Genomic DNA, 54,552 nt, shown 5'->3' with positions numbered 1-54,552 from the left:
GCTGCGTCAGGAGAGCAGGGCAAAGGGCAGAGCAGAAGTCATTCAGCAGGGCAGGCAAGAAGGCAGGCAAGAAGGTAGGCAAGAAGGATTTGAGCTAGTTGCCAGACGGATGAAAGCGGCTGGTACATCGTTGCAGGAGATTGCTCAGTTTACAGGATTGAGCCCGGATGATATTGAGGCACTTTAAGGAAATCTAAGGGATTGCGCTTCATCCCCCTCGCCGTTGCCGATAGGATTCTATCCAGGCCCGAGTTCCCCAATACTGACAGGAAAATGCGGCAATCTTGCTAGCCTCAGCCAGGGCTGCTGGGAACGGCAGATGAGGGTGAAAATGGCAAAAGGCACCGTGGAAAATGTCGCCTGCGCCTAGCGTATCGACTGGATAGATTGCAGGTACCTCAAGCTGACCCGCTTCGGTCGTCGTCTGGTATTGAATTGGCTCAGAACCAAAGGTCATCGCGATCAGGGAAATATCCATTTGCCGCAGGTAGCTGAAGGTGTCGTCAGCGCTGTGACAGCCCGGCGGCTGAAAGTTTGCGGAAGCAATCACCACTTCGGCAAAAGGCAGCACCGCTTCAAACCCAGGCTTCCAGCTGCCCGCGTCAATAATTACAGGGATATTTTGAGCTTTTGCCTGAGCCGCAATCGCTCGACTCACCGACATCTGATGACCGTCAATCAGGACGATATCGGCTGCGTCTAAACTAGGGCTGGGAATTGCCTCGGACTGGGCCTGCCGATCTGTCGCATTGCTGGAAATTACCGCTCGTTCGCCGGTTGCCGCAGTCACAACAATCGATGAAACCGGCGGTGCATCACGGCGGTGAGCTTGCAGGTCGATAATGCCGACGCCTTGCGCTTGCAAGTCTTGCCAAACCAGCTTGGCTAGCGGATGCTGCCCCAGGACGCCCATTACCTCTACCGTATTTCCCAGCTGGGAAAAGGCCACTGCCGCGTTGGTCACCGGCCCACCCGCAGCTATCAGCGATTGGACCGCCACGACTTTTTCATTCGCCGCTGGCGGATGATCGGCCTGGTAGAGATAGTCCAGCGTGATCAGCCCAACAAATAGTCCCCGCTGATTTTCCATGGCTGTGCCTGCAAGATTCGGATCATCCAAAATATTAGAATAAGGTTTCCTACTCTTGTGCCCTATTCAGCCGCGATCGCGCCCATGCCCGACTCCTCGCTTCAACCTGAGCTTCAGGCCGGTGCGCTCTACCTGGTGGGAACCCCCATTGGCAATCTTGAAGACATCACCTTCCGAGCGGTGAGAGTGCTTAACACGGTAGACCTAATTGCAGCTGAAGACACGCGCCATACGGGCAAGCTGCTCCAGCATTTTCAGATCCAGACGTCCCAGGTTAGCTATCACGATCACAATACCCAGCAGCGCATCCCTGAACTGATAGCCCATCTAACCGAAGGAAAAACCTTGGCTCTAGTCACCGATGCCGGGATGCCGGGCATTTCCGATCCGGGCTATGAGCTGGTCTGTGCCTGTGTTCAGCAGGGGCTGACGGTGATCCCCATTCCCGGCCCTTCAGCCGTCGTCACCGCTCTCGCGGTGGCAGCCCTGCCGACCGATCGCTTTGTATTTGAGGGTTTTCTTCCAGCCAAGGGCAAAGCCCGGCGCGATCGCATTACTGCCCTCCAAACTGAATCCCGAACTATCCTGCTCTATGAAAGCCCCCACCGGCTGCTCCAGACGCTGACCGACCTTGCTACCACCCTTTCGCCAGAGCGTCCGGTGACGCTGGCCCGCGAGCTAACCAAGCGCTATGAGGAATTTTGGCGGGGTACGCTGGCGGACGCGATCGCGCACTGTACGACAGTGCCACCGAGGGGAGAATTCACAATCGCGATCGCGGGTGCCCCAGTTTCCAACCCGGTACTCTCCGAAGCTGCCATCCTGGACGAGCTAAAGGCTTTAATGCAGCAGGGACTTTCCCGCTCTGAAGCGAGTCGCCAGCTGGCTCAGGGAACGCGGTTTTCTCGGCGGGAGGTTTATCAGCTGTCGTTGAGGCTGTCGGATGGATAGGGAATGGTGGGGTGATGGAGTAATGGGGTGTTCGCGCAGCGTCGCCGTAGGCGTTAGGAGTAATGGGGTGATGGGTTAGGCGGGGCCGCTGGTGAGGGCGGTGGCGATCGCGTCTACGACTCGGCCCACTTCGGTTACCTCCAGCCCGACGTTGGGGAGCTTTTGCCCTTTGGGAATGAGGGCTCGCTTGAAGCCTAGCTTGGCGGCTTCTTTTAGCCTCAGCTCTAGCTGAGAGACCGGGCGCACCTGACCGCCCAGGCCAACTTCGCCAATCAGAACCAGCTCGGGATCGACAATGCGATCGCGGAAGCTGGCCGCGACGGCAATGGCGATGCCTAAGTCTGCCGCCGGTTCGGCGACGTTCAGGCCGCCTGACGAGGCGACGTAGGCGTCGAGCTTGGATAGGGGAATGCCGACCCGCTTTTCTAAAACGGCCAGAATTTGCAGCAGTCGGTTGTACTCAATCCCCGTCGTCGAGCGACGGGGTGAGCTGTAGCTGGTGGGGCTGACTAGGGACTGGAGTTCAACGACCAGCGGTCGGGTGCCCTCACAGGCAACAATCGTGGCAACGCCGGGAACTTTTTCTTCTCGATTGCCCAAAAACAGCTCGGACGGGTTGCGCACCTCCTCCAGCCCTCGGTCTACCATTTCAAATACGCCTAGCTCGTGGGTCGCCCCAAACCGATTTTTCACCGAGCGCAGCAGTCGGTGGCTGGCAAAGCGATCGCCTTCGAAATAGAGCACGGTATCGACCAGGTGCTCCAATACTTTGGGACCCGCGATCGCGCCTTCCTTGGTCACATGGCCAACGATAAATAGGGAAATATTTTCTCGCTTTGCCACCTGCATCAGCGCTGAGGTGCATTCGCGCACCTGGGCCACCGATCCCGGGGCTGAGGTTAGCGCGCCGTAAAACAGGGCCTGGATGCTGTCGATTACCGCCACCTGAGGCCGCAGCGACTCAATCTCCATCAGGATGGTTTCCAAATCAGTTTCAGGCAGCAGGTAGAGATTTTTGGCAATGCTGCCGGGTTTTGTTTCCTGACCCATTTCTAAGCGCTGCGATCGCAGCTTCACCTGCTGACCCGACTCCTCGGCGCAAACGTAGAGTACCGGTGCGGCCTGGGCTAGCTGGTTAGCCGCCTGCAAAAGCAGCGTCGATTTACCGATCCCGGGGTCTCCGCCCACCAGCACCAGCGACCCCGGCACGATGCCGCCGCCCAGCACCCGGTCGAGCTCGTCAAAGCCTGAAGGAATGCGAGCTTGGGGATGTTCCTGAATCTGCTCGAAGGTCAGGGCTAGGCGGGGCTGGGTCGCTGTGGCTGATTTATGTTGGCGGGAGGAGCGCGATCTCGCACTGGGCCGGGTCGTGGGTTCTATAGGCGCGATCGTCTGCTCGACCAGCGAATTCCAGCTGCCGCAGACGGGACACTTGCCAAAGTGCTGGGGCGACTCTGCCCCGCACTGATTGCAAACGTAGATAGAACGAGTTTTGGGCATACTTGATTAGATAAACCAGAAAGCGGAGGCGTGACGTAGCACCAACACAAAGCTAAGATATTAGTATAAATGTTCTTTTTGTTAGGATAGCGGTTATCAGTTTGTAGTATTCTGCTACAAACCTTAAGAAACGTTGAAAACCCCTTGTCTAAAGGCTTGCTGAGGACTCAAGCGCATACAATGGGAGCTATCGGCTGGTCATCTGTTAAAAATTGGCGTTACAGACTTTGAAGGGTTAATTGTTTAGCATTGCGTTTATAGGAGTCCAAAAGATTTGGAAAGCATCAAAGAAAAAATTCTGGTTGTCGATGATGAAGCCAGCATCCGCCGAATTTTGGAAACCCGTCTGTCCATGATCGGCTACGACGTGGTCACCGCGGCTGATGGTGAAGAGGCCCTGGATACTTTCCGCCATGCCACTCCCGATCTCGTGGTGCTGGACGTGATGATGCCCAAACTTGACGGCTATGGCGTCTGTCAGGAGCTACGCAAGGAGTCCGATATTCCCATCATTATGCTAACGGCCCTGGGCGACGTTGCCGACCGGATTACCGGCCTGGAGCTAGGCGCTGACGATTACGTGGTCAAGCCCTTTTCTCCGAAGGAGCTAGAGGCGCGAATCCGCTCGGTTCTGCGCCGGGTAGAAAAAACCGGTAGTTCCGGTATCCCCAGTTCCGGCGTGATCACGATTAACAGTATTCGAATCGACACCAATAAGCGCCAGGTTTATAAAGGAGATGAGCGGATTCGGCTCACCGGCATGGAGTTTAGCCTGCTCGAGCTGCTGGTCAGCCGCTCGGGGGAGCCCTTCTCTCGGTCTGAAATCCTTCAGGAGGTCTGGGGCTATACGCCGGAGCGCCATGTCGATACGCGGGTAGTGGATGTTCACATTTCGCGGCTGCGAGCCAAGCTAGAGGACGATCCCAGCAACCCCGAGCTGATCCTAACGGCGCGCGGGACGGGCTACTTGTTCCAGCGAATCGTAGAGCCTGGCGAAGAGTAAGCCTGCGCTCTCAAGGCCAGGATAGCTGAGCGATGAACGGGCCATGGTTGGAGTCGGGGTCGGTCTTTGATAGAATTTCGTTAAAGTTTCTAAAGATTCAATTCGATGGAATCGACGCAAGCACGGATCGCAGTGGATGCGATGGGCGGCGATTATGCGCCTGCTGAAATTGTGGCTGGAGCCATCAGGGCCAAGGAGGAGCTGGGGGTCGAAATTTTGCTAGTCGGCGATCCGCAGCAGATTCGCGACTCGGCTCAGTCAGATAGCCTGCGGCAGTTAGAAATTGTGCCCGCTGAGGGCACGATTGAAATGCACGAAGAGCCGCTGAGTGCGCTGCGCCGTAAGCCTCAGGCCTCAATCAACGTATCGATGAATTTGGTCAAGCAGGGCCGAGCCGATGCGGTGGTTTCAGCGGGGCATTCAGGGGCGGCGATGGCCGCCGCGCTGCTGCGGTTGGGGCGACTCAAAGGCATTGACCGGCCTGCGATTGGCGCGGTTTTCCCCAGCGTCATTGCCGGTAAGCCGGTGCTGATTCTTGACGTGGGGGCCAACGTAGACTGTCGGCCTCGCTTTCTGGAGCAGTTTGCCCTGATGGGCAGCATCTATTCCCGCTATGTCCTTGGTCAAGACGATCCCAAAGTCGGTCTGCTGAATATTGGCGAAGAGCCTAGCAAGGGCAATGACGCCGCCGTACGGACCCACGAGGCGCTAGCCAACCAGTCCGCCTTTACCTTTGTCGGCAATGCGGAGGGGCGAGACATTCTGTCTGGCCAGTTTGACGTGATTGTCTGCGATGGCTTTGTCGGCAATGTGCTGCTCAAGTTTGCTGAGGCGGTAGGCGAGTCGGTGCTGCAAATTCTGCGGGAGGAGCTGCCTCAGGGGATTATGGGTAAGCTGGGCGTATCGCTGCTGCGCGGCAACCTGCGCCGGATTAAGCAGCGGGTGGACCACGCTGAACACGGCGGCGGACTGCTGCTCGGCGTCGCCGGGATTGCGGTGATCAGCCACGGCAGCTCTCAAGCGCCTTCTTTCTTTAGCGCTATCCGTTTGGCCAAGGAGGCGGTCGATCATCGCGTGTTAGACCAAATTCAGGCCCAGTATCAAAAAATTGCTGCCGCTGCCTTAGAGGGAGAATAGATGTTGCACCCTACAGGAAACGGCGTTGCCTTTATCGGCAGCGGTTCAGCTCGGCTGACGACGGCGCTGAGTAATGACGACCTCAGCCAAATTGTAGAGACTTCAGACGAGTGGATTGCGACCCGCACAGGGATTCGCCAGCGGCATATCGCTGGCCCGGCTGAGTCGCTCCAGTCTTTAGCGACGGCGGCAGCGCGGGGCGCGATCGCGATGGCTCAGCTCCAGCCTGCTGACATCGACCTAATTGTCTTAGCCACCTCCACACCTGACGACCTCTTCGGCTCGGCCTGCCAGATTCAAGCGGCGCTGGGGGCTCAGCGAGCGGTGGCCTTTGACCTAACGGCGGCCTGCTCGGGCTTTGTGTTTGCCACGGTGACAGCAGCCCAATTTTTGCGCAATGGCGTCTATCGCAACGCGGTCGTGATTGGGGCCGACCTGCTGACCCGCTGGGTAGACTGGGCCGATCGCCGCACCTGCGTGCTGTTTGGCGACGGGGCCGGGGCAGTTGTGCTCCAGGCGGCTGAACGCGATCGCCTGCTGGGCTTTGAGCTGTGCAGCGATGGCAGCATGAACGACTGCCTAACCCTGAGCTATCAGGGCGAATCGCAGCCATTAGCGGGAGAGCTAACGGTGCAAAAGGGTGGCTTTCAGCCGATTACGATGAACGGTCGTGAGGTCTATCGCTTTGCCGTCAACCGCGTCCCTGAGGTATTAGAAAAGTCGCTCTTTCATGCCGGTTTAGCGACTGAAGAGATTGACTGGCTGATCCTGCATCAGGCCAATCAGCGCATTCTCGACGCCGTGGCCAAGCGCCTGAAGCTGCCGCCCGAGCGAGTCGTCAGCAATATGGCCAAGCATGGTAACACTTCAGCAGCCTCGATTCCCCTGGCCCTGGATGAATGGGTGCGGGCTGGCAAAATTAAATCAGGCGACAAAATCGCTACCTCAGGGTTTGGAGCTGGACTGACCTGGGGCGCGGCCATTTTTGAATGGGGTTGACAGGGAGGGGAGTATGCTAGACGCTCTGACGGAGCAAAAGATTCCCAGGCTAGAGAGCGGCGATCGGCTTAGCCGACCTGAGTTTGAGCGACGATATCAGGCGATGCCTCAACTTAAAAAAGCCGAGCTGATTGAAGGAGTCGTCTACGTGCCCGCCGCCTTGAGGTTTCAAAGCCATGCGCAGCCCCACGGCAATCTGATGGGATGGCTGTGGACTTACAAAATTGTGACGCCGCAGGTTGAGCTTGGCGACAACCCCACCGTTCGGTTAGACCTGGATAATGCCCCTCAGCCAGACGCTGTTTTACTCATTGATCCGAAAGCTGGAGGGCAGGCTCAGATTAGCCCGGATGATTACATTGAGGGAGCTCCCGAGCTCGTCGTTGAGGTGGCTGCTAGCAGCAGCGCTATTGACCTACATGACAAAAAACGCGCCTATCTTCGCAACGGCGTCCAGGAATACCTAGTCTGGCAAATTTTTGAACGGCAGATTTCCTGGTTCGCACTGAAGGAAGGACGTTACGAGTCCCTGCCTGTGGAAGGGAGAATTATCAAAAGCCAGAAATTTCCAGGGCTTTGGCTGGCCGTAGACGCTCTGATTGCAGGGGAGATGGCCGATGTTCTGGCCGTATTACAGCAGGGCCTAGCCTCCGCAGAATATGCTGATTTTGCTGAGCAACTCCGCGCTTGAGCTTGGATTGCTGCATTTTTAAGCTGGCCAAAACATTGCTGCTCCATCCAACTTTCCGCTTCCCCTCGGGCTCATTTGCTGAGACAGTATAATGTGATCTCTAATACAACCGCGCAACGATGGCTAAAACGGCTTGGGTATTTCCTGGACAAGGCTCTCAGTCTATTGGTATGGGTACTGACTTAGCCGATATTGGCACAGCTCGGTTTAGCCAGGCCGAAGACATTTTAGGCTGGTCGGTTTTAGAAATCTGCGGCAGTGAGGACGATAAAGTTTCTAATACGCTCTATACCCAACCTTGCCTTTACGTAATCGAAAGCATTTTGGCCGACGCACTGAAAGCCAAGGGTGAGCGCCCGGCGGTTGTCGCTGGTCACAGCCTGGGAGAATATTCGGCCCTCTACACGGCGGAAGTATTTAGCTTTGCGGCGGGGCTGCGGCTGGTAAAGCGACGGGCTGAACTGATGGCACAGGCTGCTGAAGGATCGATGGCAGCGCTGATGGGATTCAAGCGGGAGGCGCTGGAGGCGGCTCTGGCTAATACTGCCGATGTCGTTTTGGCGAATGACAATAACGCTGGGCAGGTGGTTATTTCTGGCACAGCAGAAGCAGTCGAGGCAGCGATTCAGCAGGTAAAGGCCAGGCGAGCCACCCGGCTGAACGTCAGCGGAGCCTTTCACTCTCCGCTGATGGCCGGTGCGGCTCAGGAATTTGCCGATATTTTAAATGCGGTTGAGTTTAAAGATGCGATCGCGCCGGTCCTTTCCAACGTAGACCCAACCCCCAGCACCGATGCAGCTGAGCTGAAGCAGCGACTGACTCAGCAAATGACCGGCTCAGTACGCTGGCGCGAAATTTCCCTCAGCCTGCCTAAGCAAGGGATTGACACCGTGATTGAAGTGGGGCCAGGCGCAGTCTTAACCGGACTGATCAAGCGCACGGTAAAAGATTTAGAGCTGAAGCAAATCGAGTCGCTAGCACAGCTAGAGGCAGCTTATTCGTAATTCGTAGGGTGGGTTGAACCCAACCGCACCTGATTAGCTCAGGAATAGGGTTGTCAACCCACTGAAACCCAAGCACAATCAGGATTCCGATAAAATCTCATAGCTTTTAACTTCCAAGATAGGGCCGATCATCGACATCGACATCACATCTTTTCGTACCGCGCCTTCAATCTGCACCTTGAGCCCCTTTTTTTCTAGGCTAGCGGTATCGCCGTGGAGCTCATAGGTTTGGCCTTCATCGGTGACGACGGCCCAGGTGCCTGAGCCCATCTCCATCCATTGAATGGTGCCTTTGACAGTTGTAGTATCCATGCGGGTCTCCGTGAGAGGCTTGCTTTGACAAGCCTACAGCTATAGACCGTCGCTGGTCGCCACCCTTAGGGTGATAGCTGCGATCGCTAAGCACAGCACAACATTGACGCCGATGAAAGCCTGCGCGATCGCGTTTGCCCCAATCCACAGCACATAGGTTGACTCCAGCAGGCTAACTGATAAAAACGCGGCGACGCCGACTGCCAGACCCATGGAAAACCACCTGAGGGTGCGATGGCTAAGCAGCAGCAGCATTCCCGCCAGCGGAATCAGGCAGCTGGCAAAAACCGGATTGAGTCGCGGATCGCGCCACAGGGCGCTGCCCAGCTCGGGAATCGCGCTGCCGACCAGCCGCAGGGGCCAGTCGGGCAGATACATCACATGCAAGCCCTTGAAAATAAACAGGCCAATCGCTCCGAGGAAAATGCCGATTAGGTAGGCGTTGCCCTGCCAGGGGAAGCGCGCCATCCGGGTGAACAGCCAGGTAAAGGCCGCCGCGATCGCGCCCCGCAGGAGCAGATCTTTCCAGGGAATTGACTTCGCATCAAACCAGAACAGACTGCGCAAAAACTGCCACAGCTGGCCCCACCAGGGCAGCCGGACCGTCGCCATCTGGGCCGCTGCCGCCGCATCGAGCTTACCGGCGCCAAAGGCATTACTGCTGTCGCGGCCGACTTTCTGAGCAGAGTATTCCAGCACCGTTTCCACGGTCTCAGGTGCTTCAATCCCGATAGACTTGAGCACCGCTGCCACACCGGCCACGTGGGGGGCCGCCATGCTGGTACCCTGGAAGTATTTGAACTGGGCCTTACCGCTCAGCCGGTCAATGGTCTCTTGCAAAATGCCGCCCGATTCGCCTGCTAGGGTAGAGCCGCCGGGGGCAGCGATATCCACCCCGAGGCCGTAGTTGGAATAGGGCGCTTTTTTGCCGTCAGCGTCAAAGGCAGAAACGCCAATCACATGGCGATATTTGGCCGGATAGGATGCTGACTGACTGGACTCATTGCCCGCTGCGGCCACAATCACGACGCCTTTGCTGTGGGCATACTCGACCGCTTCCTGCATAAGCTCAGAAGCGCCGCCGCCACCTAAGCTCATATTGATTACATCGGCCCCATTATCGGCGGCAAAGCGGATCGCCTCGGTGATGTCGGCGACATTGCCGAAGCCTTGGGCGCTAAGCACCTTCAGCGGCATCAGATTGGCCTCGTAGGCAATCCCGGCGACGCCGTAGCCGTTATTGGTCGATTGGGCAATGGTGCCAGCGACGTGGGTGCCGTGACCGTTGTCATCGTCGGCCTGGTCGCGGTCGTTGACAAAGTCGTAGCCGGGGACAAAGTTGGTTTTCTGTAAGTCGGGGGTGCGGCTGATGCCGGTGTCGATCACGGCCACGGTGGCACCGCTACCCCGATTCTGCGCCCAGGCCCCTTCTACGTTAATGCTTTGCAGATTCCACTGCTTGGCATAGTCGGGGTCATCGGGCACGAACAGGCTCTGATAGATGTAGTTAGGCTCGATAAATTCAGTGAAGCGGGCTAGGTCAGAGTTCCGCAGGGCCTGGAGGATATCGCGATCGCCCTGAACTACATAGACGTGATCTGCTTCTGAGAATTCGCTATTCAGCGCCGGGCTGAGGTTAAACTGCTGAGCTAAATTCGCTAGCCGATCGTCAATCTGCCTGGTCAGGCCAGGGGCCTCGCGAAAATCTAAAATAATGGATTCAAATTCGGCCTGGTCGCTGTTCGCAAGATTGCTGCTGTAACCCGTCTGAAACCCTTCGTGAGCAGCGGCTACAGCGAAAAGGCCAATTAGAAAGAAGATCAGAAAGAGCCGCTTCATAGGTTTCTCAATGAGTATGATCTCTCGAATGGGTGATGCTATTTCCTTATAGGATACTGATTTGAATCGGTCTGTGTCAGGTGGAAGATTCACGGACAAATCGGTCGGTCTAACTTCGGGCCAGCCCAGGCTATGATGCAGGTACAGGATTCTTTGGTAGACCTGATGAATAAGCGATGGGTTTATGGCTTTTTGTGTGTCTTTTTATTACTCGCTTTGGGACTGAGTAGCTGTGCTGCCTCCGTCGAGCAGTCCCCGGGTTCAACAGCTGAAGTTCAGTCCGAGCCGGCTCAGACAGAGCTGCCAGAGGAGGTGCGAGAAACTGTACTGGGCGCGATCGCGGCTGACCAATCTCTCTCCCCAGCGTCATTAACCATACAGGATGCCCGTCCCAAATCCTGGCCCGATGCCTGTTTAGGGCTCGACAACGCCGATCAGGTCTGCGCTCAGATGATCACGCCTGGTTGGGAAGTCACCGTCACCGACGGCCAAGACGTTTGGACCTATCGAACCGATGAAACCGGCGAACAGGTTCGCCTCGCTTCTTAACCCCGAGCAAGATTTTTTCCTATGGCGCAACTGCGTGAACCACCGCTCAGTCTTGCCCTCTACCACCTGTTCAAATGGTCGGTGGTGAGCCCGATGCTACATACCTACTTTCGCGGACGGATTTACGGCGCAGGAAATGTCCCCCGCGAGGGGCCACTGCTAGTGGTTTCTAACCACGCCAGTGACTTTGACCCGCCGATTTTAGCGAGCTGCGTGCGGCGACCGGTGTCCTATATGGCGAAAGAAGAGCTGTTTCAGGTGCCCGTTCTGGGTCCAGCTATTCGCGCCTATGGCGCTTACCCGGTGAAACGGGGCTCGGCTGACCGCAGCGCCATTCGGGCTGCCCTACAGCAAATGGAAGCAGGCTGGGCCGTGGGCGTATTTCTTCAGGGCACCCGCACGATCGACGGTCGGATTCCTTCGCCCAAGCTCGGGGCGGCGCTGCTGGCGGCGAAGGCTCAGGTACCGCTGCTGCCGGTCAGCCTGTGGGGCACCGAGCGGATCTTGCCCAAGGGCGCGACGCTGCCCCGACCGCTGCCGGTGACGGTGCGCATCGGTGAGCCGCTGCCGCCGCCCCGGTCTTCTGGGAAGGACGAACTGAAATCATGCACTCAGCAATGCACCGACGCAATTCATGCCCTGCATGACCAGGGCCGCTGACCCGTTCGCGAAACTTTAGCCTGACCCGTCAGACGGCACGATAAGATGCCCTTACAGCGGGTGAATTCGTCATCCGTTTGTGTAGCCCCCTGATAGAACGGACGAATGACAGAGGATTTACGCTCAGAGCTGGCCGATATGGTCGGTCCCGCCAAATGGGAATGGCTCAAGCCCCACGTCCAGCGAGATGCAGTGGTGGTCGTGGATCAGCGGCTGGATTTAGTCGAGGTGGGAGTTGCGATCGCGACCGACGATGTTCAGTCCGTACAGCGCTGGATTGGCGAGCAGCTGATTATTAAACCAACGGCAGAGCAGCTGGCCTACTGGGGCGGCCATAGCGATAAGCGCTTTAGCTCGCTGATTGTGCAGCCTTACGTGCTGGTGCAAGATAGTTCAATGGCCGCTTAATCGTTCGTAAGGCTCCAGCGCTATGCCCCAGCCTCCAGCACAGGCATTTTGGGAACGACTCAACAATTTTGCTCTGCTGAGGTTTCTCCTCCTGTTTGCCTGCGGCTGGGCGGGTCTACAGCTGTTGGACTATTTCGAGATCGTCGTCGTGGTGTTTGCCTCTGCGACGGTTCTGGCCTTTTTGCTGAGCTATCCGGTGCGCTGGCTGCGGCGGTTTATGCCTCAAGGACCCGCGGTGCTAATCGTGTTTTTTATCGCGCTAGCGCTAATTGGGGGACTCTGTATTACCGTTGGAATTGCTGTCCTCTCCCAGGCCCAGCCGCTGACCGACAGTATCGCCGACTTTCTGAGCTCCCTGTCGCCCCGGATTGAACGGCTCGAATCGGTCCTCCAGCAGTGGGGTATCCAAGCCGACCTACAATCTCTCGGCGAAGAGCTGCGAACACAGGCCATGGGGCTGCTGGGCGCAGGATTTGGGCTGCTCCAGGCGCTGCTAGCCAACTTTCTCAACGCAATTTTAATTGCAGTCGTCGCTTTTTTTATGCTGTTGGACGGAGCCCGGATCTGGCAGTGGGTGCTCAAAGCGGTACCCGTCCACCGGCGGCGGCGGGTAACAGTCACCATTCAGAAAAACCTGCTGGGCTTTTTTTGGGGACGGCTGCTGCTGTCGATTTTCTTTGCCATTTCAACCTTTATTGTTTTCAGCCTGCTCCAGGTGCCCTATGCCCTGACCCTATCAGTCATTGCTGGACTGTTTGATCTGATTCCAGGCATTGGTGCAACCATCGGCATCAGTCTGATTGCGCTGCTGCTGCTGTCCCAAAGCGTGGTCGTTGCGATTCAGTCGCTGGTCATTTGTATTGCGCTCCAGCAGGTTGAGGAAAATTTGCTGATGCCGCGAATTATGCAAGATTCGCTCAACATTAACCCGGTAGTGATGTTCTTTGCGCTGATCGTCGGCGCAAGGGTCGCAGGCGTGCTGGGCGTTTTTCTGTCTATCCCCATTGCGGGAATCATAGTGAGTTTGCTAGAAATAGACGAAATGCGAGGCCACTGGCAGCCGCCTAAGAAAGGTGGCGCTGATGACACTGCAAATAACGAATTAAGAAATAACTAGGCTTTATCATCCAGCCAAAATAGAACAGAAGCACAAAGTCATGCAGAGCATACTTCAGAAATCATTTCAGCACTCTCCCAGAATCATAATGATTGTGAAACACGAAAAAGGACTTACACAAGAAAATAACCGTTCAGGAAACAAATTGGCTATGTAGTTAGAATAAATGCAGCAATATTTTTATAAGTTTCGAACCGCTGAAAAATTAGTCATTCTGAATCAAAATTGTAAATAATTTCTCCGTTTTTTATGATTAGCTTAGCGTTATACTCCTTTCTAAATTTCTTCTTCAGAATTTGTATATCGGTCGAGTTAATTGGACATCTCGTGCTTGCGATAAAGCAAAGTTTGACAACAGATTGGCAGTTACAAGAAAGTAAATCAATAGACCTAGCAATTTGCTTAACTGCATGCTTAACATCAGATCCTTTCAATTCCACATAGAGCTCTTTCTTATTTGGCAAAATAAGTAAATAGTCGCATCTTATTCCATTCTTTATAGCGCAACTATCAACCTGAATAACTTTAATTGAATTCCGCTTTGAATTACGTAGACGAAATTTGCTACGCTTATTTTTACTACCCGGATCGGAGACAACAATATCTGGGTCACTAGTAACTGTCTCACATCCCTGAAATTCCTTCATATATCGAGGTCAAGAAGTTGATCAAACTGAATGGCTAATTCATTAGATACCTGATCAATAATATTGGCATCTATCAACCCTGTATTGATATCAAGAATAGAATGAGAATAGCCATCAGAAAGCGAATATACAGTAAGTTCATTCGAAAGGATAAATCTTGATGAAGGAACAAGTTGAGATATTTTTTTTAATTCCTCCTCGTTTGAATCATTAGCTAAAAATCCTGCTTGCAATAGGTTATTAAATGCAGTGAGAATATAAGGACTGTGCGTTGTAATTAAGAATTGAAGGCTATCCTTTCGAGAATTATAAACTGTAGAGATTAGTTCTACCATATCTCTCTGAGCTGCTGGAAATATATGCGCCTCTGGCTCTTCGATATATATTGAATTTCCACCTACCTTTGGCTTCATAAATGCAATTGTTCCCAAGATGATAGCTAGTGGCAATGTCTCCTGCTGTCCAGACGAAGAGTTAGCAATATTTATCTTCCTACCTTCATCCATTTCAAGGTAATCTTCCCCATCTTCCTTCAAATATTTCCCGCACAGGATTTTTTTGTTTAAAAGAGCTATTTCATCATTCAACTGCTTATCATTTATACTTCTTCGTAGCCTGCTCAACCTGACGGGATTCTTCATTCTTTCGTAATAAGTTCCAAATTCAACTAAAAACGGATCAACGGCATTTTTCTCAGACAAAAAAGTAAATATGCTGCTTTTAAGATTTGCAAAAAAAGACCTGCCAGCAGGAATATACAGTTGCGAAAAAGTTGCAACTTTATTCAAACTTTCAGCTGCCTTATATAAAAAAGAGCGTTGTATATCATAAACAACGTCAAATCGAGATAGCATACTGGCTTGCAGATCTTGCTCAGCAAATTTTTCGCTTTGCTTTTGAATGAGACTTTTTAACTCGGCAAATTCGTTCTTGTAGAAATCAGAATAACTTAAAACTATTTCTGACGAACTTTTTTTCGCCCTTTGCTTTCTATGAATTTCGATGAAATCTTGGTTGACAGAGTAACGAATTCTAAAATTCTTATTTCCCCACGAAGATGAAGGAAAGTATTCTTCGAATTTTCCTTTAAAACTTTTATCTAAATCCCTCTTGCTTTTTGATTTATCTGCTGAATTTATGAGTTCTGATATAAAGCTTTTAAAGTAAAATAGAAGCTTCGCTACGATGCTTTTTCCACTTGCTTGAGGCCCAATCAGGATATTAATTTGTTTTACTTCTAAAGTAATATATTTGATTCCAACAAAGTCTCTTATTTCAATTTTTTCCATAATTAGTAAGCTCTTTTATGTATTAGTTTGTAGGCAAATCTCATGTCAGCTTTTATTAAGACTTCGGGCTCACAATTGCTCTATGTTTTTTATAATTTTAATCACAGTTTCAGTCGAAAACCTAGAAGAGTTGGTTAATTTTGGTTGCTCTTCAAAAGATAAATAATGAGTAGAAATGCTAAATATAAGTCAATTTATAATTTCCATTATTAAGAACCGTTGGTAACTCAAAAAATAATGTAAACCTTGATAATTCAAAAGTTTCGCGAATTCCGATCTTTAGTTTCGTGAATTCCGATCTTGTCAAGTAGGCAGAAATGCTTAATCGTTTCTGGGAAGAGCTTTCGGATGTGCATATCTCATTTTTGGCTGGCAAAGCTAAAACGCCTTATACAGTTTAGACTCTGCTTACTATGCTACTACAAAGCTATATGCAGTTGAGGGGTCCGCTGTTAAGTTTCACGGCTATAAGGTTTATGTTGTCCTAATAGTACTTCAAGTCGAAATGTTTGACGTGCTGTCTTTTGACAGGGACGAAAAAACCCTGCAAGCTGAAAGTCGAATCCTTTAACAAGACTGGAGAACGACGGTGAAGCTAATTTTATCTGTTCTGGCGCTGATTGGGGCCTTGTTTCTGCTTCCTGCTGCGGCGCTGGCTGACGGGGCTGACGGGGCGCAGGTTTTCAGCAGTAACTGTGCTTCCTGCCATATGGGAGGTGGCAACGTGGTCAATCGATCTAAAACTCTCAAGCAAGAAACGCTAGAGCAGTACGATATGGCCTCGTTAGAAGCGATTACCTACCAGGTGATTCACGGCAAAAATGCGATGCCTTCTTTTCTAGGTCGCCTCAGCCAGGACCAGATTGAGGCGGTAGCTGCCTACGTTCTAGACCAGGCTGGTAGCGGCTGGTAGCGGTAACTGATGCCAGGACTGCTGTAAACACTTGAGCTAATCTCATGCAATTTATTCTCAAATTTTGCTTTAGCTTCGCGATGATGCTGGCTATGCTTTCTATCGCTCTACCCGCGCAGGCGGCAAATCAGGCTGCGTCAGTGCAGACGGCGCAGCCTATGCCTCAGGCTGCTGAGCTGAAACATGAAACGGTCGCAGCGAACAGTAACCGCTGCCTGGCCCTATTGCATGTCGAAGATTATCAGGCCGCGATCGCAGCTTGCACCCAGGCCCTTCAGCTAGACCCACAGGCCGCTGAAGCTCGCCTCAATCGGGGCCTTGCCTATTACCGGCAGGCGCATTTTCGGGCCGCGATCGCGGATTACAATCGCCTGCTTGCGATTCAGCCCGATGACTTCCGGGCCTACTACAATCGCGGCCTAGCAGAGCTGGCTCTGGAGCGCTATCAGGTTTCACTGGCAGATTTCAATCAGGCCCTCCAGTCCGATTTGCCTACCCCAGCGGAGGCTGAGGTGCTGATGGAGCGGGGGCTGGCCTACCTGATGCTGGAGCGGGTGGAAAGCGCGATCGCCGATTTTACCCAGGCCATTCAAACGGATCAAACGCTGGAGCGGGCCTATTACAATCGAGCCTGTGCCTATCACCAGCGGGGAGATAGCTGGGCCGCCCTGGCCGACTTTGACCGGGTGCTGGCTCTAGTGCCTAGCGATCCGCAAGCTCACTTCAGCCGGGGCCGTCTGCGCCAGCAGCTGGGAGACCCCAGGGGCGCAATGCAAGACCTGCGGCAGGCCGCCCAGACCTTCCAGCGCCAGGGTCAGATGATGGCCTATGAAGCGGTCAGGCAGTGGATTAGCCACATTCAGTCTCACCAAACCGCAATCGGCTAGCGGCCCCGGGTATCAATCCCGGATATCAGTTCTCTACCACCAGCGCAGCGCCCAACGCGATCGCGTCGGCTCGATCGGGTCATCGGCGGCGGGCCATTCCATCGGCTTGTAGGTGCCAAACACGTGGTCCCACCAGTCTACGGCTAGGCCAAAGTTGTAGTGCCACTGGCCGTATTTGTGGTGAATGTAGTGGACGGGCATCTTCATCCAAAAGCAGCGGCGGGGGTTTTCGTGCTGGAGCTGGTGAGCGTAGGCCGAAAAGGCGGCATAGACTACCGCGCCCAGCGCCCAGCCTAGCCCGGCTTCGAGCGAAAAGAAGAACGGAATTGCCATAATCACCAGGCTACCCTGAATGTAGTCTCTAAACTCCCACAGGACGCCCTGGCCCTCATTACGGCGATGATGATCGCGGTGCTTCTGGCCAATCCGCGCAGAGGCATGCATCAGCCGATGCAGCCAGTATTCCACCAGGCTAGCCAAGACAAATGCAGCGATAAAGCAGACTCCCGCGAGCATGTTTCCTCCTCAAACCAATTCCTAGATTGCTCTAGTAAACTCTAGCATCGTAAATAATTTTGTCTAAAATAGCTCACCATATAGTGTTTCCCGTTTGGCTAGAGTTGAGCTCATGTCCCACCCTCTGCTTTCCCTAGTCGCGATCGGGGCTCGCTGGCAGCAGCGGGCGTTTCTGCGTAAGCTGCCCCAGTCGATCCAGCGACAGGAGCAGTTTTTGCGTTCGCTGCTCAGCCATCATCAGTCCACTGAGCTGGGCCAGGCGCTACAGCTGGCGCATATTTCCAGCATTGATCAGTTCCGTCAGGACGTACCAATTGGGTCCTATAGCAGCTATCAGCCCTACTTCGAGCGAGCTGCCACCGGCGCGCAAAATGTCGTATCGCCCGAGCCGCTGATCCATCTCAACCTCAGCAGCGGCTCCACCGGACAGCAAAAGCTCATCCCGATTACCCAGCGAGCCCAGCGCCAGCGGGCCTATGCGAACCAAGTCGCCATGGGGTTTGCCTTTGAGCAGGTGCGCCAGCGACGGCTGCCCCTCGGTCCGGTGTTGGCGACTACCGCCGCCCAGCCGCTGGGCCAGACCAGCGGCGGCATTCCCTATGGCCACGTCAGCGGCAATCAGCTGCGGGCCAGCCGTTCTCTCCTATTCAACCGGATCTTTGCTCAGCCCTTCGAAGCGCTGCTGATTGCCAACAGCCTGGCTCGCAACTATCTCTGTCTGCTCTTTGCCTTGCAAAATCCTGATCTGGCCGTGATTGCGGCAAATTTTCCGCTGATTGCCCTCCAGCTCTGTCAGATTTTAGAAAAACATGCGGAGTCGCTGATTGAGGATTTGGAAATCGGTGAGATTGCCGACTGGATTAAGCTCGAACCCGAAATGCGGCGTTCGCTGGGGCGCAGATTTAAGCCTACGCCCCACCGGGCCAAGCAGCTGCGGCAGATTCTGCGATCTCAGGGCAGGCTGCTGCCGCGATTTGCCTGGCCCCACCTAGCCTTTTTGGTGACGGCTAAAGGCGGCCCATCCAATTTTTACTTTGAGCAATTTGCCGAATACTTTGGAGAGGTGCCTATCTTCGGGGGGACCTATGCCGCTTCTGAAGCCGTATTCGGATCGCATTGGAACTTTAATACCGACGGCACTCTGCTCGCAATTGAGAGTAACTTCTATGAATTTGTCCCAGCAGACCAGTGGGACATCTCCCAGCCTAAAACGCTACTGCCTCACGAGGTGACGGTCGGAGAACTCTATCGAATTTTGATTACCAACTATTCGGGATTTTATCGATACGATGTGGGCGACGTGGTAGAGGTCACTGGCTTTCGGGGCAACGTGCCGCTGATTGCCTTCCGCTATCGTCGAGGCGGCACCCTTTCGGCCATCAGTGAAAAAACTACCGAGTATCACGCGGTGCAGGTGATGACAGCGCTACAGGCAAAATTCTCACTCCCGGTCGAAGATTTTTGCATCACCCTCTCTCAGGAGATGCTTTTGCCTTACTACATTTTGAATATTGAGCTAGCCGGTGACCTTGAAGCAGCCGAGGCAGCAGCAGTGCTGCAAGCATTCGACCAGCAACTTGGTGTAGTCAACTCGTCCTACCGGCTGAAGCGAGAGAACCACGATATTGCAGCGCCCCAGCTGAATGTCTTAAAGCCGGGCAGCTTTTACCAGCTCCGCCAAAATCAGCTCGCCGCCGGGCAAGGCGATGATACCCAGGTTAAGCTGCCCCACATCAGCCGCGATCGCGCTCTGCTCTCAGAAACCCAGATAATCTGGCAGCTGAGATTATAACCCCATCACTCTTGACCCCATCACTCCATCACTCTTGACCCCATCACTCTTCCACCCTCCACCCTCTACCCATCCCCTCCCATGGTCTCCCTCGCCCGCAAAAACCTCCTCAAGGATCTCCCCCGCTTCCTGGTCGCCCAGGCCGGAATCATGTTTGCGGTCAGTCTGGTAACCATTCAAACCGGCATTCTAAGAGGCTTTACCGAATCGACCACCCTGCTGATCGAAGACTCCGCCACCGATATCTGGGTGACCTCAGAAAACTTTGTCAACTTTGAGCTGACGGAGCCCATTCCCTATCTGGAGCTAGCCCAGGCGCGGCAGGTCGAGGGCGTGCGGCGAGCAGAAGCGCTGCTGATTGGCTCGGGGCGGTGGTATTCGGACGAGGGAAAACTGACGACCCTGCGGATTTTTGGCTTCGACCCGGAAGGGCAACTCTTTCGACCGGGAGAGGTTTCAGCAGCCAGCTTGGAAGCTCTCAACCAGCCTTATACTGCCATTATCGACCAGTCCAACCAGCGGGCCTTCGGCATTGACCAGGTTGGCGATACAGCGAGAATACGCTCGCTGCCGGTAGAAGTAGTCAGCATTACGGAAGAAACCCAGTCACTGGTATCGAGTAAGTTCGTCTTTGCTTCTTTAAAGAATGCCAATGCCTATGTGAATGCGGGATTCTCAGCCGAGCTCACCTGCCAGTTGGGGGACAATGGCCTGAACTGCCAGAACGCCTACGAGCGAGCACCAGAGACCGGGGCCGAAGCCCTTCCTGCGCCGGGGCCGCTAGAGGCCGATGTCCCGATTACCTATATCCTAATTCGAGCCGAGCCTGGGACTGATATTCCAGCTCTGAAGCAGCGCTTGGAAGATACTATTACCGGAACCCGGGCCCTAACTCAGGCAGAGCTGGTTGAGGAGACCCGAGCCTACTGGCAGGAGCGAACAGGAATTGGGTTTATTCTAGGACTGGGGGCGGTCGTCGGCATATTAGTGGGAATTGTAATCGTCGCCCAAATTCTCTACACCTCAGTCTCTGAGCACCTCAAAGAGTTCGGTACGCTCAAAGCGATGGGCGCACCCGATCGGATGATCTACGGCGTGATTGTCGAACAGGCGCTGTGGATGGCTGTAATAGGTTATATTCCTGGAATTTCGCTCTGCTGGGGGCTGTCCACCTGGACGCTGGCGAGCCAGGGCATCATTATTCTGATTACGCCTGTCTCAGCCGCCGGTGTCTTCGGCATCACCGTGGCGATGTGCCTGGGTTCGGCCTTTTTTGCCATTCAAAAGGTGACCCGGGTCGATCCGGGGATTGTATTCAAAGCATGACCGCACCGCGCAGCCAGTTCAGAAATCAGCATTCTCAGTAGGGGTGAACCCAGACTGAGGCGGTATAGTCTAGAAAGTTATCCGGCAGGTAGTCAGCTAGATTGGGGCTATAGTGACAAAACCGAGTGCTTACAAGGCAGAAGTGCCATTGTTGAGTCCAGATTTAGCAGGGAAGCCAGTGGCAGAGGCCGCGATCGCGGCCAAAGCGGTGGAGATGGTTTTCCGCACCGGTTCGGTCGAAACCCGCGTGCTTAAGGGCATCGATCTGACCGTATCAGCGGGTGAAATTCGGCTACTGATGGGGCCGTCGGGCTCGGGAAAAACTACGCTGCTGTCAATTCTAGCGGGCATCCTGACGCCGACGGGGGGGCGGGTAAACCTGCTAGGACAAGAAATTACGGGCCTCTCGCGCCGTCAGCTGGCTCGCTTTCGGCGACGCCACATTGGCTTTATCTTCCAAGACTTCAACCTATTCCCAGCCCTAACCGCCGCCGAAAATATCGAGCTAGCGTTGAAAATTAAGCAGCGCTCGACTGCCGAAGCGAAACGCCTAGCGGCTGAGTACCTGGAACAGGTCGGCCTCGCCGATCGCGCCCGGCATTTGCCTAAGGATCTGTCCGGTGGCCAAAAGCAGCGAGTCGCAATCGCCCGCGCCCTGGCCGGCAGCCCTAAAATTCTGATGGCTGATGAACCGACTGCGGCACTGGATTCAAAAACCGGACAGACCGTCGTGGCGCTAATCCAGAATTTAGCTAAAGAAAAGGGCTGTACCGTTCTGATGGTGACCCACGATCCGCGCATTACCGACGCCGCCGATCGGATTACTCACTTAGAAGATGGGCTGATCAGTCATTCATCGAGCTGGCAGACGCGAGAGGTAGGAGGTAATGGGGTGATCGGGTGATGGCATTTTACCGATTGACGACCTGCTGCGATGCTTTTTGATAGACTTCTACCCGGTCGTTTGTCCGAGACATTTCCTGCTTGATTTTGACGAATTCAGTGGACAGACGCTCGACATCAGTAGATAGACGCTCTAAGAGCGATTCAATCCGATCCGACTGGCTGGATTCCAATTGAGCCATAGATTTGGCTACGAGAAGAATGCTTCCAGCATACCAAAGCCTCGACTCAAGCCTGCTGCTCCATGGCTTCTACAATATCTCGCAGCATCTCCTCGACCGGCTGCGGCTGCCAACCTAGCTGCTTCAGCTTATCGGCCTTGACCCGCACGCAGCGGTCGTAGATGTAGTGCACCCGTTCGCGGCTCAGGGGTGGATTCCAGCCCAAGACGCGGCCAATCGGGTCGAGCAGGTTGCCCAGCAGCCGCACCAGCAGCCGGGGCGGTTCGCCAGGCACGGGAATCCCCGTCTCCCGACTGAGAATCTCAAACATGCGGCGGGTCGAAAGTTCCCCAGCTGAAACAATGTAGTGTTCCCCGGCGGTTCCCTGCGACGCCGCCAGCAGCATGGCCTCAACCAGGTCATCGACATGGACGACGCCTGTGATCCGGTCGCCTCCGGGCCACAGCTTCAGCCGCCGCTGTAAAAACAGCCGCAGTACAGGGCCAAAGTGCGGGTCGTCGGCCCCCAAAATTCCGGCGGGCAGCAGGCTGACCGTCTCTAAGCCGTCGCCATTCGCCTGGTCTACCTGCTGCTGGGCCTGGAGCTTGGTGCGGTCGTAGGCAGAGGAAAAGGTAGTCTGCGATCGCCGATAGCTCTCATCGACAACTTGCCCTGCCGTATCGCCAAAAACGCCGATGGTGCTGCAATAGACCAGCCGCAGCGGGGTATCGCGCTGGGCAGCTTCGGCCTGGGCGGCGGCCAGCACCGCCTGCGTCCCCCCAACATTTACCCGCTCCATCTCGGCTTCATTCACGAGCCCAAGATCGACATAGGCCGCCACGTGGAAAATGACATCGACCCCCGCCATCGCTTCGGCGAGCACCTGCCGGTTAGTAATATCGCCGTAGACTAGGCGAGCTGAAGTCTGCTCCAAGCGAGCAAGCTGGCTCGACTTGCGGACCAGCGCGACGACCTGGTCTCCTCGACTTTCCAAGGCTTTGACCAGGTGAGAGCCGGTAAAGCCGCTGGCTCCCGTCACAAAAACTTTCATGGGGCTTAATCGAGCTTTTAAAAAGCTTTTTCGTAGATTCGGTAGGTCTTATCGATTGTAGCCGCCGCCGCCTCGATGATTCGGCGGGAGGGCATATTGTCTTCCCAAACCCAGGACAGCTCTGCCCGCCGGTAGGGCTTATGCTTTTGCCGACCGCCTTCCATGCCCAGATAGATCAAGGCTAGGGGCACCATCTTACGCCGATACTCTGGCAGCGAAGCAATTGCAATTACCCGACCCTGGTCAATCTGCCGACGGAACCAAAGGAACTTCAGCAGCCCCAGCCCGTTCAGCCGCCCGTTCACCCGCTTCAGCGGAATGTTGTAGTCCGGCAGGCCCATAAAAAAGCCCACCATCTGCTGCTGGTCTTCGGCAATGATAAACACATCCGGATCGATCAGCGACTGTAGCTCCTTTGCCTCGGCCATAAACTCGGCTTCAGTTCGCTCCGAAGAACTCCAGTTGTGGGCAAAGGTCTGGGTGAAGAGCTGGTAAAACGTACGGCAGTCCTGCTCGAAGCCTTCCCCCTGGGTGTGAATGGGTCGAAAGGTAATTCCGGCCTTGCGAGCCACCTGATAGGCCCGTTCAAACTTGGACGGCAGCGGTCGGTCTAGCGGAAAGCTATAGGCATAGGCATCTTTGGCCTTGTGCCAGCCCGCCTTTTCGATAAATTCTGGATAGTAGGGCGGATTGTAGGGCATCATCACCATCGGCGGTGAGTCGAAGCCGTCAATCAGGAAAAAGCAGCTATTGTGGGTCGAGAGGTCAATCGGGCCGCGGGCCAGCGTCATGCCGCGATCGCGCAGCCATCCCAGAGCGGTCTCAAACAGCGCCTCTGCGACCTCGAACTGCGGCATACATTCAAAAAAACCCACCAGCCCTACCGCCTGCTGCTCTCGATCGATCAGCCGCCGATTCACGGCGGCGACAATTCGGCCAACCGGCTCGCCCGCGGATACAGCAATAAACTGCTGGAGCTCGCCGTATTCGAAAAACGGATTGGTGGGTAAAAACTGCTTGGCAACGCTCTCAGTCAGCGGCGGCACCCAGTAGGGGTCGTCCTGATACACGCGCTTGGGCAGTGCTAGAAAAGCCTGCTGGTCAGCGGCAGTCGCCACCGGCCTGACGACAAACGGATGCACCATCGCCTAAGCCGTGTACTGCACGGCCGAGCCGCAGAGCTTCAGCCGAACGGCTGACATCGCGTCTACCAGCTGGTCAATCTCAGCCTGGGTATGGAGGGCGTTGGCGGTGATCCGCAGGCGCGGCTTGGCGATGAACCAGATCGGCGAAATCCAGATGCCAAATTCTTCCATCAGGCAGCGGGCGAAGGCCTTAGGGTCAATCTCAGGGGGCAAAATTACCGGCACCACATTGGTTTCCCCGATGGGGTCAAAGCCGTCGGCGACCAGGCGCGATCGCAGATAGCGCGTATTCGCCTGCAGCGTCTCCACCAGCTCGGGCTGCTGTCGCACCTGACGAATGCTCTCCAAGGCCGCGGCGGTCACTGACGGCGGCAGAGAAATTGTGCCAATAGAAGTCGGTGAAATATCTAAAAGGTCAATCAGCTCACGATTAGGCGCGCTGATGGCCGCACCAGCCGACCCGGCAAATTTAGAGAAGGTGGTCATAATCAGCGGCACCATGCCCCGATCGATCACCGACTGGGGCGTAATCCCAAAGTGATCGTAGATGCCCTCACCTTTAGCGCCGATGGCTCCGCTAGCGTGGGCTTCATCCATCAGTACGACGCTGCCCGGATAGGGTTCCATCGCGTCGAGCATCTGCGGCAGCGGCACGATATCGCCATCCATCGAAAATACTGCGTCAGAAACTACAATAATCCGATCGTCTGGGCGAGCATAGCGACGCAGCTTCCGGGACAGATCGTCCATATCGCAGTGGCGGTAAGCCTTCACTCGAACCTTAGGGCTATGGCTGAACATCTTGCCCGAGCGATTATTGGCATTGGCGATCGCCGACACGATGCAGCCATGGTTGAGAATATCAGTAAAAATTAGCGTCTCACGGGTATTCTCAAAATTGGGTAGGTTGATAGCCAAGTGGCAAAACCCATCGACGAATGCCTGCAGGGCCATCCAGGCATTGAGAAATAAATGGGTGTGAGGCAGATGCTTAAACGCTGAGATTTCCTGCTCGAGCTGGCGATGCAGGTCAATCCGACCGCTCAGGACCGAGCAGGAGCTATTCGAGGTGCCGTACTGAAGGATGGCCTCAATCGCAGATTGCTTCACCGCCTCAGACTGAGCTAGCCCCAAGACATCATTCGTACAGAAGGTCAAAACCTTGTGACGCTTGCCGGTAGAGGCTTCTTCTAGTTCGACTAGATTGCCCTGCTTATAGTGACAGACAAACTTGTCAGGATACAGCCCGCTGGCGTGAAGCTGCTGCACATAGTCATTAACGACGTCCACAATCGACTCCTTATCACCTAATACTGAAAATCACCTGATACTGAAAACCTAATCTGGGCAACTGGCCTGAGCAACTGGCCTGGGCAATTGGCTTTGGCCAAATAAAAATACGGCTATCCCCAATCACGATTGGTTCAAAGAACGTTCTGATTGTTGCACAAACTTTTCATACTGCCCTACCATTACCCGCTGAAGCGCAATAATTGCTGGGTTGACCTCAACATAACTGCGCTGGGGGTTAGCCTGATAGTTTTGCTGTTCGCTCTCCATCATTTCTACATCTTGGTGTAAAAATTTTAGGAAAATTCGATGCAGGATCAGCCGTTCTAAAGTGCTTTTGAAACGACCGCGCAGTAGGCGGCGCAGCGGCCGGGGCAGCGGTAGCCGCAAGAAAAGGAGTGAAAACGAGCGGGTACAGGCGGGTCCCACCGGGAGCCGCATCAGGTAGAGCGAGGAAACGTCCCCTAGCGCCGAGTGATAGTGGGGATATTGGTAGTGAATAGAGACGGTTCGCGTCGTCGTCTGCTCCTGCTGGCTGAGCCCTAGCAGCTTGGTCAGCTTACCCCGATAGGACACCTGATAGTCAGCATAGACATCGGCCTCGGTTTGTTTGAGATTGAGCAGCACTGGGTTAAACCAGCCCTGCAAATCTCTGTGTAAATAGCCATGGAAGACATCCATTGCATTTTCGTTGCAGATTGAAAAATGCGCCTGAAACTCTCCCGGAATCTTGACCAAAAACCATTCGTCTGCATCATATTCTGGCACCGCTGGAAGCGGTATCTCATGGGCCAGATCGACTTCCCCCGGAAAAATCCAAAGAATACCATAGCGTTCCTGAATTGGATAGCTGCGGGCCTTAACGCAGGGCAGCTTTTGCCCAGCTGGGAAATAGGGGATGTGGACGCAGGTTCCGCCCGGCTCAAACTCCCAGCCGTGATAAGGACAGGTGAGATGCTGTCCCTTCACCTCGCCCTTGTGGAGCTCAATTCCCTTATGCGGACAGCCATTTTCTAAAGCGTGAGCTTGTCCCTCCTGATCTCGGTAAAGCGCAATGCGCTGCTCCCAGACTTCTGCGGGGACGACCTGGCCCGGCTTGAGCTGGGCTGCCCAGTAGATGGGATACCAGCAGTTTGGGTTAATGCCAACGGCTCGAACCTGCCTATAGATAGGCTGACCCTTAAGGGCTATGGCTGATTGCATGAAATAGCTCAAATACGCCTAACAAAAAACTTGCAGTAAGCCTAGAAGACAATCCTGAGTTTTAACTGAATCCCTTCTATGAAAAGAGCGTCCAGACATTGCCTAGTCTGAAAAATCCTACCCTGGTCGAGATCTTACAGAGGAATATTAACATTTATTTACCGCTTGGGATTATAGTGCAAAAACGCTAGCTCTATTGTTTTGTCTGCCCAAGGTCGTTTCCCTAAAATTGTGCCAGTTTCTCAGACGTCCCCCGAACATGACCCCGAATATGACCCCAGACCAGGCCCACTAGTCGCTTCCTGGCCGCAGTTGCGCGTTCTGCTAGTGCTGCTCTTGGCAGGCGGCTTGTCGAGTGCAGTCGGTTCGGTCGTCGCCCCAGTTTTTCCCGATGTGATCGAACAGTTCAACGTCGATCCGCGCTGGGCTGGCCTATTAGTCAGCACGCATACCCTGACCATGGCGCTGGCTAGCCCTCTGCTGGGAATCTGGGCAAATCGAGTCGGCAGCCTGCGAATTTTAGTGCCCTCGCTGGTGGCCTATGCCTTGGTGGGAGCGGCTGGGGCGCTGTCCCAAGGATTTATCTCAATGCTGCTGACACGGGCATTGGTGGGAGTAGCCAGCGGCGGTATTGCGGCGGGGAGTATCGGTCTGCTGAGCCAGCTCTATACCGGAGAAGCGCGATCGCGAATCATGGGCTACGCCACCAGCGCCCTGGCCACAGCGACGATCATTTTTTCCCTGCTGGGCGGCTGGATCGGGCTCTACGACTGGCGCTACACCTTTGGCCTCTATGGGCTGAGCCTGCCGGTGGCGCTAGCGGCGCTGTGGACCCTGCCGCGCCGGGGCCAAAAGTCAGCCGATCTGCCCCAGACTCAGGGCCTGGCAAAGCGGGTCCGCCAGCCCGATATCTATCCGCTGTTTCTGGCGCTGGCTGCCGTCTCCGCGATTTTCTACGTGGTCGTGGTCTATGCACCACTCTATCTAAAGGCGGCAATCGGGGCGAGCTCTCTGTTTAATGGCATCGTGCTAGCGGCGCGATCGCTGGGAGCGGCTTTGATTTCTGCCCTTGGGGCTAGCCGTCTAGCCAAGACAGTAGGGGTGAATGGCGCGATCGCGATTGGCTTTTTATGCATGGCTCTATCGCTCGTAGCCATTCCCAACCTGGTGCATGAGCCGCTGATTTTGCTGTCGGCGCTGCTCTTCGGTATCGGTTTTGGACTGGTCATGCCCAACTTCTACAGCGCCCTAGCTGACCGCTCACCCGAAGCCCAGCGCGCCGGTATCGTCGCCATCGGCACCGGGGCAGCTTCCCTGGGCCAGTTCCTCTCACCCCTTTTATTCGGGCCAGTTTGGAAAGCGGCGGGCGGGGGAGTCTTTTACGGTGCGGCTGGGTTAGCTATCCTGGTGGGGATTCTAAACTGGCTGAAGCAGCGCCGGTAGGGTGAGTCTTGTGGGTCTACTATGTCCATTCGCAACGCGACGATTCAGCTTGTGCAAAAGGGGGCTATCCCACTGCTGCTAGCGATCGTCGCCGGACGCCAGCTGGTGCTAACTCAAACGGTGGGCCTGAGTCCCTGGCACGGCGGCGGCTTTGGGATGTTTGCGTCGATCGACCGAGACGAGTGGCGGCAGGTCGAGGCTGTGGCCACCGACTGCGAGGGTAAAACCATCACGATTACGCTCGAATCTCCTAGCGATTTGTTCAGTTCGCGATCGCTGATCTATTTGAGAACGGTGCCCGAGCTGCCCTTGCTCGCGACTGTCGCCCAGGCGTTGCTTCAGGCGGAGCTGCGACCCACCGAGCAGCCGGCAGTCTACTCTGCTCATATGGCTTCGACCTCTAACTCGACCTGTCTTCAGCAGGTGAGACTACAGGTTTGGCGACTGCGCCACCAGCGGCAGCCCAGCCTGATCTGGTACGAACCCATTTCTCCTCTGGTTGAGGCTCGACCGTAATGCCAGCGCTGCGTGAGCCTAGAGATTTTTTTAGACGCTGGTCTGGATTCGTTTCAGCCCTAATCAAACAGCCGCGACATCAGCTCATACTGAAGCTCACTGCTGTGATCCTTCTGCTGCACGGAATTGAAGATCTGCGCTGGGCCATGCTGCCAGAAAAAGCGCTAGCTGCGGCGATGCTATTTTGGCCTGGGCTGCTGACCCGACGCCTAACATGGGTGAGCCTGAGTATCCTAGCTGTATGGAATAACATGGGCAACTGGCCATTCTTAGTCAACCATGAGTATCTAATCACCTACTGGGTATTAGCCTGTACGCTAGCCCTCTACGCTTTCGTCCCCACTGCTGTAATGGCCTGGAATGCTAGGCTACTCATCGGTCTGTGCTTTTCCTTTGCAACCCTCTGGAAGCTGCTGTCAGGAGAATATTTGGACGGGTCGTTCTTACATCTGACCGTTCTGCTCGACCCGCGGCTGAGTTCTATCGCCCTCCTCAGCGGCGTCTCCGCCGAGACCCTCCAAGCCAACGCCGATCTCTTCAGCAGGCTGCAAACTAGCGGGTTTAGCGAACTCCGCACAAACCCGCTGATCTCTTCCATTAGTCTGCTCCTCTCCTACTGGACGCTTCTGATTGAGGGCCTAGTAGCGCTGTCCTTTTTATGTCCCCGACCTCGCTGGCTGTATCAGCGTCGAGATTGGGGACTGCTCCTCTTCACCTTCACCACCTATACAATCATTCCAGTTTTCAGCTTTGCGGCTGTTCTACTCGTGCTGGGCCTGGCTCAGTGCGAGTACCCTCAGCGAGAGCGCCTCTATCTACAAGCCTGGCTACTCATTCCCATTTGGATGGTGCTTCCCCAGGCTCTGTTTTACCTGCTGAGATTGCTGGTCGGCTAAGATAGCCCGCTCTCGGCGCTAGGCTGACGGGTGAACTGCTCTTCCCAATGCCGATGGTTGGCCTTGGTCTGGTTGGCCAGCGGGGAGAGAATGAGCAGGCGAGAGACCAAAGCGTTGATCAGCGATAGGGGAAAGTTAAATGGTCGAGCAATGTCTAGGAATAAAACGACCCGATAGCCATCCGTGTCATTCCAGGCTTCGTGATAATAGGTGTCATCAAAAATAATGCTCTTCCCTTCCTGCCAATGGACGGTTTCTTCGCCCACCCGCAAGCGACAGGCCGTATTCGGTTCGGGCACCTTGAGTCCTAAGTGATACCGAATTAGACCTTTGTGCTTGCCGCGATGCTCGGGGATATGCTTCCCCGGCGCCAGAATGGAGAAGAAAGCGACCTTTAAGCCAGGGATATGCCGGATCAGCTCCCAGGTTTTGGGGCAGGCTTCACAGTTGCGCTCGGCAATAAAGCCAAAGGCGCAAAAGTAATAGGTCTTCCAACCACTGTCGGGGCTGATGCGCTGCTGGCGCGGCATAATGTCTTGAAAGCTGGGTAAGGCGTTGACCTGCTGCAATACCTGTTCTAGCTCCTGACGGATGACGGTCCAGTTAGCTTCTAGATCTTTTGCCCAGGGAAACTGCTCCAGCTCAAAGAAGGGGCGGTTACCGACCGCCGAAGACTTTCCTAGCCAGGCTTCCAGCTTTCTGTAGGCGTTACTGTCAAAGACGGGATGTAGGGGCGTTGCTGCGCTTTGAGGTTGGATAAATGTCTGCATTAGTAAGGCTCCAGTAGCCGATTTTAGTTATGGAATTGGCAATGGCAACTGCCATCCTAGCAAGTCATGCAGCAAAAGTATGGCCTCGGGTTTTCCCCCAATATTCTCAATCGAATCGCTCTGCATCCATAAATTAGCCTCAAAAAAGTCTTCTAAAGTCACAAAATAGTGATATTTTTCCTACAATATACAAATCTTGCGTTAAAACGCTGTACACTCAGCAGTTAGAGAAAACATTCAACAGATTTTTGCTAACGTTTTCATAAATCTCTGGCAAATCTCTGAAAAATCTCTGGCAAATTTTCCAAAACCCAATTCACATTTACGAGGATTTTCAATGAACGATCTAGTACTTGACCAGCTTCTAGAGGCCGATTCTGGACTGGCCAGCCAGGCCGCTACGCTCGAAGCTCAGCTCGCCGCCATTCAGGAGAAGCGAGAGGGGTTGCAAACTGTGATTGTGATGTTTCAATCCCCCTCGGAAGAGCCGTCTACCGGCGGCGTTGAAACCAACGGTGCCGCTGTCGAGACCAATGGCCAAACCAATCTGACTGAACCTGTTGAGGTTAGTTCGGCAGATGAAGCCGAAGCAGCCAAAACCATCAGCGAGCCTGAATCTGCACCATCTCGAGCCACCAAGAAGCCGAGAAAGGCCAAACGCGGTACCCGTTCCGTGACTAAGAAAACCAAGACCAAAAAGCGCGATGGCAGGGCCGCCAGCTGGCAGCGCTATATCAAGGACAGTTTTCAGAAAGAGCCTCTGCCCGAAGTCATCAGCGGCGTTCTGCGCAATCAGCCGAACCACGTCTTCCTGATTGCCGAGGTGATGAATGCCGTATTTGAAGAAGATATGCCCAAGTCTTCTTTCCTCAAAGCACGCAACCGCGTTTCCAATATCCTCTCGGGCGGTGCTCGCGATGGGTCCTGGTATCGGGGCCGCAATGGTCGCTACAGCATGTCGGAGAACGTCGTCAAGGCCAGCTAGTCTCCCCCCACTGGCGCCTGCCCTACCAGCGCTGTCTGTTCGCAGACAGCGCTATTTTTAGCGGTATACTTTGTTGTTGCCTGGCTGCAAGCGTCAGATATTTTCTCTGAGTCAGCTATGCTATGAGTACAGACGGGTTGAAACTGGCCTATGTTAGAAGCGCTGCCGATGGGGGGGAACCCCTGGCTAAACGCGATTGGATTGAACACCGGTTTAATCGCGATCGCGTTCCTCCTGCCTAAAAAGCTGCTCACCCCGGCGGGCTATCTCCACGCCTGGGGGCTCGGGGTACTGCTGTGGGGGACGCTGGGCTGGCAGGCCTATCTGGTGACTCTGGCCTACTTTGCGATTGGCTCAGCGGTGACCAAGGTGAAGCTGGCAGAGAAGGAGGCGGCGGGCATTGCCGAAGCGCGCGCTGGCGTCCGCGGCCCGGGCAACGTTTGGGGGTCAGCCCTGGCCGGCAGTATCTGCGCGATCGCCGTGGGGCTACTACGGCTATCCGACAGCCCCGCTTCTAGTCTGTGGATCCCCCTACTCACCCTGGGCTTTGTCGCCAGCTTCAGCACCAAGCTGTCGGATACCTGCGCTACTGAGATTGGCAAAGCCTACGGCAAACGTACGTTTCTGATCACTACGCTGACGCCTGTGCCACCGGGAACAGAGGGCGCAGTCAGCCTGGAGGGTACATTAGCGGGCGGCATCGGCTCGGCCATCCTGGCTACCCTAGCCTGGGCGATTGGCCTGAGCTCGCCGAGCGGCATTGCCATCTGCATTGTTTCGGCCGTTGTCGCGACAACGGCCGAAAGCCTGATCGGCGCAACGATTGAAGACCAGTTTGACTGGCTGACTCACGACCTCGTCAATATGGTCAATACGCTAATCGGCGCTGCGATCGCCATCGGATTAGGATTTTTATGGCTCTATTAAGCTTATCCAACAGCCACTGGGTGATGCTGGCGCTGCTGATTGTATTTGCCATTGCCCACAGCGGTTTGGCGGCACTGCGATCGCGGGGTGAAAAGCTGATCGGTCCTCGTGCCTATCGGGTGCTATTTGCCTTAGTTAGTTTACCGCTAGCGGTTGTTTTGGTCGCCTATTTTATTGCCCACCGCTACGACGGGGTGCGGCTTTGGAACTGGCAGGGCGTGTCTGGCCTGCCCGCCGTTGTCTGGCTGCTGTCAGCCATTTCCTTCGTTTTTCTCTATCCGGCGACCTTTAATCTGCTTGAGATTGCCGCCATTCAGAAACCTGAAGTCCACCTGTATGAGACCGGCATTATTCGCATTACCCGACATCCCCAGATGGTGGGGCAGGTGATCTGGTGTGTTGCTCATACGCTGTGGCTGGGTACCTCCTTCATGCTGGTTACCTCTGCCGGGCTGATTGCCCATCACCTGTTTGCCGTCTGGCACGGCGATCGCCGCTGGGGAGAACGCTACGGCGCTGCCTTTGAAGCCGTGCGAGACCGTACTTCGGTGGTTCCCTTTCAGGCTGTCTGGCAAGGGAAGCAGCAGCTGAAGCTGCAAGAATTTTTGCGACCTGCCTACCTAGGGGTGACCGTATTTGTACTGTTGATCTGGTGGGCACATCCAGCGATGATTGTCGGAGCGCAGCAGCTTGGTTGGTAGGCTCGCCCTAAGGCAAGTGAGCCGGATTACTAGCTAGGTTGGGCTGAAGCATTCTGGCCCCTGATTTGGCAGCGGCTGAAAGGATTTCTCACCTGAACTATTGATGGCTATCAAGACCGACGACTCACAGGGCCATTAGCAAAGGCTGTCAATGGCTAGGCTAAGAAAACCGAATATTTTTCCTCAGGGCTCAGCATACGCTAGGTCTGGCGTAGTTTTCTCCAGATCTGGTCTATAGGACCAGGGCGATCGGAATTGCAATTGCCTTCTTAATTTTTTTAAAGAAAGCTATTACAATATTAAGCAGCTATTTTTCAGTCTCAGTTTTGCTTTTGCTAGGTACAAATACCTGTTCTGATAGGGATGCGATGCGCGACTTGTTACGAGAAGCCCACAATTGCGGGCCTTGGTTTGGGTGCTGACCTGACTTCCCGTACAATGTTTCTCATAAGATACCGACTGAATATCGTTTATAAAAACCCTTGAATATGAACCCTACGATTCGCGAAATTAACTTTAGTCAAGAAGTCTTATCTTCATCTGTGCCGGTTTTAGTCCATTTTTGGGCGCCCTGGTGCGGCATTTGTCGGATGATTACGCCTTTGCTGAACCGCTTTCAGGAGGAATATCAGGGACAGCTGCGGATAGTCGATGTCAACGCGGACGAAAGCCTGCGTTTGGCTAGCTACTACCAGCTAACGACGCTACCGACGCTGATCTTCTTCCGCAATGGCGAGGTGCTGAAGCGAATTGACGGCTTCTCTGGCCGAGACGACATTCGCCAGGCGCTTGATTGGGTCATGCGCCAAGCTCCTCTAGAGGAAGTTTCGGCTGGGCTTTCGACTGGGTTGCCGCTGGAGTAGGGACGAGGTAGCCTTCCACACAGATATCGCTGCCCACCGAGCTAAAGCTGACCTGGGATAGCGGCAGCGCTGCTGTCATTTGCGTCAGGCCCAGCTCGCCCACCGGTCCGGGGGCCGTAGTGCCGCCGATCAGCTTGGGTGCGATGAAGGCCCAGACCTTCTGGACCGCGCCCTGGCGGATCGCTTCTGCCGCCAGCGTACCGCCGCATTCCCACAGCACCGATAGTAGGCCTCGTTCGTAGAGGTGAGCCATCACTGTGGCTGGCGTCAATTCCGTTAGCGTGACAACTTCAACCCCTCGCTGCCGCAGGACTTTTTGAAAATCGCGGCTGCTGTTGGGCTGGGTGAATACCAGGGTTGGGGCGGTATCTACCTGCCAGAGGTGAGCAGCTTTAGGGAGCTCTAGGCGACGGCTCATAACGACGCGCAGGGGGTTGCGATCGCATTCTCCATGGCTGGTCAGCTGGGGATTGTCCTGCCGTACCGTATTGCCGCCGACAATCACCGCATCACAGACGCCCCGGAGCTGATGCACCCGCTGCCGAGCGGCCTGACCGGTCACCCAGGCGCTATGGCCGGTGGCTGTAGCAATCTTACCGTCGAGCGTCATCGCGTATTTGAGAATGCCAAAGGGCCAGTGATGCTGAATCCGGTGGATAAAGGCTTCATTCAGCTGCCGACAGGCGGCTTCCTCGATGCCGACCATGACTTCAATCCCAGCCGCCCGCAGGCGCTCAATGCCGCCGCTGGCTTCAGGATTAGGGTCGGCCATGCCAATTACTACCCGGCTGACCTGCGCTTGGATAATCGCCTCGGTGCAGGGTGGCGTACGACCGTGGTGATTGCAGGGTTCAAGATTGACATAGAGGGTTGCGCCCTGAGCCTGGTCGCCCGCGGCGCGCAGCGCGAATACTTCGGCATGGGACTCCCCGGCCCGGGAGTGGAAGCCCTCACCGACAATCTGTCCCTGCTGTACAATCACCGAGCCCACCAGCGGATTAGGAGCCGTATAGCCCGCCGCCCGCTGGGCCAGCTGGCAGCAGCGCTGCATAAACGGCGTATGGGTTGAAAGCGGATCGAATGAAGCCATCGTGACAAAAGTAAGGAATAAGCGCTGCCCTTTCTAAGGTATAACGGCGGCAGTAGTAGCGACTTCAGGAGGCAGGGTGAGGCAGCTTTTGCGGCGGGCAGGATTTTTGGCGATAGGCGCGATCTCGGTCTTGCTGCTCGGTCTGCCCGGGCCGCTGCTGGCCCAATCGCCTGCCGACTCACCCGCCGATATGTTGATGCTGCGCGACTGGCTGCCTGCGGAGATCCAGTCCCTCGTCGCCAACGCCTATGCCTCGACTGCTCCAGTACGCTTAGACGGCAACACCCTATTTTGGGTGAGCGCCCCCCCAGCGCCAGACAGCGATACGGCCCCAGCCCGGTCCGCTCAACAGCGGGCACAGATAATCCAAACGCAGCTCTATACCCTGGCGAGAACCCAGCCAGCGGTGCCGCTGTCGGTCGAGACACCCGACGCTAGCGGCAGCCAAGCCGTCATTCAAGCCGGTGACCAGTTTCTGATGACCGTTACGCCACTGGATGCCCAGCTCAGCGGCATGACCACCCCAGAGGTGCGAGCAGGGGCGCTGACGTCGATTATCCGCAACGCGCTGGACCGCTACCAGCAGGAACGGCAGCCGAGTTTCCTCTGGCGGCAGGTCAAATTTGCCGGGGCGATTTTTGCCGGTACCCTGATGCTGAGTATTGCCTTGGCTAGCTTTAAGCGACCCCTTAAGCGGCGGCGAAAACAGCTGGTCGAGACTCGGCAGCAGCTCACTACGCCAGCCGCCTCAGACCCGCCGTCACCGCCGACGACGGCGCTGCGAGAGCGAGTGGTGAATCAGCAGCAGCGTCGCTTTAACGAAATCCAGCGAAGCCTTTTGAATTTGGCCCAGGCTATTCTATGGAGCACCAGTGCCGTTTGGATTTTGGGCTTGTTTCCCTACAGCCGCTGGCTGCAAACCGCTATTCTCGGCAGCCTACATATTCCTGCCCAGATGCTGCTTGTAGCCGGGCTGGCCTACGCCGCCAGCCGCCTGAGCGACGTGCTGATTGACCGAATTTTTCTGACGCTGGAAGAAAGTGCCCGCTGGGCACCAGAGCGATCTCAGCGCCTAACCCTGCGCTTCTCCACCTTTTCCCAGGTGGCCAAAAGCATCGCCCTGACGATTATTCTGACCATTGCTACGGCCACCGCTCTGGCCGTTCTGGGCATAGAAATTGCCCCGCTGCTGGCCGGGGCAGGCATCATCGGCATTGCCATTTCCCTCGCCTCCCAAAGCCTGATCAAGGACTTCATTAACGGCTTTTTAATCCTGCTAGAGGATCAGTTTGGCCTAGGCGATGTGATTACCGTTAATCAGGTCACCGGCCTGGTCGAAAACCTAAATCTGCGAATTACCCAAATTCGCGATACCGAAGGCCGCCTGATCACTGTCCCCAACGGCCAGATCAACATGGTGCAAAACCTCTCCAAAGAGTGGTCTCAAGTTGACCTCCAGGTCACTATTGCGCCCAGTGCGAATATCAATCACGCGATCGCAATCTTCAACCAGGTCGCCCACGATATGAGCCAGGACCCCGACTGGCAGTCGCTGATCCTGGAACCGCCGATCATGCTCGGGGTCGATAACCTGAATCACCTCGGCATTACCCTCAGGCTGTGGATCAAAACTCAGCCGCTGCAGCAGTGGAAGGTCGGTCGAGAGCTGCGTAAACGCCTGAAGCAAGCCTTCGACGATTCCGGCATTCCGATCGGCATTCCGCAGGAGATGCTCCAGGTGCAGCTGTCGAATCGGGAGGAGCTGAAGCGCGTGACGAAGCAGTTTGAGGATTGAGCAGAAATAGCGATTAATCGCTATTTCTGCTCAATCCCGCCTTCTGGAAACACCCATTTCGGCCCCTCGCTGGCCCGCTGCGCCCGCTTTCGCTGTACGGCCTCTTCAGCCATTTCCAGCATTTTGTCCAGGGGCGTTTCTTCGATAAATTTTGTAGTTTGCTCCTTATGTTCCAGATTTGGGCAGTCGTCTCCTAGCACGCAGCCGTTGACGCAGGCAACCGCACAGTTAATGTCTGTCATGATCTATAAAAAATTGGTAACTCGGTATACCTAATTTTAAAGGATTTATTAGCTTCGTTCTAGCGCCTGCTTAGGGTCTGCGCCAGGGCCTGCCCTAGCGCCTGGACAAGTTGGGTCATGTGACTCTCCTGGTGAGTGGCGATCGCGCTCATCCGCAGGCGGCTTACCGGCACGGTAGGCGGGCGAACGGCGGAGACAAAGCAGCCCAGCGCCTGGAGCTGTTGGCCGAGCTGAACGACCGTCTCGGCGTCTGGAACCTGGAGGCAAACGATTGCTGAGTCAGAGGGTAGGCGAGTCAGAGTATCGCCTGGCAGGCTACTCAAGAGCTGGTCGAGCTGCTGCCGGAGAAACTGGGCTCGGTCGTGGAGCTGGGTGAGCCGCTGGGGCTCTTGCTGGAGGACGCTGAGGGCCGCGATCGCGGCTGCCGTATCAGCGGGCGAAAGTCCGGTGGTATAAATCCAGCTGGGGGCGCGGTTGCGTAGGAAATCGATCAGGTCCGCCGACCCAGCGACGTAGCCGCCTAGGCTGGCCAGCGCCTTGCTCAGAGTGCCCATCTGGATTAGCGGCTGGCCCTGGCAGCCAAAATGCTCGGCGCAGCCCGCCCCCGTTTTACCCAGAACGCCAGTGCTGTGGGCTTCGTCGATCATCACCATGGCCCCAAACCGATTGGCCAGGGCCAGAATGCCCGGTAGCGGGCAGAGGTCGCCATCCATGCCAAAGACGCCGTCGGTGACGATCAGACAGCGGCGATAGGTCTGCCGCCGATCGGTTAGCTGGGTTTCTAAATCGGCTAGATCGCCGTGGGCATATTCCAGGACGGTAGCCCCGCTGAGCACAGCGCCATTTTTTAAGCTGGAATGGTTGTACCGGTCAGCCAGAATCAGGTCGCGGCTGCCGACCAGAGCGGTCAGGGTACCGATGTTGGCCAGATAGCCCGAGCTAAACACCAGCGCATCTTCAGTCTGCTTGAAGGCGGCGATCGCGCATTCTAATTCCCGATGCAGGCTGCGATGGCCGCTGAGCAGGCGAGAACCGGTTGCCCCGGTGCCAAACTGCTGGATAGCCGCGATCGCGGCTTCAGCCAGGCGGGAATCTCCGGCCAGACCCAAATAGTCATTGCTGGCAAAGTTGAGCAGCGGTTGACCCTGCCGCTGGATCACCGGGCCGGTGCCCTCCACGGCCTGCACCTGCCGATGCCAATGGGCCTGATGGAGCGTTTGCAGAGAGCGACGGAGCCAGTCATAGGGCAGGCTGGCGGCTTCCCTAGGGACCATCGGGAATCCAAACGTAGGGGCTGCCCGAGGTCTGTACCCCGGCCCGGGAAAAGGTGACAACGACCACGTTACTGTCGTCTCGGCCAATATCGAGATAGCCCGTCGCCCAGATTTCAAACCGGTTGTGACCGGTGATTTCTAACCGATAGGCCCCCGGCTCCAGTCGCAGTCGCTGCCGCCGGTTAAAGTTTCTCGGGCTGAACACGCGGCGACCGTCGAGCAGGACTTCGGCCCATTCCTGACCCGGTGCAACAAATTCGACAACGATTTCTTCTTCGTCGGGAATGCGATCTCGGATAATCACCAGACGATGGCGCCCGCCGGGATACCTGTGAGGCGTCGAAGTAATCACCCGGACGGTGCTGGAGGCCTCAACACGGGCAGGCACAGCCGCCCAGATTAACGCCAGACTAATGGTACCTAGCCCATACCTGAGGTATCTGGGTAAAGTTTGAGAATTAAACATAGTCCTTTTACTGTAGTGAAAACCGCTAGTTCTGCCTAACTTTTTGATACGGCTTCAACAGGTCAATTTCCTGACCTGATCCGAAATTGGAAAGCTGGGGGTCAATTACAGCAATATGTCAGCAACATAGCGGACAATAGAAATCACTGTTTGCTGCCAATTTGCTGAGATTCTGCTGAGATTTTGTCAATGAAATTTTTTGAAAAACCCGGTCCCGAGCTCGCCGATCGCGTACCGCCGGGACAGCACCTGGCAAAGGGATTCCCAGTGCTCACCTATGGCTCGACCCCCGCGATCGCAACCACGGACTGGCAGCTCACTGTCTCTGGTCTGACGACGGCCAAAACCTTCACCTGGGACGACCTGATGGCAATGCCCCAGAGCAAATTCACGGCAGATTTCCACTGCGTTACCACTTGGAGCAAGCTTGACGTACAGTGGCGCGGCGTCCGGGTGACTGATTTTCTAGACCAAATTGAAATTGAGCCGCAGGCGGCCCATGTGCTGCTGCAATGCTACGGCGACTACACCACAAATTTAGCCCTGTCGGACTTTGCCCGGCCAGAAAACTTCTTTGCCCATACGCTGTTTGGCGAGCCGCTGCCGCCAGAGCACGGCGGACCACTGCGGCTGGTCGTCCCCCATCTCTACGCCTGGAAGAGCGCCAAATGGATTAGCGGCCTAGAATTCTTAGCCGAGATGGAGCTGGGGTTTTGGGAGCGCAACGGCTATCACCAGCGGGGCGAACCCTGGGCCGAAGAGCGGTACAGTATGGGCTGATGGCTTCCAGCGGCAATTTCGCTTCAGTCGAAGGCGGCTAGATTGGCGATCAGATTGGGCATGTTAATGGCTGGGAACTGCTCTGCCTAACACTGCGCTCTGGCTGCCATGCCTGGGCCACTATGCCTCAGGTAGATAGGAATGCCGCTGTGATTACGAATCATTTTTTAAATAGCGAGAATGTTTTAGGTGCTTTGCCCCATGAAGCAAAAGAATGGTTAGAAGGACTCCCCTGGGCGCAGCGGCGATATGTGCTGTCGCTGTGCCACGTGATGTGTGCAGTGCCGCCCGAGGTGCAGGCCGAATTTCTCGACAGCTATACCGCTGACGGGCTAATTTCGCGCATCATCCACGACCAGAACACCCAGCAGCGAGTCAACTATCACCTCCAGCGCTTTCGGATCGCCACCCAGCTGACAGAAGTAGTGCTGCGGGGCTACATCCGTCAGTTCTGTATTCACTCGGCCCAGGATGCTGTTCATCAGCTCGACCTGTATTTGGAAACGGCGCTCAAGCTGATGAACAGCGCTGAAGAGCGCAACACCGTACTCAGCTATGTGCTGGGGTTTGAAATTCTCAAAATTCTATTTCAAATGACCTGGGAGCAGCAGGAGCGGCTCTATCGCTTGCAGCCCAATCAGGAAGCGTTTGTGCGCAGCTACGTCAAGCCAGTGCAGCAGGCCCATCGGCTCAACGGCATTATTGTTCCCCGCGATGAAAACCACTTCTTTGCCCGCCGCGATTACTATGTACAAAATCCCGAACTCAGCGAGGAACGCCTGACCGCGCTGATTCTTGCTACCTTCAGGGTGAACGCAATTGTCGAACTGGGATTTTCGGTGATTCGCCACGTCAATGCGATTCAGTTCAACTACGACTATATCTATCAGCCCGACGACAACCCCATTTTTGATTGAGGATCACAGCAGCGCGATCGCACTCTCCAACGTATCCGCCTCTGCCATCGGCTTATCCTGCCGCCAGCGCAGAATCCGAGGAAAGCGCACCGAAATCCCCGACTTGTGCCGCTTTGACTCTGAGATGCCTTCAAACCCAATCTCAAACACCTGGGTCGGCTCAACCGAGCGCACCGGGCCAAATCGCTCCTTCGTATGGCGGCGAATCCAGCGGTCAAGCACCTCAATTTCGGCATTATCCAGGCCAGAGTAAGCCTTGGCGAAGGGCACCAGCTCCGACTGATGCCACAGCGCAAAGGTATAGTCGGTAAACAGATTGGCTCGCTTGCCACTGCCCGCCTGGGCGTAGATCAGCACCGCATCCAGGGTCATCGGATCGACCTTATACTTCCACCAGTAGCCGCGCTTGCGGCCTGCTAGATAAGGGCTGTCCAGCGCCTTCAGCATCAGACCCTCAGCTCCCTGCTCTCGGGCCTGCTGGCGCAGTTCCTGGAGATCTTCAAAGGTTTTAAAGGGCAGCGGCTGGGAGTAGCTAACGCGATCGCTCGGATGCTCATCCAGCAGCTGGGTAAGGCGGGCGCGGCGCTCCTGGAAGGGGCGATTGCGCAGATCTTCTCCTCCCTGCTCTAGCAGATCGTAGGCCAGAAAGTGAACCGGATTTTCAGCCATCAGCTTTGCCGTCACCCGTTTCCGACCCAAGCGCTTTTGCAGGTAGTTAAAGTCCAGGGGACGCTGTCCATCCCAGCAGAGAATCTCCCCGTCCAGCACCAACCCATTGGGCAGGCTGAGAAAGTAGTCTTCAAATTCAGGAAACTGATGGGTAATCAGGTCTTCGCCCCGCGACCAGATGAAGACCTGATCGGCCCGGTGAATAATCTGGCCGCGAATGCCGTCCCACTTCCATTCCGCCTGCCACCGGGTCAGCGTCTCCTGCTGAAACCGGTCTGCTTCAATCTGAGCGGCGAGGAAAAAGGGATAGGGCTGGCTGGGCTGCGTATCGGCGGCATCCTGCTGAATCAGGCGCTGATAAAACTCCGCGGTCGGCTGGATCTCTCCCATCAGCCGATGGGTCAGGACGGCCTCAGTTAGGTCGTACTCTGCCGCGAGAGCCTTAATCACCAGCTTATTTGAGGCCCCAACTCGAAACGCCCCAGTCAGAATTTTGTTCAGCACGAAAATTTCAAAATCATCCAGGTTGGCCCACCAGTCGATAATCAGCGCCTGCCGAGCCTCCTCCGAGACCTGTTTGACCTGGGGAATCACCCGCTCCATCCAGACATGCAGCGGCGTTTCACTGCTGGCCGAGAGGGCTGTCGACGGCGACTCCGCCCAATTCTCCCCAAGCGGCACCGTTTTTAGCAGCAGGGCAATGGTCTCAGCCGAATCGCCGACGTGGGCGTAGCAGTCTTCAATCAGCCATGGTGGAATATCTGAGATTTGCTGGAATATCTCCCGCAGGATCCGGGAGGTAATTAGCCGTTTGCGAGACTTGCTTAAAAATAGATAGATTGCCCAGACTGCGTTTTCAGCCGTTTCATCGTGAAAGTAGCGTTGTAGGGCCTTAATCTTTTCATTGGTTGAAGTCGTCGCATCGACTTCCTGAAAAAGCTGGGTAAACCGTCTCATGGGGGTCTCATGGCTGAGCATTAGCCGCTTTTAAATGCGACCTGTTTACATTTAGCCGTATTATGAGCTAGGGTGGCCGCTGTCGGGCGACGGAAATTTAGGAAATTTGCGCATAGTAAAGCTGAGTGACGTAGTCAAACTGCACCCGCCCTGACTCAGCATGTTGGTCAAACAGCTGCTGCAGTGCCTGCATCAGCGGCGTATGGGCTGCCTGGTCCGGGGTCGGCGCATAGGAAGAAGACATTAGGCGTCCCTTCAGCCCGGCAAAATCGAAGTGCTGAACATTCTCAAACTCAGCCAGCTCAAACGCGCCGGGTTTAAGAAAGTTGGACAGGGACTCAATCCCGCTGAAGTTGCGATGGTTAACGGCAGCATAGTCCGGCGCGTGAGCCAAGAGCATTTTGCCATAGGCCCGCTGCAAAGGCGTTGTCTCCAATCGCTGATTCCAGACCAAAACAACCCAGCCGCCAGGCTTGAGAATCCGCTCAAATTCGCGCCGGGCCAGGGCTGGCTCAAACCAGTGAAACGCCTGACCGGCGGTGATAAAGTCTACCGAATCAGCCGCCAAAGGAATCTCCTCAGCTCGACCCGCTAGGCTGGTGAAGCCGGAATGAGAGTTCAGCCGCTGTTCGGCTGCTCCACGCATAGCAGCATTGGGCTCTACTGCATAGACCGGACTGCCATAGTTGAGGAAAAGCTGGGTAAGCAGTCCCGTGCCCGAGCCAATATCTGCGATCGCGCAATCAGCCCTGAGCTGACAGGTTTGCTCCAGAAACGGAAGAATTGCTTGGGGATAGGTTGGGCGATATCTGACGTAATCTTCAACTCGGTTGGAAAAGCGCTCAGTGGGATGTTTCATCAAAAAAATCTACAAAGTGGAACAAGATAGTGAATTAATGCTATAACCCAGTAAATTAGCAGAGAGAATACCTGCTTCTTTCTGCTTTTGATTATTTCAAACCACAGTATTTTTAACAGTTAAACAATGGACAATCCAGCTTTGCCCAAACTGCTTGAAGCCGAAGCCAACCTTTCTAATCGAGAAGCGGTGCTGACGGCCCAGCTCACTACCGTGCGAGAACAGCGAAAGGGATTGCAAACCGTCATTGAAATGTTCAACGCTGGGGAAATATCAGAAGACGCGGTAAGCGTTGGCGGAGCGTCTCCAGCGTTAGCCACGCCGGAGGCGAGCGCGACCCCCAGCCCAGACGCCGCCGAGTCGATACCCGAGATGGCCCCTGAGGCGGTGACCGACCCGATTACTTTTGAAACGGTCGCTCCTGAGCCCGCACCCGAACCTGACACCAAAACGAAGCGTCCTACTAGCCGGAAGCGAGGCGGTCGCCCAGCTAAGAAAGCCCAACCAAAATCTCGCAAAACGGGTAAGTCGCGCAGCAGCGCATCCAACTGGCAAAAATATATCCGCAAAACGTTCAAAACCCAGCCGCTGCCTGAGGTCGTCGCTACTGTTCTCCAGTCTCAGCCCAATAGCGTGTTCGAAATTGCCGAGGTAATGGACGCTATCTTCACTGAGAATATTCCCAAGAGCGACTTCTTGAAAGCTCGCAACCGGATCTCGAATATTCTCTCTGCTGGGGCTCGCAATGGCACCTGGTACCGGGGCCGGCAGGGTAAATATAGCCTTTCTGACAATGCGGTAAAGGCTAGCTAAATCGCTATCCCTGCTGACGACGATGGCGGGCAACGAGCAAGGCGCTGCCTGCGATCGCGATACCCGCTAGCCAGCCAGGCGCGATCGCATAGTGAACATCGGCAGACTCGCCCTGGCTGATCTGATTGAACTCAACTCCATTTTCGCCGACGGGAATGGTTAGGCGATCGCCATGTCCCTGCTTGCGAATGGTCACTTCCCACTCCCCGCTACGATTCTCATCGGGCATGAAGGAGAAACGGCCCTGGCTATCGGTTACGCCTTTAGCCCAGGGCTGGGTCGGGTTATCGGGAGAATAGACCATCACATCCGCACCCTTGAGCGGTTCGCCATTGCTGAAAGTGGTTTGAAACTCTAGCTCATCGTTTAGAAAGTAATTGGTTTCAACCATATGAGCCAGGGCTTTAACTGGGATACTCAGCGCTCCTAGCACCAGCAGCGGAATCATCAGTTGCTTTGTCTTCATGGGTTGGGCCTCCGTCAGCTTACGGTCTAAAGAGCTTAGATTTGCCCAATATTACCCCGGGACAGATGAACTGACAAAAAATTTAAACTATTCCGACATATCCTCTAGGTTGGCTGCATCCCACTTCAGGACTGAGGCATTGATGCCCTGCTCCTGCTTGCGCTTGGCATCGGCTTCAAACCAGGCGATAATTTGCTGCGTGGTCAGCGCCTCGACCGACGTATTCAGGTCGCGGGCAATATATTTCAGCAGCTTTGCCGTGGACAGCGTCAGCCGGGTGAGGAACTTTTCCGGTGTGGTCATCAGCGCCGCGTCAACGGCAGCGGAATCTTCTGGCGTCAAAAACTGAAGGGACTGGTCGAGCATAGGAGAATAGATCGGCTACTTCTGGTAAATCAAATATCCGCACTGATGCTCGCCGTCCACAAGCCAGTGCGTCCGCTCAACTGAGCAGTCTGGCAGCGCCACGGCAAACATCGATAGTTCGTGACCGCAGATACCTGGGTAAGATTCAGCGATGTGAGAAATCGCACAGTTGTACTCAGTAATTACAAACGCAGACGCCCGAGTTTCTGAGGTGCCCTCTGGAGCGGCTGCTGGAGCATCGAGATAGGGATGATCGGCGACGTGCCATTCAGCCATATAGCCTTCTTCCTGGCGTAGCTTCACCAGTGACTGTACGCGCTGCTCTAGCGGGGCATCCCCTAGCCGAGCGCGATAGGCCTGAGCTTTGCTCTGCCACTGCTGATGCAAAATCGTGCTGACATGCTCAGGCCCAACCGTTTCTGTCAGCGTATTCAGCAGAGAGAGCGCAAATTGGTCGTACTGGGCTGGAAAAGAGTCGCGCCCTTTACGGCTGAGCTGATAGCGGTGATTGGGACGGCCAATCCCCTCCTGCACGGTCTGGTGCTCGATCAGCGCTTCTGACTCTAGATCCTTAAGGTGACGGCGAATTGCCTGCGGACTAACTTCTAAATGAACCGCGATTTCCTGGACAGTGGCCTCTCCTTGCTTGAGCAAGAAGCGTAAGATCACTTCCTTGGTTGAGGGATTAGTCGAGGGCTGCTGCGCCGAGGTCATCATTCTGGTCACAGGTATCCATTGGCAAACGCGCTGCTACTATCCTACGTCAGGTTTCTACTTTAGGAACATATTAGTTGCTAAAGTCGCCTGCGTGAAGTAACCTTAAAGAAGTTAAGCAACCTGCGTGTTGCTTTAAATTATAGAATTATTTGACGATATCAGCAGCTAGGCCCACCATGACGATCAATCAGCCCAATCAAGGTTCCGATAAAAGCCTGGAGATCATGCGGAATTTTTCCCAGAGCTATGCCAAGCGGACGGGAACTTATTTCTGTCAGGACTTGGGGGTGACCTCCGTCGTGATAGAAGGCTTAGCCAAGCATAAAGACGATCTGGGCGCTCCCCTCTGCCCCTGCCGCCACTATGAGGATAAGGAAGCTGAGGTCAAGGCCACCTACTGGAACTGCCCCTGCGTCCCCATGCAGGAGCGTCAGGAGTGCCACTGTATGCTGTTCCTGAAGCCAGACAATCCTTTCGCAGGCGACCAGCAGGAAATTAGCTTTGAGCAAATTCGCTCTGAGACGAACGAGTACTAGCACCCACGCAAAAAGACTCCGCCCGTCTACTTTCTCCCCTTATTAGCGCCACCAAGCAAGAGTAACCCGTATGACATCGAGCGTTCAAACTGCCGTCAGCCAGCCTTATAAGTACGGCTTCATCACGGACATCGAAGCCGACTCGATTCCCCGTGGCCTCAGCGAAGACGTCATTCGCCTGATTTCGGCTAAGAAGAAAGAGCCGAAATTCATGCTAGATTTTCGCCTCAAGGCCTACCGCCGCTGGCTCACGATGACCGAGCCCGGCTGGCCCAACGTTGCCTATCCGCCGATTGACTATCAAAAGATTGTCTACTACTCGGCTCCTAAAAAGCAGGAAAAGAAAGGCAGTCTGGACGAAGTTGACCCGACCCTACTGGATACCTTTGAAAAGCTAGGGATTCCCCTGTCAGAGCAAAAGCGGCTGGCGAATGTGGCCGTCGATGCCATCTTCGACAGCGTTTCAGTCGCGACCACCTTCAAAAAAGATCTGGCAAAAGAAGGCATTATCTTCTGCTCCATTTCTGAAGCGGTTCAGGAGTATCCTGAGCTGATAGAGAAGTACTTAGGCACGGTCGTTCCGGCTGCGGACAACTACTTTGCCGCGCTCAACTCGGCGGTATTCAGCGACGGTTCCTTCGTCTATATTCCCAAAAACACGAAATGCCCAATGGATCTGTCCACCTACTTCCGGATCAATAACGGCGATTCGGGGCAGTTTGAGCGGACGCTAATCGTGGCTGAAGAAGGCAGCTCGGTGACCTACCTAGAGGGCTGCACTGCGCCGATGTATGACAGCAATCAGCTCCATGCCGCGATCGTAGAGCTGGTGGCGCTAGACAATGCCGAGATTAAGTACTCCACCGTACAGAACTGGTTTGCCGGGGATGAGAACGGCAAGGGCGGCATTTTCAACTTTGTCACCAAGCGCGGGCTCTGTGCCGGGATAAATTCTAAAATTTCTTGGACTCAGGTGGAGACGGGTTCCGCCATCACCTGGAAATATCCCAGCTGCGTGCTCAAGGGCGATAACTCTGTAGGCGAGTTTTATTCCGTGGCGCTGACCAATAATATGCAGCAGGCCGACACTGGCACCAAGATGGTGCATATTGGCAAAAACACCCGCAGCACGATTATTTCTAAGGGAATTTCGGCGGGCCGGTCGAAGAATAGCTATCGCGGCTTGGTGAAAATGTCACCCAAGGCCGAGGGAGCCCGCAACTATTCCCAGTGCGACTCGATGCTGCTGGGCGATACGTCTAACGCCAATACCTATCCCTATATCCAAGTGCAAAATCCCACTGCTCGGGTGGAGCACGAAGCCTCGACTTCGAAAATTGGCGAAGACCAGCTCTTTTACTTTGCTCAGCGCGGCATTTCTCCGGAAGATGCGGTCTCGATGATTATCAGCGGCTTTTGCCGGGATGTGTTCAACGAGCTGCCAATGGAGTTCGCCGCCGAAGCCGACAAGCTGCTGAGCCTGAAGCTTGAAAATTCAGTGGGCTAGAACGACCCGAACGAAAGCAATACCATGATCAATGAAAACGCTGAAGTGATTCTGTCGGTTCGCGATCTGCGGGCTGAGGTGGAGAACACCGAAATTCTCAAAGGGGTGAACCTTGAGGTTCGGGCGGGAGAAATCCACGCCATTATGGGGCTCAACGGTTCAGGTAAAAGTACCTTTGCCAAGGTACTGGCTGGCCATCCTGACTATGCGGTGACCAGCGGCGAGGTATTTTTTCAAGGACAAAATCTGCTAGAACTGGAGCCCCACGAGCGGGCAACCTCAGGCGTTTTCTTGGCATTCCAGTATCCACTAGAGATTCCCGGCGTCAGCAATCGCGACTTTTTGCGCGTGGCCTATAACGCCCACCGTAAGGCGCGGGACGAAGAAGAGATGGACGTTTTTGACTTCGACGACCTGATCGATGAGAAAGCCGAAATTGTCAAAATGGACGCAAGCTTTCTCGACCGCAGCGTCAATGAGGGATTCTCTGGTGGTGAGAAAAAGCGTAACGAAATTCTCCAGATGGCTTTGCTAGAGCCTCAGCTGTCAGTCCTGGACGAAACCGACTCGGGTCTTGACATCGACGCGCTGAAGGTCGTCGCTAACGGCGTCAATCAGCTCGCCAACCCAGAAAACGCGGTGGTCTTAATTACCCACTATCAGCGGCTGCTCAACTACATCGTGCCGGACTATGTGCATGTGATGGCCCGGGGACAGATCGTTCTGACGGGTGATCAAACGCTGGCGGAGGAACTGGAAAATCGAGGCTACGACTGGATTTCAGCAGAGCAGGCGGTGGCATCATGAGTCAGGCGATCGCGAATCGAGCAACCTACCTATCCGCCCTGCTAGAGCAGGCGACCGCTGCGGCTGAGCGGTCGGGGTTAGCCCTAGACGATCTCCGCAGTACGGCCCAGGCCCTAGTCAGCGAACGCTCCTTCCCTTCTGGCCGTGAAGAAGAGTGGCGCTTTACCGACCTGAGAGAAATGCTCTCAAACCCCTTTCAATCGGCGGTACTGCCGACCGATCTGGAAGGGCTCAGACCGACCGTCGAGAAGCTGACTCTGCCCGAAGCCAAGCAGCGGATTGTGCTGGTGAATGGTCACTATGCCGATTCTCTGTCTGAGCTAGATGCAGGTGGAGAAATTGCGATCGCGCTCCTCAGCCAGCTGATTGAGACGGACCGCGATCGCATCCTCAAGCATCTAGCCCGCATCCAGGGCAGCAACGAAGTCTTCACGGCGCTGAATACGGCAGGCTTTGCCGATGCGACAGTGATTCAGGCCGGTTCCAGCCAGGCTGAGATTGCTCCGGTTCAGATCATTTATCTTTCCCTACCGGGCTCAACCCCAGTCATAGCCCAACCGCGCTGCCTGGTGCTGGCCGCTGCGAACAGCCGCCTATCCCTGGTAGAAACCTATTGGGGCAATGCTGAGACGCCTTACTTTACCAACAGCGTCACCGAGTTTTGGCTAGAGGCCAACGCTCAGGTAGAGCATACGCGGATTCAGCAGGAAGGGGCGGAGACCTTTCACATTGCTAAGACTGCCGTTTCCCAGGGTCGAGACAGCCGCTATACCAGCACGGCGATTGACCTGGGCGCAAAACTCTCCCGCCATCATTTAGAAGTCTATCAGACCGGCCCCCAGACCGACACTCGGCTATACGGTCTGAGCGCATTGCAGTCCGCGCAGCTAGCTGACACCCATAGCCTGATTGCCCTGAGCCAGCCCTATGGGACAGCTGACCAGGTGCAGAAGAATGTAATTAGCGATCGCGCCCATGCCGTCTTCAACGGAAAAGTCTTTGTCCCCCGCGAGGCCCAGCTGACCAACGCCGCCCAGCTCAACCGCAACCTGCTGCTGTCTAACCAGGCCCGAGTCGATACTAAGCCTGAGCTAGAGATTATTGCCAACGATGTCAAATGTGCCCATGGGGCCACCGTCAGCCAGCTAGAGGCCGATGAAGTCTTCTACTTAGAGAGCCGGGGCATCCGCGCCGACCAGGCCCAGCGGCTTCTCGTTTACGCCTTTGCCGCAGAGGTTATCGAGAAAATTTCCCTGCCTTCCCTGCGCGAGAGCCTCAGCCAGCACGTGACCGACTGGATTCACTAGAAACGCGACCTAATCCCTATGCCCCTGACCACCGCCAAAACCCTCGCCGAAGAAGTCCGCGCCGATTTTCCTATCCTGCAGCAGCAGGTGAATGGCAAGCCGCTGATTTACTTCGACAACGCGGCCACCTCCCAGAAGCCTAAGGTCGTTCTCGATACGCTGCTGCACTATTACGAGCACGACAATGCCAACGTGCATCGCGGCGTCCATGCCCTCAGCGCCCGCGCCACCGACGCCTATGAGCAGGCCCGTGATAAGGTCGCTACCTTTGTCAACGCCGCTTCCCGGGATGAAATTGTCTTCACCCGCAACGCCAGCGAGGCAATCAACCTAGTGGCCTACGCCTGGGGTTTGAATACGCTCCAGCCCGGCGATCAGATTATCCTCTCGGTGATGGAGCACCACAGCAATCTGGTGCCCTGGCAGCTCATAGCCCAGCGGACCGGGGCGGAACTGAAATTCGTTCATCTGACGCCGACTCAGGAGTTTGACCTAAACCCGTTCAATCAGCTGATTTCTGACCAAACCAAGCTGGTGGCAGTCAACCATGTTTCCAATACGCTGGGCTGCATCAACCCAGTCAAAGAAATTATCGAAACCGCCCACCGCTACGGCGCAAAGGTACTGATTGACGCCTGCCAGAGCATTCCCCATATGACCGTTGACGTGCAGGCGCTGGGCTGCGATTGGCTAGTGGCATCGGGCCATAAGATGTGTGGGCCAACCGGGGCCGGATTTCTCTACGGCCAGCTCGATCTGCTTGAGTCGATGCCACCGTTTATGGGCGGGGGCGAAATGATTCAGGACGTTTTTCTAGACCATTCCACCTATGCCGAGCTGCCCCACAAGTTCGAAGCAGGCACCCCGGCTATCTGCGAAGCAATTACGCTAGGCGCAGCGGTTGACTATCTCAGCGGCATTGGCCTAGACCGAATTGCGGACTATGAGCACGGCCTGACCAAATATCTCTATGAGCGGCTGAATCAAATGCCGGTCAAGCTCTATGGTCCTAAGCCTAAAGCAGATGGAACGGGTCGCGCCTGTCTAGCCACGTTCACCGTCGAGGGGCTACACGCTCAAGACCTCTCCACCTTCTTAGACCAGTCTGGGATTGCCATTCGCTCGGGTCATCACTGCACCCAGCCGCTGCATACGCTGCTCGGTGTTAACTCAACAGCGCGGGCTAGCCTCTACTTCTACAACACCCAGGCCGAAATCGACGCTTTCATCCAAGCTTTGCAAGAAACCATAGACTTTTTTGGCAACATTTTTGGCTAGAAATATGGCTACGACTGAATCTGAAAACTATCTATAGCTCATAATCTCGGAGAAAGGGAGATAGGATGATAGGTAAGAATAGCTTTTTAGAGTTATTTTGACTATTTCATGCGTATTCGATGGGATGAAGCAAAGCGCCAAAAAGTTCTAGCAGAGCGTAACATTGACTTTAATCAGTTAGACGACTTGCTTTATAACCCCTATCTGGAGGATCGGCGCTCTGAGATACCAGAGCTGTATCGAATCATCGGGTTTACAAATGAACAATTAACGACATACATCGTCGAGTATCGAATGGATGAAATAGGGGAGTACATTTGGGTCATTACAGCTTGGAAATCGACCAAACAGGAACGAAAAAGCTATGAGCAGCAAATCTACTGAAATTAGAGACACTGAGATTAAAGACACTGAGATTAAAGACACTGAGATTAAAGACACTGAGATTAAAGACATTGAAGAAATTGCCCAACAGGCTCATGCAGGAACGGATGTTTCTAAACATTTCACAGGCCATTTTCAAGCAAAGCAACAAATCGATATTGCGCTTTCGTTAGAATTGCTACGAAGTGTTGACGAAGAGTGTAAGCTGCAAAATATTAGTCGTCAAGATTGGATCAGTACAGCATGTGCTGAAAAGATTAATCATGATATTCAAGTTAGTCATAAAACAAAAACCGATTAATTTTAATGTATTTCAATGATTTTAAATTAACGAGTTTAGGCTTATGTTTTTCAGTATGAAGCTCATGGTATTAGCAAGTAGGAGCTCAAACTAAAGCTGCCACTCTCCAACCGTTCAGAGAGATTCAATTACCTAAATTTTGTCCAAATTAACGGCAACTGTTAAAGGGTTTGCGAATAATTTAAATTTCATCTTTGGCTATTCTGTCTAGGCGATTGGTTTCACCGATGGCTTCTTTCAGCAGGTCTTCCCAACTGTCTGGTGGACAGCCGCCTTCGAGCATCCTTTTTGGCGTTGATATTGACACGCTTGATAACCCTGGCTGGTCAGTCAAAATCGATCTAGAAGATACGCTGCTTGAAAACAAGAGCTTTACTCAAATCGAAAAGGACGAAACCGACCAGTCATGGCTGAGATGCAGAGTTGAGGACAAGAAGTTTTTCGGTTGCGGAGACCCAGACCGCTTGGGAGAAATTTTGTCTATTTTCCTGAGCTGGGTAAAAACTGAGTCTGACTGGTTAACAGTTCACCATGAGTCGAGCGTAGAAGCAGAGTTGAGGCACGACCGCGAGTTCTGGTCAGCTTTAGGAGATGAAGTTGAATTGGCGCAATGCTCATATCCAGGATGCGATCGCAGGCGAATTCAGCACAGCGTCTTTTGCCGTAGCCACCACTTCGAGATGATGCGTAGCAAACCGGCTCCAGCTGATGATTGATACGGGTTTTACTGACTGCTGTACGAGCTAGATGGACAGCCTGATTGTCGTTTGGTTTGTAGACAACAAGCTTGGTACGAATAAGCTGCTGACAACTACTGTAACAAATGGGCAAAAGATATATGGTTACAGCTGAATCCAATAGCTATATCAAGCTTCTACAGAGATTTCCACCTCGTCCAATAAAATCAGATATAGAACTACTTGCTGCCCAAGAAGTGATTGACAATTTGCTAAATTCTAATGAGATGACGTTAGAAGAGCAGGACTACATCAATGTGTTAGGAGCTCTTGTCCATGAGTATGAAGAGAAGCATGTACCCATTCCAGACTTAGGCGGTGTTGAACTACTTAAGGCGCTCATTAATGAATATAGAATATAGTTGGCTCTTTATTGCTATCGCCAGCCCATCATGCTGACTCAGTCCCGACCATTCCAAGCTCAAGCTGAACTACCTGCTCCATTAGGGAAGGTCGTTGCAGAGTATCGGATTGCGCCGGGGACCGCGATCTCGTACTCCGTCCAAGCCGGACAGTATATCCAAATTATCGACGTCGAAGGCTCACAGTGCTCAGACTTTCTGGCTTTCAGCGGTGATCACCGAGCTGAAATTGACAGCACCGTTACCCGTACCCTAATCGGAGCCGCAACGCCGACAGCGGGGCTCTACAGCAAGTATTTTTCGCAAACCATGCAGCCGCTGGTTGAGGTGGTGCAGGATACCTGCGGTCGCCACGATAGCTTTATGCTGGCCTGTACCCAGCGCTACTACGAAGACGCAGGCTATCCCGGACATCCCAGCTGTAGCGAAAATTTCAACCGAGCCCTAGCACCCTACGGCTTTGCGCCACGACCTGGCTGGGCCGCGATCAACTTTTTTTACAACACTGAGATCGACTGTCACGGCAACATCAGCTCCGACGAATCCTGGTCGCGAGCCGGAGACTTTGTCCTGCTCAAGGCGCATCAGCCTTTAATCTGCGCCAGCTCATCCTGCCCAGACGATATCGACCCCGCCAACGGCTGGCAGCCCACGCCGATCCACGTGCGGATCTACGACGCCAGCGAGACCTTTGCCCCGGCTAACGGCTGGCGGGTTCGCCCCCAAACCCCGGTGCGGATGACCCAGGACAGCGCCTTTACCGTCTGTATTCGCGAGCTGACTGATGACCTAGTGGACTATAACGGCTTTTGGCTGCCCAACAGCTTTGCCCATCAGGGCGACCCGGCCGAATACTGGGCACTGCGGCAGGCGGCAGTGCTGATGGATCTATCCGCGCTGCGCAAGTTTGAGGTCACCGGCCCCGATGCGCAGGCGCTCTTGCAGTACAGCTTTTCCCGCAATTTAGACAAGGTGACGCCGGGACGGTCGGCCTACGGTTGCCTGCTCAGTCCCCATGGGGGAATCATCGACGACGGAATTGTGTTTTGCTTTAGCCCCACCCACTATCGCTACGTCGGCAACTGCGATACGGACGCCGACTGGCTGCGGCGGGTGGCCCAGCAGCAGGGTTGGAAAGTCGAGATCGAGCCGTCGAGCGATCGCAATCACAATCTAGCCCTACAGGGACCGCGATCGCGCCAAATCCTAGCCCCCCTCATCAGCTTCGAGTCATCAGCAAAGCTTAAAACCCTTGCAGACCTGGGCTACTTTCGCTTTGCCACCGCTGAAGTCGCCGGAATCCCTATCCTGCTTTCCCGGACAGGCTACACCGGCGAGCTGGGCTACGAACTCTTCGTTCATCCTGAAAACGGCGCGGCCCTGTGGCAGACAATAATGCAGGCGGGACAGCCTGAGGGCCTGAAGCCGCTGGGATTGCAGGCGCTGGATCGCGCCCGAATCGAGGCGGGACTGTTGGCGGCAGGCTACGAATTTGACGATCTGATTTCACCCTTTCAGGCCGGTATTGGCTGGACAGTAGCCATGCAAAAGGGAGACTTTATCGGTAAAGCGGCCCTGGCTGCGATTCAGCCCCACCCGCCCAAAGTGGCTGTAGGCCTAGTCCTGGAGGGCAATGAGGTTGCCGCCCACGAGCAGGCCATCTATCCCCAAGGCGAACGCTGGCGAATCGGACAGGTCACCAGCGCCACCTTTTCACCGATTCTAAATCGCAGTATCGCCATGGCTCAGGTCGTGCCCGAATCTGCCGCGCCGGGAACCGCCGTTGAGGTGGGGCTGCTCGACGGCCTGAAGCGACGAGTCAGCGCCACGGTCGGCCATCTAGCCGCCTTCGACCCAACTAAGAGTCGGGTGCGAGCATGAGCGAAACTCGGCTGCGCCCCGCCCAGATTTGGGATCTGGCCGGCGTTGAGAGCTTACAGGCACTACAGCAGCTCCTGGGACCTACCGTAGCTCAGCTATCGCCCTTTCAATCTCTGGAGACTTCCCTGGATGGACAATGCTCGGTACTGCGGCTGTGCGATCGCAACTTTCGCCTAGCCTACAACGGTGACCTATCCCAGCATATTGATCTACCCAATTCCCGAACCTGGCTGAAGCAGCTGAACTGGATGGGCGCGATCGCGATTCCCGACGATGACTTTCCTCTACTATTAGCTCTCGCCTCAGTCAGACCGCCCCACCGGCTTCAGGGACTGCCGCTTCACCGTGCGGTTCCGGCTCAGGTCGGCGCGATCTCGGTCTTAATCTGGCGCCATCCCCTAGCAGGGCAGCCCGCTATCGAAATCCACACGGCAACAGCAGACCTGGCAAAGCTAAAAGCCAAAATCTCAGCTCGGGTAACCTAAGCATCGGTTACAATCCCTAAAAGCCTTCCACAATCAGTTGCCCATCCCCCCAACACTCCATCACTCTTCCCT

Annotated in this window: 59 protein-coding genes (1 of these 59 only partly in view); 38 read left to right on the top strand and 21 right to left on the bottom strand. The window is 54.9% G+C overall.

Going from position 1 to position 54,552, the window contains the following annotated elements:
- Positions 1-187, top strand: partial view of an Rpn family recombination-promoting nuclease/putative transposase gene (locus IQ241_RS02865; protein WP_193904907.1) — the final stretch only. Its footprint begins 716 nt before the window's first position; only the last 187 of its 903 coding nucleotides appear in the window; the start codon falls outside the window, past its left edge; the stop codon is at positions 185-187.
- Positions 188-208: 21 nt separating this feature from the next.
- Here the strand turns inward: IQ241_RS02865 and IQ241_RS02860 are convergent, their stop codons facing one another.
- On the bottom strand, positions 209-1,090 hold the full coding sequence (locus IQ241_RS02860) for a PfkB family carbohydrate kinase (RefSeq protein WP_193904906.1): 882 nt from the start codon (positions 1,088-1,090) through the stop codon (positions 209-211).
- 84 nt (positions 1,091-1,174) lie between these two features.
- On the opposite strand from IQ241_RS02860, the gene rsmI reads away from it, so the two are divergent.
- Positions 1,175-2,041 carry a 16S rRNA (cytidine(1402)-2'-O)-methyltransferase gene (rsmI, locus tag IQ241_RS02855; RefSeq protein ID WP_193904972.1) on the top strand — a complete coding sequence of 289 codons (867 nt, stop codon included), beginning with the start codon at positions 1,175-1,177 and terminating at the stop codon, positions 2,039-2,041.
- Positions 2,042-2,116: 75 nt separating this feature from the next.
- Here rsmI and radA read toward each other — a convergent pair whose 3' ends face one another.
- Positions 2,117-3,541, bottom strand: coding sequence for a DNA repair protein RadA (radA, locus tag IQ241_RS02850; RefSeq protein WP_193904905.1), 1,425 nt, complete (start codon positions 3,539-3,541; stop codon positions 2,117-2,119).
- 274 nt (positions 3,542-3,815) lie between these two features.
- On the opposite strand from radA, the gene rpaB reads away from it, so the two are divergent.
- The 5 genes from rpaB (at position 3,816) to fabD (ending at position 8,375) form a co-directional block, all read left to right on the top strand.
- The gene (gene rpaB / locus IQ241_RS02845; protein ID WP_193904904.1) at positions 3,816-4,544 is read left to right on the top strand and encodes a response regulator transcription factor RpaB; all 729 of its coding nucleotides are present in this window, start codon (positions 3,816-3,818) and stop codon (positions 4,542-4,544) included.
- 105 nt (positions 4,545-4,649) lie between these two features.
- On the top strand, positions 4,650-5,681 hold the full coding sequence (gene plsX / locus IQ241_RS02840; RefSeq protein ID WP_193904903.1) for a phosphate acyltransferase PlsX: 1,032 nt from the start codon (positions 4,650-4,652) through the stop codon (positions 5,679-5,681).
- Positions 5,682-6,680, top strand: coding sequence for a beta-ketoacyl-ACP synthase III (locus IQ241_RS02835; RefSeq protein ID WP_193904902.1), 999 nt, complete (start codon positions 5,682-5,684; stop codon positions 6,678-6,680). It begins immediately after the preceding gene.
- A 13-nt stretch (positions 6,681-6,693) separates the two neighbouring features.
- Positions 6,694-7,371 (top strand): Uma2 family endonuclease, encoded by a 678-nt coding sequence (locus IQ241_RS02830; RefSeq protein WP_193904901.1) that lies wholly within the window; start codon positions 6,694-6,696, stop codon positions 7,369-7,371.
- 119 nt (positions 7,372-7,490) lie between these two features.
- Positions 7,491-8,375 carry an ACP S-malonyltransferase gene (gene fabD / locus IQ241_RS02825; protein ID WP_193904900.1) on the top strand — a complete coding sequence of 295 codons (885 nt, stop codon included), beginning with the start codon at positions 7,491-7,493 and terminating at the stop codon, positions 8,373-8,375.
- A gap of 78 nt (positions 8,376-8,453) precedes the next feature.
- Here the strand turns inward: fabD and IQ241_RS02820 are convergent, their stop codons facing one another.
- Positions 8,454-8,687 (bottom strand): hypothetical protein, encoded by a 234-nt coding sequence (locus IQ241_RS02820; RefSeq protein ID WP_193904899.1) that lies wholly within the window; start codon positions 8,685-8,687, stop codon positions 8,454-8,456.
- 39 nt (positions 8,688-8,726) lie between these two features.
- Positions 8,727-10,526, bottom strand: a complete 1,800-nt coding sequence (locus IQ241_RS02815) for a S8 family serine peptidase (protein ID WP_193904898.1) — start codon at positions 10,524-10,526, stop codon at positions 8,727-8,729.
- 165 nt (positions 10,527-10,691) lie between these two features.
- Between IQ241_RS02815 and IQ241_RS02810 the strand changes: the two genes are divergently transcribed.
- The 4 genes from IQ241_RS02810 to IQ241_RS02795 all read left to right on the top strand — a co-directional run bounded on the left by IQ241_RS02810 (position 10,692) and on the right by IQ241_RS02795 (position 13,260).
- On the top strand, positions 10,692-11,075 hold the full coding sequence (locus tag IQ241_RS02810; RefSeq protein ID WP_193904897.1) for a hypothetical protein: 384 nt from the start codon (positions 10,692-10,694) through the stop codon (positions 11,073-11,075).
- A gap of 21 nt (positions 11,076-11,096) precedes the next feature.
- Positions 11,097-11,735 (top strand): lysophospholipid acyltransferase family protein, encoded by a 639-nt coding sequence (locus IQ241_RS02805; RefSeq protein WP_193904896.1) that lies wholly within the window; start codon positions 11,097-11,099, stop codon positions 11,733-11,735.
- 105 nt (positions 11,736-11,840) lie between these two features.
- Positions 11,841-12,143 (top strand): DUF2288 domain-containing protein, encoded by a 303-nt coding sequence (locus IQ241_RS02800; protein ID WP_193904895.1) that lies wholly within the window; start codon positions 11,841-11,843, stop codon positions 12,141-12,143.
- Positions 12,144-12,165: 22 nt separating this feature from the next.
- Entirely contained in the window at positions 12,166-13,260 is a 1,095-nt protein-coding gene (locus tag IQ241_RS02795) for an AI-2E family transporter (protein WP_193904894.1), read from the top strand.
- A 643-nt stretch (positions 13,261-13,903) separates the two neighbouring features.
- Here IQ241_RS02795 and IQ241_RS02790 read toward each other — a convergent pair.
- Entirely contained in the window at positions 13,904-15,196 is a 1,293-nt protein-coding gene (locus IQ241_RS02790; protein WP_228021313.1) for an AAA family ATPase, read from the bottom strand.
- A 589-nt stretch (positions 15,197-15,785) separates the two neighbouring features.
- Here IQ241_RS02790 and petJ point away from each other — a divergent pair.
- Complete coding sequence (petJ, locus tag IQ241_RS02785) at positions 15,786-16,109, top strand: cytochrome c6 PetJ (protein ID WP_193904893.1); 324 nt, start codon at positions 15,786-15,788, stop codon at positions 16,107-16,109.
- Between the two features lie 44 nt (positions 16,110-16,153).
- Positions 16,154-16,996 (top strand): tetratricopeptide repeat protein, encoded by an 843-nt coding sequence (locus tag IQ241_RS02780; RefSeq protein WP_193904892.1) that lies wholly within the window; start codon positions 16,154-16,156, stop codon positions 16,994-16,996.
- 33 nt (positions 16,997-17,029) lie between these two features.
- Here the strand turns inward: IQ241_RS02780 and IQ241_RS02775 are convergent, their stop codons facing one another.
- Positions 17,030-17,512 carry a sterol desaturase family protein gene (locus tag IQ241_RS02775; RefSeq protein WP_193904891.1) on the bottom strand — a complete coding sequence of 161 codons (483 nt, stop codon included), beginning with the start codon at positions 17,510-17,512 and terminating at the stop codon, positions 17,030-17,032.
- Positions 17,513-17,624: 112 nt separating this feature from the next.
- Here IQ241_RS02775 and IQ241_RS02770 point away from each other — a divergent pair, with 112 nt between their 5' ends.
- The 3 genes from IQ241_RS02770 to IQ241_RS02760 all read left to right on the top strand — a co-directional run bounded on the left by IQ241_RS02770 (position 17,625) and on the right by IQ241_RS02760 (position 21,534).
- A complete protein-coding gene (locus IQ241_RS02770) occupies positions 17,625-19,304 on the top strand; it encodes a GH3 auxin-responsive promoter family protein (RefSeq protein WP_193904890.1) in 1,680 nt (559 codons plus the stop codon).
- Between the two features lie 81 nt (positions 19,305-19,385).
- The gene (locus IQ241_RS02765; protein ID WP_193904889.1) at positions 19,386-20,630 is read left to right on the top strand and encodes an FtsX-like permease family protein; all 1,245 of its coding nucleotides are present in this window, start codon (positions 19,386-19,388) and stop codon (positions 20,628-20,630) included.
- 214 nt (positions 20,631-20,844) lie between these two features.
- Entirely contained in the window at positions 20,845-21,534 is a 690-nt protein-coding gene (locus IQ241_RS02760) for an ABC transporter ATP-binding protein (protein ID WP_193904970.1), read from the top strand.
- Positions 21,535-21,541: 7 nt separating this feature from the next.
- Here IQ241_RS02760 and IQ241_RS02755 read toward each other — a convergent pair whose 3' ends face one another.
- The 5 genes from IQ241_RS02755 to IQ241_RS02735 all read right to left on the bottom strand — a co-directional run bounded on the left by IQ241_RS02755 (position 21,542) and on the right by IQ241_RS02735 (position 26,383).
- On the bottom strand, positions 21,542-21,715 hold the full coding sequence (locus IQ241_RS02755) for a hypothetical protein (protein ID WP_193904888.1): 174 nt from the start codon (positions 21,713-21,715) through the stop codon (positions 21,542-21,544).
- A 46-nt stretch (positions 21,716-21,761) separates the two neighbouring features.
- Positions 21,762-22,745, bottom strand: coding sequence for an NAD-dependent epimerase/dehydratase family protein (locus IQ241_RS02750; protein ID WP_193904887.1), 984 nt, complete (start codon positions 22,743-22,745; stop codon positions 21,762-21,764).
- 17 nt (positions 22,746-22,762) lie between these two features.
- Positions 22,763-23,890, bottom strand: a complete 1,128-nt coding sequence (locus tag IQ241_RS02745; protein WP_193904886.1) for a hypothetical protein — start codon at positions 23,888-23,890, stop codon at positions 22,763-22,765.
- Positions 23,891-23,893: 3 nt separating this feature from the next.
- On the bottom strand, positions 23,894-25,180 hold the full coding sequence (locus tag IQ241_RS02740; RefSeq protein ID WP_193904885.1) for an aminotransferase class I/II-fold pyridoxal phosphate-dependent enzyme: 1,287 nt from the start codon (positions 25,178-25,180) through the stop codon (positions 23,894-23,896).
- Between the two features lie 123 nt (positions 25,181-25,303).
- On the bottom strand, positions 25,304-26,383 hold the full coding sequence (locus tag IQ241_RS02735; protein ID WP_193904884.1) for an aromatic ring-hydroxylating oxygenase subunit alpha: 1,080 nt from the start codon (positions 26,381-26,383) through the stop codon (positions 25,304-25,306).
- A 327-nt stretch (positions 26,384-26,710) separates the two neighbouring features.
- Between IQ241_RS02735 and IQ241_RS02730 the strand changes: the two genes are divergently transcribed.
- The 3 genes from IQ241_RS02730 to IQ241_RS02720 all read left to right on the top strand — a co-directional run bounded on the left by IQ241_RS02730 (position 26,711) and on the right by IQ241_RS02720 (position 29,238).
- Complete coding sequence (locus tag IQ241_RS02730) at positions 26,711-27,826, top strand: MFS transporter (protein ID WP_322743551.1); 1,116 nt, start codon at positions 26,711-26,713, stop codon at positions 27,824-27,826.
- 21 nt (positions 27,827-27,847) lie between these two features.
- Entirely contained in the window at positions 27,848-28,342 is a 495-nt protein-coding gene (locus IQ241_RS02725) for a hypothetical protein (protein WP_193904883.1), read from the top strand.
- Between the two features lie 104 nt (positions 28,343-28,446).
- A complete protein-coding gene (locus tag IQ241_RS02720; RefSeq protein WP_193904882.1) occupies positions 28,447-29,238 on the top strand; it encodes a hypothetical protein in 792 nt (263 codons plus the stop codon).
- Here the strand turns inward: IQ241_RS02720 and IQ241_RS02715 are convergent.
- Positions 29,235-30,008, bottom strand: coding sequence for an aspartyl/asparaginyl beta-hydroxylase domain-containing protein (locus IQ241_RS02715; protein ID WP_193904881.1), 774 nt, complete (start codon positions 30,006-30,008; stop codon positions 29,235-29,237). The genes IQ241_RS02720 and IQ241_RS02715 overlap by 4 nt on opposite strands.
- A 337-nt stretch (positions 30,009-30,345) precedes the next feature.
- On the opposite strand from IQ241_RS02715, the gene IQ241_RS02710 reads away from it, so the two are divergent.
- From IQ241_RS02710 to IQ241_RS02695, 4 genes are all read left to right on the top strand, one after another.
- The gene (locus tag IQ241_RS02710; RefSeq protein ID WP_193904880.1) at positions 30,346-30,993 is read left to right on the top strand and encodes a hypothetical protein; all 648 of its coding nucleotides are present in this window, start codon (positions 30,346-30,348) and stop codon (positions 30,991-30,993) included.
- Positions 30,994-31,143: 150 nt separating this feature from the next.
- The gene (locus IQ241_RS02705) at positions 31,144-31,920 is read left to right on the top strand and encodes a TIGR00297 family protein (RefSeq protein ID WP_193904879.1); all 777 of its coding nucleotides are present in this window, start codon (positions 31,144-31,146) and stop codon (positions 31,918-31,920) included.
- Positions 31,908-32,621, top strand: a complete 714-nt coding sequence (locus tag IQ241_RS02700; RefSeq protein WP_193904878.1) for an NnrU family protein — start codon at positions 31,908-31,910, stop codon at positions 32,619-32,621. The genes IQ241_RS02705 and IQ241_RS02700 overlap by 13 nt, the downstream gene beginning before the upstream one ends.
- Before the next feature lie 488 nt (positions 32,622-33,109).
- On the top strand, positions 33,110-33,484 hold the full coding sequence (locus tag IQ241_RS02695) for a thioredoxin family protein (RefSeq protein WP_193904877.1): 375 nt from the start codon (positions 33,110-33,112) through the stop codon (positions 33,482-33,484).
- On the opposite strand, the gene ribD is transcribed toward IQ241_RS02695, so the two are convergent.
- Positions 33,420-34,574, bottom strand: coding sequence for a bifunctional diaminohydroxyphosphoribosylaminopyrimidine deaminase/5-amino-6-(5-phosphoribosylamino)uracil reductase RibD (gene ribD, locus IQ241_RS02690; protein ID WP_193904876.1), 1,155 nt, complete (start codon positions 34,572-34,574; stop codon positions 33,420-33,422). The two genes, IQ241_RS02695 and ribD, sit on opposite strands and share 65 nt — an antisense overlap.
- A 76-nt stretch (positions 34,575-34,650) precedes the next feature.
- Between ribD and IQ241_RS26110 the strand changes: the two genes are divergently transcribed.
- On the top strand, positions 34,651-36,369 hold the full coding sequence (locus IQ241_RS26110) for a mechanosensitive ion channel family protein (RefSeq protein ID WP_193904875.1): 1,719 nt from the start codon (positions 34,651-34,653) through the stop codon (positions 36,367-36,369).
- A gap of 20 nt (positions 36,370-36,389) precedes the next feature.
- Here the strand turns inward: IQ241_RS26110 and IQ241_RS02680 are convergent, their stop codons facing one another.
- From IQ241_RS02680 to IQ241_RS02670, 3 genes are read right to left on the bottom strand one after another with little or no spacing between them, the layout of a single operon-like run.
- A complete protein-coding gene (locus IQ241_RS02680) occupies positions 36,390-36,611 on the bottom strand; it encodes a hypothetical protein (RefSeq protein ID WP_228021311.1) in 222 nt (73 codons plus the stop codon).
- 59 nt (positions 36,612-36,670) lie between these two features.
- Positions 36,671-37,885 carry an 8-amino-7-oxononanoate synthase gene (gene bioF / locus IQ241_RS02675; RefSeq protein WP_193904874.1) on the bottom strand — a complete coding sequence of 405 codons (1,215 nt, stop codon included), beginning with the start codon at positions 37,883-37,885 and terminating at the stop codon, positions 36,671-36,673.
- On the bottom strand, positions 37,875-38,273 hold the full coding sequence (locus IQ241_RS02670; protein ID WP_193904873.1) for a hypothetical protein: 399 nt from the start codon (positions 38,271-38,273) through the stop codon (positions 37,875-37,877). Before IQ241_RS02670 ends, bioF begins: the two co-directional genes overlap by 11 nt.
- A 267-nt stretch (positions 38,274-38,540) precedes the next feature.
- On the opposite strand from IQ241_RS02670, the gene IQ241_RS02665 reads away from it, so the two are divergent.
- On the top strand, positions 38,541-39,131 hold the full coding sequence (locus tag IQ241_RS02665; RefSeq protein ID WP_228021310.1) for a sulfite oxidase-like oxidoreductase: 591 nt from the start codon (positions 38,541-38,543) through the stop codon (positions 39,129-39,131).
- Between the two features lie 149 nt (positions 39,132-39,280).
- The gene (locus IQ241_RS02660; RefSeq protein ID WP_322743550.1) at positions 39,281-40,048 is read left to right on the top strand and encodes a hypothetical protein; all 768 of its coding nucleotides are present in this window, start codon (positions 39,281-39,283) and stop codon (positions 40,046-40,048) included.
- Positions 40,049-40,051: 3 nt separating this feature from the next.
- Here the strand turns inward: IQ241_RS02660 and IQ241_RS02655 are convergent, their stop codons facing one another.
- Entirely contained in the window at positions 40,052-41,674 is a 1,623-nt protein-coding gene (locus tag IQ241_RS02655; protein WP_193904870.1) for an ATP-dependent DNA ligase, read from the bottom strand.
- A gap of 97 nt (positions 41,675-41,771) precedes the next feature.
- Positions 41,772-42,533: a class I SAM-dependent methyltransferase gene (locus IQ241_RS02650; protein ID WP_193904869.1), complete on the bottom strand. Its 762-nt coding sequence runs from the start codon at positions 42,531-42,533 to the stop codon at positions 41,772-41,774.
- Between the two features lie 126 nt (positions 42,534-42,659).
- Here IQ241_RS02650 and IQ241_RS02645 point away from each other — a divergent pair, with 126 nt between their 5' ends.
- The gene (locus IQ241_RS02645) at positions 42,660-43,346 is read left to right on the top strand and encodes a hypothetical protein (RefSeq protein WP_193904868.1); all 687 of its coding nucleotides are present in this window, start codon (positions 42,660-42,662) and stop codon (positions 43,344-43,346) included.
- Positions 43,347-43,350: 4 nt separating this feature from the next.
- On the opposite strand, the gene IQ241_RS02640 is transcribed toward IQ241_RS02645, so the two are convergent.
- From IQ241_RS02640 to sufR, 3 genes are all read right to left on the bottom strand, one after another.
- Entirely contained in the window at positions 43,351-43,812 is a 462-nt protein-coding gene (locus IQ241_RS02640) for a carboxypeptidase-like regulatory domain-containing protein (protein WP_193904867.1), read from the bottom strand.
- An 87-nt stretch (positions 43,813-43,899) separates the two neighbouring features.
- On the bottom strand, positions 43,900-44,178 hold the full coding sequence (locus tag IQ241_RS02635) for a hypothetical protein (protein ID WP_193904866.1): 279 nt from the start codon (positions 44,176-44,178) through the stop codon (positions 43,900-43,902).
- A 15-nt stretch (positions 44,179-44,193) separates the two neighbouring features.
- On the bottom strand, positions 44,194-44,895 hold the full coding sequence (gene sufR / locus IQ241_RS02630; protein ID WP_228021321.1) for an iron-sulfur cluster biosynthesis transcriptional regulator SufR: 702 nt from the start codon (positions 44,893-44,895) through the stop codon (positions 44,194-44,196).
- A gap of 176 nt (positions 44,896-45,071) precedes the next feature.
- On the opposite strand from sufR, the gene IQ241_RS02625 reads away from it, so the two are divergent.
- From IQ241_RS02625 to IQ241_RS02575, 11 genes are all read left to right on the top strand, one after another.
- Positions 45,072-45,431: a ferredoxin-thioredoxin reductase catalytic domain-containing protein gene (locus IQ241_RS02625; protein ID WP_193904865.1), complete on the top strand. Its 360-nt coding sequence runs from the start codon at positions 45,072-45,074 to the stop codon at positions 45,429-45,431.
- Positions 45,432-45,501: 70 nt separating this feature from the next.
- The gene (sufB, locus tag IQ241_RS02620) at positions 45,502-46,938 is read left to right on the top strand and encodes a Fe-S cluster assembly protein SufB (protein ID WP_193904864.1); all 1,437 of its coding nucleotides are present in this window, start codon (positions 45,502-45,504) and stop codon (positions 46,936-46,938) included.
- Positions 46,939-46,962: 24 nt separating this feature from the next.
- On the top strand, positions 46,963-47,745 hold the full coding sequence (gene sufC / locus IQ241_RS02615; RefSeq protein ID WP_193904863.1) for a Fe-S cluster assembly ATPase SufC: 783 nt from the start codon (positions 46,963-46,965) through the stop codon (positions 47,743-47,745).
- Entirely contained in the window at positions 47,742-49,052 is a 1,311-nt protein-coding gene (gene sufD / locus IQ241_RS02610; protein WP_193904862.1) for a Fe-S cluster assembly protein SufD, read from the top strand. The genes sufC and sufD overlap by 4 nt, the downstream gene beginning before the upstream one ends.
- Positions 49,053-49,070: 18 nt before the next feature.
- Positions 49,071-50,330 (top strand): SufS family cysteine desulfurase, encoded by a 1,260-nt coding sequence (locus tag IQ241_RS02605; RefSeq protein WP_193904861.1) that lies wholly within the window; start codon positions 49,071-49,073, stop codon positions 50,328-50,330.
- A gap of 108 nt (positions 50,331-50,438) precedes the next feature.
- Positions 50,439-50,714, top strand: a complete 276-nt coding sequence (locus IQ241_RS02600; protein ID WP_193904860.1) for a BrnT family toxin — start codon at positions 50,439-50,441, stop codon at positions 50,712-50,714.
- Positions 50,695-51,015 carry a hypothetical protein gene (locus tag IQ241_RS02595; RefSeq protein ID WP_193904859.1) on the top strand — a complete coding sequence of 107 codons (321 nt, stop codon included), beginning with the start codon at positions 50,695-50,697 and terminating at the stop codon, positions 51,013-51,015. The genes IQ241_RS02600 and IQ241_RS02595 overlap by 20 nt, the downstream gene beginning before the upstream one ends.
- 227 nt (positions 51,016-51,242) lie before the next feature.
- Positions 51,243-51,731, top strand: a complete 489-nt coding sequence (locus IQ241_RS02590; protein WP_193904858.1) for an immunity 53 family protein — start codon at positions 51,243-51,245, stop codon at positions 51,729-51,731.
- A gap of 122 nt (positions 51,732-51,853) precedes the next feature.
- Complete coding sequence (locus IQ241_RS02585) at positions 51,854-52,114, top strand: helix-turn-helix domain-containing protein (RefSeq protein ID WP_193904857.1); 261 nt, start codon at positions 51,854-51,856, stop codon at positions 52,112-52,114.
- A gap of 30 nt (positions 52,115-52,144) precedes the next feature.
- A complete protein-coding gene (locus tag IQ241_RS02580) occupies positions 52,145-53,995 on the top strand; it encodes a DUF1989 domain-containing protein (RefSeq protein ID WP_193904856.1) in 1,851 nt (616 codons plus the stop codon).
- The gene (locus tag IQ241_RS02575; RefSeq protein WP_193904855.1) at positions 53,992-54,480 is read left to right on the top strand and encodes a hypothetical protein; all 489 of its coding nucleotides are present in this window, start codon (positions 53,992-53,994) and stop codon (positions 54,478-54,480) included. The genes IQ241_RS02580 and IQ241_RS02575 overlap by 4 nt, the downstream gene beginning before the upstream one ends.
- The last annotated feature ends 72 nt before the right edge of the window (positions 54,481-54,552 follow it).

Source organism: Vasconcelosia minhoensis LEGE 07310 (assembly GCF_015207255.1).
Taxonomy (GTDB): Bacteria; Cyanobacteriota; Cyanobacteriia; order Phormidesmidales; family Phormidesmidaceae; genus Vasconcelosia; species Vasconcelosia minhoensis.
The sequence above is the reverse complement of the archived record's forward strand: the minus strand, read 5'-3'. Positions and strand labels throughout refer to the sequence as shown.

What these genes read in the sequence shown, in the direction of transcription:
- IQ241_RS02860 (WP_193904906.1), bottom strand. Translation starts at nt 1,090, where the DNA reads ATGGAAAATCAGCGGGGACTATTTGTTGGGCTGATCACGCTGGACTAT.
- rsmI (WP_193904972.1), top strand. Translation starts at nt 1,175, where the DNA reads ATGCCCGACTCCTCGCTTCAACCTGAGCTTCAGGCCGGTGCGCTCTAC.
- radA (WP_193904905.1), bottom strand. Translation starts at nt 3,541, where the DNA reads ATGCCCAAAACTCGTTCTATCTACGTTTGCAATCAGTGCGGGGCAGAG.
- plsX (WP_193904903.1), top strand. Translation starts at nt 4,650, where the DNA reads ATGGAATCGACGCAAGCACGGATCGCAGTGGATGCGATGGGCGGCGAT.
- IQ241_RS02835 (WP_193904902.1), top strand. Translation starts at nt 5,682, where the DNA reads ATGTTGCACCCTACAGGAAACGGCGTTGCCTTTATCGGCAGCGGTTCA.
- IQ241_RS02830 (WP_193904901.1), top strand. Translation starts at nt 6,694, where the DNA reads ATGCTAGACGCTCTGACGGAGCAAAAGATTCCCAGGCTAGAGAGCGGC.
- fabD (WP_193904900.1), top strand. Translation starts at nt 7,491, where the DNA reads ATGGCTAAAACGGCTTGGGTATTTCCTGGACAAGGCTCTCAGTCTATT.
- IQ241_RS02820 (WP_193904899.1), bottom strand. Translation starts at nt 8,687, where the DNA reads ATGGATACTACAACTGTCAAAGGCACCATTCAATGGATGGAGATGGGC.
- IQ241_RS02815 (WP_193904898.1), bottom strand. Translation starts at nt 10,526, where the DNA reads ATGAAGCGGCTCTTTCTGATCTTCTTTCTAATTGGCCTTTTCGCTGTA.
- IQ241_RS02810 (WP_193904897.1), top strand. Translation starts at nt 10,692, where the DNA reads ATGAATAAGCGATGGGTTTATGGCTTTTTGTGTGTCTTTTTATTACTC.
- IQ241_RS02805 (WP_193904896.1), top strand. Translation starts at nt 11,097, where the DNA reads ATGGCGCAACTGCGTGAACCACCGCTCAGTCTTGCCCTCTACCACCTG.
- IQ241_RS02800 (WP_193904895.1), top strand. Translation starts at nt 11,841, where the DNA reads ATGACAGAGGATTTACGCTCAGAGCTGGCCGATATGGTCGGTCCCGCC.
- IQ241_RS02795 (WP_193904894.1), top strand. Translation starts at nt 12,166, where the DNA reads ATGCCCCAGCCTCCAGCACAGGCATTTTGGGAACGACTCAACAATTTT.
- IQ241_RS02790 (WP_228021313.1), bottom strand. Translation starts at nt 15,196, where the DNA reads ATGGAAAAAATTGAAATAAGAGACTTTGTTGGAATCAAATATATTACT.
- IQ241_RS02780 (WP_193904892.1), top strand. Translation starts at nt 16,154, where the DNA reads ATGCAATTTATTCTCAAATTTTGCTTTAGCTTCGCGATGATGCTGGCT.
- IQ241_RS02775 (WP_193904891.1), bottom strand. Translation starts at nt 17,512, where the DNA reads ATGCTCGCGGGAGTCTGCTTTATCGCTGCATTTGTCTTGGCTAGCCTG.
- IQ241_RS02770 (WP_193904890.1), top strand. Translation starts at nt 17,625, where the DNA reads ATGTCCCACCCTCTGCTTTCCCTAGTCGCGATCGGGGCTCGCTGGCAG.
- IQ241_RS02765 (WP_193904889.1), top strand. Translation starts at nt 19,386, where the DNA reads ATGGTCTCCCTCGCCCGCAAAAACCTCCTCAAGGATCTCCCCCGCTTC.
- IQ241_RS02760 (WP_193904970.1), top strand. Translation starts at nt 20,845, where the DNA reads ATGGTTTTCCGCACCGGTTCGGTCGAAACCCGCGTGCTTAAGGGCATC.
- IQ241_RS02755 (WP_193904888.1), bottom strand. Translation starts at nt 21,715, where the DNA reads ATGGCTCAATTGGAATCCAGCCAGTCGGATCGGATTGAATCGCTCTTA.
- IQ241_RS02750 (WP_193904887.1), bottom strand. Translation starts at nt 22,745, where the DNA reads ATGAAAGTTTTTGTGACGGGAGCCAGCGGCTTTACCGGCTCTCACCTG.
- IQ241_RS02745 (WP_193904886.1), bottom strand. Translation starts at nt 23,890, where the DNA reads ATGGTGCATCCGTTTGTCGTCAGGCCGGTGGCGACTGCCGCTGACCAG.
- IQ241_RS02735 (WP_193904884.1), bottom strand. Translation starts at nt 26,383, where the DNA reads ATGCAATCAGCCATAGCCCTTAAGGGTCAGCCTATCTATAGGCAGGTT.
- IQ241_RS02725 (WP_193904883.1), top strand. Translation starts at nt 27,848, where the DNA reads ATGTCCATTCGCAACGCGACGATTCAGCTTGTGCAAAAGGGGGCTATC.
- IQ241_RS02715 (WP_193904881.1), bottom strand. Translation starts at nt 30,008, where the DNA reads ATGCAGACATTTATCCAACCTCAAAGCGCAGCAACGCCCCTACATCCC.
- IQ241_RS02710 (WP_193904880.1), top strand. Translation starts at nt 30,346, where the DNA reads ATGAACGATCTAGTACTTGACCAGCTTCTAGAGGCCGATTCTGGACTG.
- IQ241_RS02705 (WP_193904879.1), top strand. Translation starts at nt 31,144, where the DNA reads ATGTTAGAAGCGCTGCCGATGGGGGGGAACCCCTGGCTAAACGCGATT.
- IQ241_RS02700 (WP_193904878.1), top strand. Translation starts at nt 31,908, where the DNA reads ATGGCTCTATTAAGCTTATCCAACAGCCACTGGGTGATGCTGGCGCTG.
- IQ241_RS02695 (WP_193904877.1), top strand. Translation starts at nt 33,110, where the DNA reads ATGAACCCTACGATTCGCGAAATTAACTTTAGTCAAGAAGTCTTATCT.
- ribD (WP_193904876.1), bottom strand. Translation starts at nt 34,574, where the DNA reads ATGGCTTCATTCGATCCGCTTTCAACCCATACGCCGTTTATGCAGCGC.
- IQ241_RS02680 (WP_228021311.1), bottom strand. Translation starts at nt 36,611, where the DNA reads ATGACAGACATTAACTGTGCGGTTGCCTGCGTCAACGGCTGCGTGCTA.
- bioF (WP_193904874.1), bottom strand. Translation starts at nt 37,885, where the DNA reads ATGGTCCCTAGGGAAGCCGCCAGCCTGCCCTATGACTGGCTCCGTCGC.
- IQ241_RS02665 (WP_228021310.1), top strand. Translation starts at nt 38,541, where the DNA reads ATGAAATTTTTTGAAAAACCCGGTCCCGAGCTCGCCGATCGCGTACCG.
- IQ241_RS02655 (WP_193904870.1), bottom strand. Translation starts at nt 41,674, where the DNA reads ATGAGACGGTTTACCCAGCTTTTTCAGGAAGTCGATGCGACGACTTCA.
- IQ241_RS02650 (WP_193904869.1), bottom strand. Translation starts at nt 42,533, where the DNA reads ATGAAACATCCCACTGAGCGCTTTTCCAACCGAGTTGAAGATTACGTC.
- IQ241_RS02645 (WP_193904868.1), top strand. Translation starts at nt 42,660, where the DNA reads ATGGACAATCCAGCTTTGCCCAAACTGCTTGAAGCCGAAGCCAACCTT.
- IQ241_RS02640 (WP_193904867.1), bottom strand. Translation starts at nt 43,812, where the DNA reads ATGAAGACAAAGCAACTGATGATTCCGCTGCTGGTGCTAGGAGCGCTG.
- IQ241_RS02635 (WP_193904866.1), bottom strand. Translation starts at nt 44,178, where the DNA reads ATGCTCGACCAGTCCCTTCAGTTTTTGACGCCAGAAGATTCCGCTGCC.
- sufR (WP_228021321.1), bottom strand. Translation starts at nt 44,895, where the DNA reads ATGATGACCTCGGCGCAGCAGCCCTCGACTAATCCCTCAACCAAGGAA.
- IQ241_RS02625 (WP_193904865.1), top strand. Translation starts at nt 45,072, where the DNA reads ATGACGATCAATCAGCCCAATCAAGGTTCCGATAAAAGCCTGGAGATC.
- sufB (WP_193904864.1), top strand. Translation starts at nt 45,502, where the DNA reads ATGACATCGAGCGTTCAAACTGCCGTCAGCCAGCCTTATAAGTACGGC.
- sufC (WP_193904863.1), top strand. Translation starts at nt 46,963, where the DNA reads ATGATCAATGAAAACGCTGAAGTGATTCTGTCGGTTCGCGATCTGCGG.
- sufD (WP_193904862.1), top strand. Translation starts at nt 47,742, where the DNA reads ATGAGTCAGGCGATCGCGAATCGAGCAACCTACCTATCCGCCCTGCTA.
- IQ241_RS02605 (WP_193904861.1), top strand. Translation starts at nt 49,071, where the DNA reads ATGCCCCTGACCACCGCCAAAACCCTCGCCGAAGAAGTCCGCGCCGAT.
- IQ241_RS02600 (WP_193904860.1), top strand. Translation starts at nt 50,439, where the DNA reads ATGCGTATTCGATGGGATGAAGCAAAGCGCCAAAAAGTTCTAGCAGAG.
- IQ241_RS02595 (WP_193904859.1), top strand. Translation starts at nt 50,695, where the DNA reads ATGAGCAGCAAATCTACTGAAATTAGAGACACTGAGATTAAAGACACT.
- IQ241_RS02590 (WP_193904858.1), top strand. Translation starts at nt 51,243, where the DNA reads ATGGCTTCTTTCAGCAGGTCTTCCCAACTGTCTGGTGGACAGCCGCCT.
- IQ241_RS02585 (WP_193904857.1), top strand. Translation starts at nt 51,854, where the DNA reads ATGGTTACAGCTGAATCCAATAGCTATATCAAGCTTCTACAGAGATTT.
- IQ241_RS02580 (WP_193904856.1), top strand. Translation starts at nt 52,145, where the DNA reads ATGCTGACTCAGTCCCGACCATTCCAAGCTCAAGCTGAACTACCTGCT.
- IQ241_RS02575 (WP_193904855.1), top strand. Translation starts at nt 53,992, where the DNA reads ATGAGCGAAACTCGGCTGCGCCCCGCCCAGATTTGGGATCTGGCCGGC.